The organism is Desulfurococcus amylolyticus Z-533 (assembly GCF_000513855.1).
GTDB classification, from domain to species: Archaea; Thermoproteota; Thermoprotei_A; order Sulfolobales; family Desulfurococcaceae; genus Desulfurococcus; species Desulfurococcus amylolyticus.
This window is the reverse complement of sequence record NZ_KI911318.1, coordinates 513,733-571,403: the sequence shown is the minus strand read 5'-3', so window position 1 is coordinate 571,403 and position 57,671 is coordinate 513,733. Positions and strand designations below refer to the sequence as shown.

The window sequence follows — 57,671 nt, the reverse complement described above, 5'->3', positions numbered from 1 at the left end:
ATGAGACAACACCATCCACATCCCCGCCCACATCCCCGCAGACAACACCATCCACATCCCCGCCCACATCCCCGCAGACAACACCATCCACATCCCTACAATATATTGTAGCTGTAGCGATAATCGTCTTCGTTGGGATTATAACGAGTATGATGATTATAAAACGGAAAGGCTGAAAAACAAAACACAAACCCCCTGATTTTTCCACGCCCCTCCTCTTACGAGGCCTATGCCTGTGGCTGTTCCACTAAGGTTTTTCGGAAGTTTTATTTTTTGAATCAATCTTTGCCAAGCTTTGAGAAAGAGGGATGCAAACTGAGGGGAAACATTTTTGAACCGACGCTTCTTCTGCTTTTGCGCGACAACTTTAACCTTTAGCGTCCAGGTAATTAAAGCAGAACCTGCAACAATCATCGTGCCAGACAATTATCCAACCATTCAAGGGGCTATTAATGCTGCTGGCCTCGGCGATGTTATATACGTGCGGGCTAGAACGAGTTATGAGCACTTGGTTGTGGGCAAGGGCATATCACTTGTAGGCGAGAATACGCTTTCCACCATTACCGATGGAGGGGGCGTCGACACGGCAGTTTATGTCACCGCAAGCCATACTTCTATAAGGAATTTTACAGTAAGAAACAGTGGTGTCGAGCGGCTTAACAGTGGCGTACGCCTCAATGGGGTTAGCAACAGCACGGTTCAAAACAATCCTGGACAACTTTGACGGCGTGCGCATTGAAGCATCATCAAACATCAAAATTCTCGGCAACAACATAACGCGCTCTACAGGGCTGCAAAACTCGGATGGCATTTACATCGACGTTTCTGAAGGCGTGACAATCCAGGGCAATGAGATAAGTATGGTTGCTTACACCACACGAATACGGGACTTCCAAATAACTTCATACAAAACAAAAAAAACTCGAAGGCTATGTCCTCGAAGGCCATGTCGTGCTTACCGGTTCATCAAACAACTTCATATCTAACAACCAAATAACGCGCGTGCGCTTAGAAAGCGCTTCAAACAACAACATTGAGGACAACCAGATAACAAAATATGGCAAAATCATAGTGGATTCGTCAAGCGACACGGTTATCAGGCGGAATATAATAACGCAATCTTATGGTATTTCACTTAGTAGCTCACATAATAATATTATTGAGGGTAAATACATGGCAGAGAACGGTGGGACTGCCCTTAGTATTTCTGGAAGTGAAAACACCGTATCCTATAACTACATTATTACGAAAAATACAAAGTACAACGCATACGGCATCACGTTACCGAGTAGGGGCAACAAGGTTTTTCCAACAACATAACACTTAACCGTGTAGGCATCGAAGTTGGGGATGAAGATAACTTGGTTTTCATAACAACTTCATAGACAATTACCAGCAAGCGAGAGGTGGGGGGTATAATCTTGACGGAGGATATCCGACTAGCGGCAACTATTGGAACACTTATGCTGACGTTGATCTTTACGGTGGGCCGTATCAAAGTGAAACGGGTAGTGATGGTATATGGGACAAACCGTATCTTCTCAGCTATTGCACAGACAGGTATCCTCTTGTAGACCCGTGGACAGGCATTTACAGAAGAATGACGGTAGAGACCAGAGCTTACAAAATATTCGTTAATGAAACGCCGTTTAATGTGTTAACGGAGTCAAACATGACGATAACAAGCTTAGACCTTAACGTAAGCTGAAAAAGTCTGACCGTAAACGCAAGTGGACATATAGGGTGTACGGACTTCTTAAACATAACAATACCAAAACAGATGCTTGACGCCCAATTATCAACAAGCTGGATAATTAACATCGCAGAAGCATCGCCGCTTCAAACACACATGACAGAAAACACCACTCACACCTCAATCTACGTAGCATTTGAGGTGACAAAACCACCACATCAAATAGAATTCCAGGGGACAAACGTGATCCCCGAATTTCCTCCAGCCACAATTCTATCACTATTCACACTAACCGCTTTAATCGCAACCGCTCTCTTAAAGAAAAAGAGAAAGTGAAATCTGGCGATGTAGCAAGAAAATAACACAAGCAAAAAGATTTTATAAAATACACGCGGTTAATCTGTTTTATGGAAGAAGAAATTCTTTTAAAGGAAGCGTCGACCGTCTTAGAGGATTTATGGGGTTATATGCACAGAGGGGTAACCTGTTCTGACTTTCAGTTTGTTGCGATTCTCGGGATCGAGAGGGAAGGTTGAAGATTTTGGTGACGATGAGGTTGTCGGATTTGTGAAGTTTGGGGTTAATGGTATGGGAGTATGCCTGCGTGATGGCAGGGTTGAGCGTTTTAGGTTTAGGCTATGGAAGCGTGACGCGCTTATTGAGAGATTTAGAGTGTGAAAGGCGATTTACATGCGGCTTGGATGTGGATTGACTCTGTTACGATGGCTATGGCCGCTATCGGACTGTTATTATGGTTAGCATCTCTGTTCACATCGCGGATGATTGCATTGCCAACACCTTTTACCGGTGTGCCCATCACCCCTCGGGAGCAGCTCTCTATGTGCTTCTTCACTTGGGGCGTATTTGGTCTTTTCGGTTCAAACTTTTCTTTGTATACATTATAATCGTTATTTTAGGAGTAATTTAATTAATGTCAAGGGATGTCTGCATTTTCGGTCTTTCAGGTTTTATGGGAGCAGCTATTAGCCTAACAATTATTCCTTTAATTCAGAGTCAAACTTTCAGTCTTGAACGCCCAGCCCCTTTTGGCAGTATAGAGTTCTTACGTTTTCGACCAGATGTGGGGCTATTGCTCTACATATTTGGAGCATCATAATATTTGTATCAGGATATTTCGGAGATAGGCATGCGTTTGGTTTGCCTCCGCCACCGCCCTCAACAGAATAGCATAAATCTTAAATATTTTTATTTTTTTATTTAGAAAGTTAGCTAGCAGTGTTACTCCGTGGATAACCGTTAAGGCTTACTACTTCTATCAAGTATATTCTAAAAATTATAACCTTTTTGAAATTTATGATCTTGTCTCAAAAGACATAAGTGATTGGACAGGCAAAAGCTCAGTTGATAGCCTATTCTATTTATCAATTTTGTTGTATATAATTAGCATAGTCTTGGCGCTCGTTGGGATGATAAGCAAAAAACTTCTCTCAGTTGCGGGAATATCTGCAGAACTATCCAGTGCATTGTTTTTCGCTGGGATGAACAGGTTAAAAAATGTGTTGGCAGAACTATTGGGATTGATTGCGGCATTCAATGTTGACACTGGAATAGGCCCAGCAATAACAATAACTGGAGGAATGATCCTTCTATTTGCATCCGCAGTTCGAGAAAGAACACTCACCTCACCAGAGGACCGCGCCAAAAAAGCTTTGCCCCCACCTCCACCGCCACAATAAATGCAATTTATGATTCTTTTAGTGTCTCCTAACAGAAGAGGGTTACTTCATAATGTATTATAAATCAAATAACAGCCGTTAATCACACAAATCAACATTGGATAGTTCCATTAGTCGCTGCTAACAGAAGTTGATATATGTGTTTTTGATGTTTTAGGGATAAGTGGTGGGCGTGTTTATGACGAAGGGATAGACCTCGCTTCTCAAGGTTTTTCTGAATGAGGTAAACGGTATATATGTTAACTTCTCCGGGGTTAGAAGCATTAGGGGTTTTGTTGAAGAGCTGTTGAAGCATGTTAAGAGGCTGGATATGGAGTTTAGGATAGGGTCTGTGTCAATTAGCTGGACTAGACTGGCTGAGGATGTTTTCTCAAGGTTTGAGGGGAGGGTTGTTGGGCTTGATGAGGTTCAGGAGCTTCCAAGCAACTACATGCTGAAGTTGCTTAAGAAAATCTAGGACACCTATGACATAAGACTTGTTTTCACAGGCTGTTTTTCGATTTAGCGGTGAATTTAAATGCTTTTGTTCACATGTAAATACTTGTTTATGAGTGAAGAAGTTGCGTAAGCCCATCTCTGTGATCCGCGCTGCGGTGAGAGGGGCTAGGAGGGTGAGGGTAGCCAAGGTCGTCCTAAGACTGGTCAGGCTGGGCAACGGGCTGACCCTAGACAGGGACGTCGTCGGGACTGTAAACATAGGATTGAAGCACCTATCCACAGATGGGAGCCCCGTGGCGTTGGGCTCGACGGGATCCCATGAGGTGCGGGTGAAGCTAGTGAACCCGCACCAAGGGTCAACCCCACCCACGGAATTAAAAGTAATTGAAACCAATTAAAAGTACCGCGGGTGGGGAGACGCTCTACACTAATCCCTAAAACATTGTTTTTATCTCTTATCACCTTTTCTCCAGCTTAAGCCATTGCTCTATAAGGTTTACACACTCATGGATGCTTCTACAGGTGGACCAGGCCTTAATGTACAGTAGATTACCCAGCGCTTTCCTCGTGTCGTCGAGGTGTATTTCCCTGCGATGTATATAATGGATGCTCCACCCAAGCACCTGCTTTTCTCCCTTAATGATCTAAGTATTTTGAGAGCCATGGATGCTTTATCCGGGTGGTACTCTATCGCATTATAGTGAAACAGCTTATCAACCTCCATTACCTTCAATGCTTCGAGAGTTTTCTCAGGCATATTCCAGCTGAGGGTTGAAGTGATGAAGCCATGGCTTAAAGCATATCTAAGTATCTCTATTGCCACGGTATTCAATCTAACCTTTTCACCAAGTGAATCAGTGAACTCTAACTCGGAGACCCTTTTAAACGGAGGATTGAGAACGGATATGTCGTCGTGATCCCAAAGGGTGCCATCGAGATCCATGAATAATATGATGCATTGATCCATTCATGTCCACTGTTTAACAGTGTTTTTTAAAATGCATAGATTTAAATCCACGCCCCCTACCTATATTAGGGTGTGACCCATGGATGCTTTCAGTAAGAGAATAAGGGTTATCATTGTTTTACTGGCTGCATATGTATTGGTCTACTTCCATAGAACTATGACGGGAGTAATGAAGCCGGAGATAGATTACTACTCGGGGTACTACGGTGTAAATGCTGAACTATTGCTGGCTATAATGTCCTCCGCTTACTTCTACGGGTATGCTGCGAGCCAGTTCTTCACGGGACCCTTGATCGATTATTACGGTGTTAAACGCATTGGATCAATAATGCTTACAATGCTTGGGGTTGGCACAGTATTAATGAGTGTGCCGAGCCCTAATACGCTTGTAGCCGGGCGTCTTCTAATCGGTATATCCGCGAGCGTCGTGTTTCTATCATACATGAGGTCCGCCGCGCTTAGCTTTAAGATAAGCTACCAAGGGAGGCTATCCTCTTACGCGTTATTCGCTGGCAGTATAAGTACGATAGCCGCTACATATCCCCTCCGGCTAATGCTTAATAGTATTGGCCTCTCATCAACATACATTATACTAGCGCTTTTAGCATTCACGCTAGCACTCCTAACATATCTTACATCAAGCGATATAGGGGGGAAGAAAAAGGATAGCTCTTTCCTGAAGCAAGCCTCATTAATAGGTAGTATTGCTAGGAATCCACATAGCTGGGGCGTTGGAATAGCTTCTGTAGCATCATATGGACTTGGATTAGCGTATCAATCTACATGGGGCCAGATACATCTCAGTAAAGTATTCCTACTTGGCAAGGAGGATGTCAGTATTTACTTAATGGTATTGGCAATGGTTTTCGCGGTATCATGCATACCAACCGGCTATTTAAGCGATAAATTCAAGAGGAGGAAGCCGTTCCTAATAGCGGCGACCATTGCATCGGTCGCTGCATGGATCCTCATGTATCTATCCAGTATAAGCCGTGATAGAAATATTTTACTAGTTGCATTAACCTTTCTCGGGGTATCCCAGGGTCTTCACATTATTGCACCAACCATGGCGAAGGAGTACTATGACCCGAAGATATCGGGCACGAGCGTGGCATTCTTCAACATAGTTTTATTCACCGGTATTGCAGTGCTTCAATCAGTTCTAAGCATGATAGACCCCACTGTATCAGTAATAATTAATATCTTGATAGCATTCATCGGTATACTCGCATCAACCATACTGGCCAAGGAGACGTATCTATACGAGAAAATAGTTTAAGCAGGCCCACTTGTTTTTTATTAACCCACATTAACCTATGGATTAATAGGTGCCGGATTTAAGCGGTGCTACATGATGATGGCGTTACTGGTGTTCTTCATTGGATTACTGGTCTTTATCGTAGGTATAGTCCTCGCTGTGATCGCAGCCTTACTTCAGGGAGCCCGGGGAAACGAGGGTGGTATGAGTGGCGGTGCTGTAATAGTGATAGGCCCCATCCCCATAGTGATAGGGAGTGATAGGGAAGCAGGTAAGACGCTAATGATTTTAGCGATAATACTATCGCTTATAGCGTTCCTACTATTTCTAATCCCCTATATATTAAGGGTGATGTAGAGTGTCAGTGCTTGCGAGGATGGCGAACTTATTAATGCTCCTAGGGATAGTATTAATGACGCTGTCAATAGTGTTCTTCACGCTTGAATCATTTAAAGACGCCGGCACTGGCACGGTGTCTGGAGGGGGATGTATAATATTATTCATTATACCTATATGCTTCGGGTTCGGTGAACACTCCACAGAACTCCTATTTATCTCTCTGCTACTAGCGCTCGCATTGACAGTAATATTATTGATCACCGTGTTCTCCACATATAAGAGATCACGCTGGAATCAGGATCTGTAAAAACGGAAACCCGACTAGGAAACATATTCTATTGAAGAAGCCCAGTCTTTCACCCTATACAGTTGAATGCTGTATGACTGGATATGAGGTATTGAAAAATATTATTGATGTAGTTGCTAAGAGTGAAAAACCTACTTCTTGAGTAAGTGTACTGGATTACCCAGCAAGTACTCGGCGAAGTCTCTAAGGGACTCAGATACTGTTAGATGCGGGTAGGGTATCCTGGAGATGTCTCCAAAGCCTATTTTACCAAGGTATAATGGTATATATGCCGAGATAACCTCTGAAGCGTTGGGGGCAACTATATGTACTCCAAGTATCTTCTCCTGCCTCTCATCGAGCAACACCTTTATGAAGGATTGCTTGCCGCCCTTAATCTTAACCGCTGAGAGATAGTAGGCCGGTATCCTCACCTTAACATATTTCACTCCCCTGCTTGTTAACTCCTTCTCGGTGTAACCTATTGACGCGATTTCGAGCCCTGTGAATATAGTGGAAGGTATGGATGAGTAGTCTATATGGAAGCCCTCCTCACCACTCATCCATCTAGCCGCTGAAATACTCTCTAATATAGCCTTGTGAGCGAGCAGTGGTCCCCCGACAACATCGCCTGAGGCGTATATGCCTGGTATGCTTGTCTCCTGTCTCTCATTTATCTTTATGAAGCCCTTCTGATCCAGTGCTATATTGTTCTCAACTAATCCAGCTTCCCTGGTTCTAGGCTTTCTCCCAGTTGCTATTAATACCTTATCCACCTCAAGCTTCAAGCCGTTTGAGAGCTCTGCTAAATATTTGCCACCAGTCTTAGTCATGGATTTAACCGTCGTCTTCTCATATATCTTCACACCCCTTGAAGAGAGATGCGTCTTCAACGCTTGCGCGACATCCCTATCCATTGTAGGCAGTATGTGATCCATTAACTCCACTACTGTAACACCTACCTTGAAAGAGGAGAGGATATTGGCTAGTTCGACACCTATTACTCCACCACCGATTATTAATACTTCACCGGGTTTCTCCCTCATGTAGAGGGCCTCCCTGTTACTTATTATTCCCTCGCCGTCGAATGAAACCCCTGGTATTGGTGAGGGATCTGTCCCTAGGGCTAGAAGTATTTTACCGGCTTCAATCCGCCTCTTCTCTTCCCCGGCACTAATAACTATCTCACGCTGTGTCTTGAGGACGGCCCTGCCCTCTATTACGTCTATCCCGTGTGACTCGAATAAACCCTTAATTCCCTCCCGGCTCTCCCTCACTACCTGTGATACCCATTCAACCAGGTTTTCCCATTTAACCGAGGCTTCACCACCGATCTTCTCAATGCTCCTAATGGCCTCAGCTACCTGGTAAAAGGCTTTACTGGGTACGCATCCGTAGTTAGTGCATTCTCCACCGATCAAGTGTTCCTCTACGACTGCAACCTTTAAGCCCTTCTGAGCCAGGTATATTGCTCCCGGGTAGCCTCCCGAGCCGGAGCCCACTACTACCGTGTCATATCTCACTGAATTTCCCCCCTCATCCTCCTGACATGTACTCTCCATGTGGGTGTGACATGCTTGGGGTGATTAGCCTTGAGGACATCAACTCTTCCAACACTAGTGTTCCTTGGCCATGTCTTAGGTTCGCTTGGATTGCTGTAGGCTATCTTACTGATCTCCTTGAGTCTCTCAGCATACTTCTCAACGTTCTCCGGTGTCTCGGTCTCAGTGAACTCTGTCATTAATGCTTCCTTGACTATTAGCGGGAAGTATATGGTTGGAGCATAGAATCCAGCGTCCAGCAGTCCCTTCGCAACGTCTTCAGCTGTTACCCCGACCTCGTCAGTCATGGGCTGCGCGCTCAGAACTACCTCATGCTTCCTGAAGCGTCCTCTACCATATGGTATATTATATCCTTTCACGTTCTCCATGAGCTTCATGAAGTAGTTGGTTATGAGTACAGCGTGCTCTGTGACCCTTCTTAATCCCTGTGGACCCATGCTAAGGATATATACGTAGCCCCATATCAGCGGCGTTATATTACCGAAGAAGGCCTTAAGTAATCCAGCACTATATTCCCCGGGTCCCTTCACCCTGTACAATCCCGTCGACTCATCATAGACGACCCTGTAGCCTGGTGCAAGATCCGAGAGCATTATATTCTTTTCACTATCGACAACCCTATCCTTTATACAGATTGGCCCGGCTCCAGGGCCTCCTCCACCATGGGGTGCCCCGAAGGTTTTATGTATATTCAGGTGAGCTATATCGAAGCCCATGTCACCGGGTCTCGCGTAACCCATTATCCCGTTGAGATTTGCCCCGTCATAGTATATTATTGCGTCATGCTTATGCAGGAGCTCTGCTATCTCTAGTATGTGTTCCTCGAATAATCCTAGAGTGCTTGGATTAGTTATCATTAATCCAGCCGTTGACTCCCCTACAACGGATTTCAACGCCTCCATATCTATGTTGCCATCCTCAGCAGATGGGATCTCTATAACTCTGAAACCAGCCATCGCCGCGCTAGCTGGGTTTGTTCCATGCGCACTGTCAGGTATTATTATATCTGTCTTCTTATCCAGTTGATTCTTTACCTCGTGATACCTCCTTATAGTTAATACACCGGCTAGCTCCCCATGTGCCCCAGCCGCTGGATGCAATATGCATGTATCCATACCTGTTATGTTTGCAAGCCATTTCTGGAGCTCATACAGGATCTCCAGTAATCCCTGAACCGTTCTCTCATCCTGTAAGGGGTGTAGATTAACTATCCTTGGATCGCCGGCTATCTCCCAGGCTATCCTCGGGTTATACTTCATAGTACATGAGCCCAGGGGGACGGGACCGTTGTCTACCCCGTATGATGCTTGAGAGAGGTTTGTGAAGTGCCTTACAACCTCAACCTCACTTAGCTCGGGGAGCTCTGGATCCCTTGTCCTCTTCATTTCCGGTGGTATGTCTATACTGCCCACGCGTTTCTTCGCTACATCCTCTGGCTCCGGTACCAGGAAACCTATTCTACCCTTGCTCCCGAGTTCGAATATTAATGGCTCCCAGTTCCTAGCCTGTCTGAACCTGTTCATTACCTTCCCACCTCCCGGATCACCTTACCGAGGGCCTCGATTAACCTATCTATAGCCTTTACGGAGTGTAGTTCCGTGAAGGCGTAAAGGGCTGTCTCACCTAGTTCAGGATAATACCCGCCTATGTAGAGTCCTCCATGTAACCCGTGTTCAAGTAGTTTCTCATGTATCACCGAGTACTTGACCCCTGCTTCATTGAATGAGATGGGGAATTCATTGAAGAATTCAGCCTTGAAGACCCTTCTCAAGCCGATCTCGCTTATCCTGCTTGCAGCGTAGTGAGCCCTATAGTATATGAGTTCAGCCAGCCTTCTAAACCCTGTCCTACCCAGCAGAGCCATGTAAACGGCTGCCGCTACGGCCATCAATGCCTCATTAGTGCATATGTTAGACGTAGCCTTCTCCCTCCTTATATGCTGCTCCCTCGCCTGCCACACCATCGCGAATGCTTTATCTCCTCCATCAATGGTAGTCGTCAACCCTATTATCCTCCCAGGCATCTGTCTAACCAGGTTCATATCGTATTTGATGGCGAATATCCCGAGATGAGGGCCGCCATAGTTCATGCCTAATCCAAGTGATTGCCCCTCGCCTACAGCAATATCGGCATCTAGTTCACCAGGGGGCTTAAGGATCCCGAGGGCCACTGGGTACACACCTGTGATGAATAATGCCTGCTTCTCATGGGCTATCTCGCCAATGGCTTTAGCCTTGTCCTCCACGATACCGAAGAAGTTGGGGTACTGGATGTATACTGCTGCTGTATCATTATCGATCATTGATTTAAGCGCTTCCACATCAACCGTGCCCAGCTCCCTATCATAGGGTATGGTTTCCAGCTTTAATCCATGAGGCTTGACATATGTTTCCACAACCCTTTTATGGAGGGGGTTCATGTTGGCTGGTAGCAGGATCTTCCTTCTCCCCTTTCTAACTCTGAAAGCCATTAATACGGCCTCGGCAATGGACGAGGACCAATCATACATTGATGCGTTAACTATATCCATCTCAAGCAGCTCAGCCATCATGCTCTGATACTCGAAGATTGCCTGCATTAATCCCTGAGATATCTCGGCCTGGTAGGGTGTGTATGCTGTGAGAAACTCCCCTCTTGAGATAATGTATTTAACAATGGGAGGCACGTAGTGAGGGTAGACCCCTCCACCCATAAATGGCGGGGGATTGAAAACCCTGTTTTTAGCCAGCTTTTCATCAACGATCTCTTTGGCCTCTATCTCGGATAAGGGCCTTCCCACACCTATCTCCAGTCTATTCCACTCGTCTTCCCCTAGCAGTACCTCCCTTGGTATATCGTTGAAGAGCTCGGTAATGCTTTTAACGCCAATTACATCCAGCATTTTCTTAAGCGATTCCTCGGTGGAACCAGGTATCCAAGGATGAGGCCTCGTTTCAACCACCCAGTAAACAAATAATGTTTTCGAGGTATATATAGTTATAACTGTGTATGGAACCTATAAATACTTAGATAGATAAATTAAAAACTATGGTGTATAAAAATGTCCAGGATACCTTTACTCGAATACTATATTGGGAAGGGGGCTGAAACAGGTCTATTCGGGGAATGGGAGGTACCATACCGCTATACCAACGCTATCGAGGAGCATATGGCTGTGAGAACGAGCGTCGGGCTCTTCGACGTATCCCACATGGGGAGAATATTGTTAAAAGGCCCCGATGTATTACCATTCGCCCAGTACATATACACTAAGGACATCAGTAAGACGAAGGAGCACTTTATGAGCGGCCCGATGCTAGCATTGAATCAATGGGCTAGAGTAAAAGATGATGAAATGATGTATAAGGTAAGCGATGAAGAATGGCTCCTGGTAACAAACGCCTTAGCCAGGGAGTCAATGCTAAACTATTTTGAGAAAGTAAAGGGTGAGAAGGGGTTCAGAGTTGAGATAGCGGATTTAACGTTCAATTACTCCATGATAGCACTGCAAGGTCCCCGTGCAGCCGAAGTAATGGAGTCGCTTGGAGCAAAGTGGGCGGGCGACCTCAAGGTCCTGGAGTTCCGTATGAATGAGGAGATACATGGGGTCAAAACCTTCTTAGTGAGTAGAAGCGGATGGACTGGTGAGGATGGATTCGAGATCTGGGGTGAGCACGGTGAGATGAGGAAGCTGGTTGATCTACTTGTCTCGAAGGGGGTTAAACTAGCCGGGTTAATAGCCAGGGACACCCTGCGTATAGAAATGGGCTTCGTGCTGGGCGGGCACGAGTACGGTGAGGACCCGGTGAAATTCCCATGTGCCCTAAGCCTGAGATACGGTCTCGGCGCGATCACATGGGAGAAGAGGGGCTTCGTAGGCGAGGAAGCATTAAGGGCCTGTAGACGTGAAGGTGTTAGATGGATTAGAGTAGGGTTAAAGCTGGGTAAGGAGGCCGGGAGACTGTTTCCACGGCAGGATGCTGGAGTATACTCTGATGATGTATGGGTTGGATGGGTTACCAGTGGAACCTACTCCCCAGTCCTCAACAGAGGTATAGCGATGGCTTATGTGGACGCTAGGTACGCTGTATTCAGTGAGGAGTTAGCAGTGGATATAAGGGGGAAGCGATACCCTGCTAAAATTGTTGACTTTCCATTCATAAAGAAATGAATATTTATAGGATCGTGAAGACATAGTAAGGTAAATGTAGGTGGATTGAAATTGGTATATGAATCAGGTGAAGCCCTAGGCATAGATGCTCTTAGAGAAATGTATCCAGACCTCAACCAGGTATTAAGCATCACCATAAACCACACGGTATGGAGGAAGCGGCAAACAATAAACATGATTGCAAGCGAGAATGTTATGTCACCCCTTGCAATGCTCGTGTACCTGAACGACATGATGCATAGGTATGCAGAAGGGAAGCCGTATAAGAGGTTCTACCAGGGGCTCATATACGTTGATGAGTTAGAGGTTAAAGCCCAGGAGTTAATGGGTGATCTCCTAGGCACTAAATACGTGGATTTAAGACCTATAAGCGGTACGACGGCGAATGCGACGGCCTTTAGAACATTCACGAAGCCAGGTGATAAAGCAGTAGTTGCCCCCGTTCAAGCCGGTGCACACGTAAGTCACACCAGGTATGGGACCCTTGGGGCGCTGGGCATAGAGCAGATTGAGATGCCGTTCAACATAGAAGAGTGGAATATAGATGTTGATAAAGCCAGGAAGCTCATTGAAGAAGTCAAGCCGAAGATAGTGACTCTGGGCGGCTCACTCTACATATTCCCGCATCCAACCAAGGAGATCGCTGAGGCAGCGCACAGTGTGGGGGCTAAGGTAATACATGATGTGGCACATGTCTTGGGCTTAATAGTTGGAGGTGTATGGGAGAACCCGTTGAAGCTTGGGGCAGATGTAATCACCTCGTCAACGCATAAGACATTCCCAGGTCCACAAGGCGGAGTATTCGCTACCTCAAACGAGGAGGACTATAAGGAAATGGGTAAAGTCGTCTTCCCAATGTTCGTCTCCAACCACCATCTCCATAGATTAGCTGCAATGGCTGTTACAGCAATAGAGATGAAGCTCTGGGGCTCCGAGTACGCTAGGCAGGTGGTTAGAAATGCTAAAGCACTAGCGGAGGCCCTTGCAAGCGAGGGCTTTAAGGTTGTGATGGAGAGCAAGGGTTATACCACGAGCCACCAGGTGGTAGTAGACGTTGCAGAGCTCGGCAGAGGCACCAAGGTAGCTAAGCTACTAGAGGACGCCCACATCATAGTCAACAAGAACATGCTACCATGGGATAGGCCGGAGGATGTCAAAGATCCAAGCGGGCTGAGACTTGGAACCCAGGAGTTAACCAGGTGGGGTATGAAGGAGGGCGAGATGAAGGAGATAGCTAGGCTCATGAAGATGGTTGTGATAGATAAGAGGAGCCCAGCTGAAGTGAAGGAGAAAGTCATGGAGTTCAAGAAGGAGTTCATGGAGATACACTACGGCTTCAAGCTGACGAGGGAGGATGAGGTAAAACTATTAAAGATAATGCTTCATGCGGAAACTTAATATTATCCGGCCGCATAGCTATACATGGTGGGATACATGAGTGAAGTCATTGTAGAGGTTAAGGGTAAGAAATACGTTGTTAAAACGGATAGAAGGTACACTGAGACAGATGAATGGGCTCTCCTCGAGAACGGGAGGATCAGGGTGGGTATAAGCGACTATGCTCAGAAGGAGCTCAAGGACATAGTCTCGGTTGAGCTACCCGAGGTCGGGAGAGTAGTGAGGAAAGGGGAGGAGCTGGGTATAATAGACTCCATTAAGGCATCGTCATCGTATTACGCGCCGGTGAGCGGTAGGATAGTAGAGGTAAATGAAGAGCTATCCACGACCCCGGAGCTCCTTAATAAGGACCCCTATGGAGCCGGGTGGATCATCGTTATCGAGCCATCGAACCCGAAGGAGTATGAGGAGCTATATACTCCTGAGAAATACTCTGAGAAAATAAGGAGCGGGAAACAACACTAGTTTTTTTAACTCGTTTCTAATTCACTTGATAACCCCGAGAAATAAAGAGGTGTTGTACTTGTTTACACAGTTTGTTGAGAAGCTGAGTGTGAGAGAGCTGGCAGGCATGATTGATCATACTTTACTGAAGCCCGAGGCCGATTTAAAGCTACTTGATAAATACATCGAGGACACTAGGAGATATGGGTTTAAACTACTCATGATCCCACTCTCACTCGTTGAGTACGTGAGGGAGGTAGCTGGTAGAACAATAGATGTTGGCGTGGTAGTAGGCTTCCCACTCGGTAACACATCTACAAGAGTTAAAATAGCTGAGACCGTTGAAGCTGTTGAGCAAGGTGCCAGCGAGATAGACATGGTTATGAATATAAACTTGTTCAAGTCGAGGAACTATGAGTACGTTAAGAGGGATATAAGAGGAATTGTTGAGGCGGCTAGGTCCAAGGGGGCTAGAGCCGTTAAGGTGATCATTGAGACCGGGTTGCTCAGTGACGAGGAGAAGAGGAAGGCGACGGAGCTAGTCGTGGAAGCAGGGGCGGACTTCGTGAAAACATGTACGGGGTTCCTTGGATCAGTTGCAACAGTACATGACGTAGATATATTGTATAAGGCGGCATCCGGTAAGATAGGTGTGAAAGCGTCTGGTGGTATAAGACGCGGGCTGGATGCCCTAGCATTAATAGCTGCAGGCGCATCTAGGATAGGTACTAGTTCAGGGGATAAGATAATCGAGGACTTTATAAGGATTAAGGAGGGGAAGTAGGGTGTCCGGTGAGGAGGGATTATGCTTATTTGAACCAGCCGGTAGATCATTCAAGCTATTATTAAGGGTCCTCAAGGTATACGCTGTTGAGAAATCGCCATACCAGGAGATAATATTCGCCGAGCTAGATGGCTTCGGTAAGGCGCTTATAATAGATAACTTTATACAGAGCACGGAAGCCGATGAAGCATTATACCATGAACTACTCGTCCACCCAGCGATGGTGCTCCACCCGAAGCCATCTAGGGTTCTAATCATCGGTGGCGGCGAGGGGGCAACGCTCAGGGAGGTCTTAAAGCATAATACTGTTAAAGAAGCCGTAATGGTGGATATCGATCCCGTGGTGGTAGAGTTCTCGAAGAAGTACCTTGAACACATGCACCAGGGGAGCTTCAATGATCCGAGGTCAAGGGTGTTCATCATGGATGGATTGAAATATGTGGCTGAGGCACCCGACAAGTACTTTGATGTGGCAATAATGGATCTCACGGATCCTTACGCAGGCGAGGCGGCGAAGCCCTTATACAGTGAGGGATTCTACAGGAGCGTTAAAAGAATACTGGGGGATAACGGTGTTCTAGTCACACAGGCTGGAAGCAGCTACTTCTATACAAGCGAGTACGACTATGTGGCCGGTAATATTAGAAGGGTCTTCAAGTATATGGCGGAGTATAATATATGGATACCCAGCTTCGGGCTAAACGTCAACTTCATCATCGCATCAGATACCCTAGACCCGAGGAGTATTACCCCAGGAGACTTCGATAAAAGACTCATGGAGAGAGGGGTGAAGACAAGGTTCATTAATGGCGAGCGGTACAACGGTTTATTAATGTTCGGTGTATTGAAGCCTCTACACTGATTCTCTTTTTGAAATATACATGCTACGCCACTCCTTTTAACGCCGGGGGATCCGGCTGTGAGATATTGAGAGTCCTAGTTTTAAAAGCACTGCTGTAAGAATTGTGAGTATTATCGTTAGCACCGCGAGGAGCTTTAGGAGGGGGTTACGTATATATAGTATGGATTCGAAGGCGTCTGATGCTAATAGTATGAGTCCCCTGATATACTGTGTAATTACGCTGGTCGATGAATAAGCATATGTCCTGCCACCCTCGTATACCACAAGATCCCTCCCATTGCTCACAATATCTATGAATAACCTGTTACCGTACCAGGCCCCACCCTTTGATAAAACCTCGTTGATAACCAGGCTTGAATCACCTATCGCGATAACCATTCCCCTACCTATGCTACGGCTTAAACCGGTTGTCTTATCATTGACGCGGCATAAGACCGTGTAGTTGCCTGTCGAATACACCACGGTGTACACGTCGAAAACAACCTTTATATTCGCGTTCCCCACACTGCATACACCAGTAGCTATCTCCTGTATAGCCGACGTGTCCCCCAAATATATATCGAAGCCCCGTAACAACTCCTCGGTATTCATAGTCTCATCCATCACAATGAGTAGTCCTCCATCCTCGATCCATTGCCTGAGCCGGGGTGAGGCGTCCACACGCGTGTCTGGCCCCACGATTAACAGGGCGTGTTTGCCTGGGTCATATCTATAGATATCGTCTAAGGAATAGATGATGTCCACCCTCCTCTCCAATGCCTCACTACTGGTGAAGATAGTGAGTCCACCGGGCATGTTATTGTATACTGAGGGAGGATCCCCAACTAGCTCCCCTCTTATCCGTACCCCAGAGTACCCGGTTATAAGTAGTAGCAGGATGAATACGCCGAACCAATATACTTTAACCACTTGATCCACCTCCCTCCTCGATGAGTCTAACAACCTCTAAGGCATCATCTCTATGTTGATCACCGTAGACAACGTCTTCATATACCTCGCTAAACCTCTTCAAGACCATGGAGATCCTTAGACGAGCCAGCTCCCTCGGCGTACACGTGCCGCATCCATGGATACTCCTAAGCTTTCTCAGGGTGCGCCATAGTATCTCCTTGACCCCTGTATAGGAGTACTGTATTCTCAGGTCATCCTCCTTGCTCACGGAGATCTTAAACATGGTTGAACCCCGGGGCATCCTCGTCGAGGCAATGGATAATATGAGCAATGCTATTATGAGTAGTGAGGCAGCTGCAAGTAGTATGAGCAGCGGCATCGATACACCTTGCTGCAGGGGGCCCGTCATGGTGCCATGAATACCCGTGGTCGTGGTTACAACACTATGATTCGTGCCTGGGGCAGGGTTTTCACCAGGGGTGATCACGGGCTCGGGGAGCGGTAGGTATCTCGGTGAACTCAATTGATTCTCCCTTCCCACCAAGGTAACCTGGTTTTATTATATGGGTACTGGATATAATATTTTCATGCACCACAGGCTATACTCTAGCGGTATCAACGGGTCTGGTAGTAGGATCACCGTTCACGCTCATCCTGAAGGCGTGTAGTCGCGGGTTAATCTTTTTATCTTCGGGCTTGATTAGAGATTATTGATATTTGCCTGGTGGCTTCTATGGATAGAAGGTTTATCGAATCCCACCAATTCCCTGTCGACAGGGTTAGCGAGGCTTCTTCTAAGGAGAAGCAGGGTGGTGGTAGGCCCCCGTACTGGGAGATGGTGTTCTGGTGGACTAGGAAGCCCCTTGCTAGTGCTAGAGCCGTTATCGCGGGGGCTCTCCTACCCGATTCTATCTCAAGGGAAGAATTCATGTATGCTACCAGGCTCTCCGGCGTTGAAGGCGTCCCCCACAGGAACAACCCGTTTATACCGGCTAGATACAGCGATATATTTAGGCAGGCTAGGCTCCTAGACCCGTTCTCAGGATTCGGCTCCATACCCCTCGAGGCTATCAGGCTCGGCGTAGGAGAGGTTGTAGCCGTAGAGCTCCTCCCGGTAGCATACGTATTCCTCAAAGCAGTCTTAGAGATCCCGAAGTGGGCTTCTGACAGAGGGCTTGGCGAGAAGCTTGTAGAGGATGTAGGGGAATGGGGGGAGTGGGTTCTTGGGCAACTGAGAATGGACGGGGACATCCAGGAGCTCTATGATGGGGATACTGCTGTATACATTGGTAGCTGGGAGATTAAATGCCCCCACTGCGGGAGGTACACGCCTTTAATTGGCAACTGGTGGCTGGCGAGGACATCTAGAGTTTCATCCGAAGAATCCGAGTCCGAAGAGGAGGAAGGGGTGAGAAAAGGGTTGTTCCAGAGACTGGCATGGATGGAGCCGGTTAGGCAAGGGGACACGGTACATATAGGGGTTGTAGACTTGAATAAAGAACTTGGGAGGACACATGTAGTAGCCAGGGTAAACAGTAAGCAGGGGCTAGTAGAGGTAGAGGGGAGGCAGTACAGGGTGCCGAGGCCAAACATAGACGCTAGGAGGGAGACGGCGATATGCCTTCTGTGCAACAACCAGGTGGGGAAGGTGGGGGGAGAGTGGTATGTTAAAACAGCCCTCAGGGAGTGGAACCAGAACCTGGAGAAATACTTGTCAGGCCAGATGACACTAAGGCAACTACAGGACTCGAGAGCAATGCCGAGACTACTGGTAAAAGTAAAGATAGTAAACGGGGAATTAGTCTTTGAACCCGCAACACAGCAAGACAACGAGAAGCTGTGGAAAGCACTAGAGAAGCTGAGGCAGATGTGGGGAGACCCAGACATACCGACAGAGCCAATACCACCATACGGAAACATAGGAGCTGGGCTAAGATTTCCAGTCCATATCATAAATAAGTGGTATCAGCTCTTCAACCCGCGCCAGCTCTTAACCCTGGTCAAGCTCGTCAAGCTTGTCAGGGAGGCTGGGAGGAAGGTCGAGGAAGAGAAGCTGAGAGAAGGCTGGGACAGAGAAAAAGCACACAAGTACGCGGAAGCAGTAACTACATACTTAGCAATAGCATTAGTAAAGTATGCTAATTATAGCTCTCTTATTGCTGTGTGGAATCCATCATTAATAATGGCTTATTCTCTTTCAATGAGAGGTATAGCTATGGTCTGGAACTGGGATGACATGGTTCCTTGGATCAGCTGGACAGGGACTTATGCAAGGAATCTTAAAACATTAGAAGAGGGGCTTTCATACCTTGTTTCTGCTGTTAGTGGTAGTCCTAGTAGGGTTAGGGTTCTGCTCGATGATGCTACTACTCTTAGCAGGCTTGGAGATGAGAAGTTTGATTTAATCGTTACCGACCCTCCTTATAGGGATGATATTGCCTACGCTGAGCTCAGCGACTTCTACTACGTCTGGCTTAAGAGGGCTCTTAGCGATGTCAAAGAGAGTTTCGGCGTCTATAGGCTTTCCCCTAGATTCTACCAGGAGGCTTTCTTCGACGAAGCTGGCAACGAGGTTGAGACCCAGTGGAAGAGGTTCGCACCTAGGGAGGTTAGCGAGGTTGCTAGCAGGGGGAAAGCGTTTGGGAGTGGTGTCGGCTCTTTCGAGTACTTTAAGAGACTTCTCGGGGAGTCTTTCAAGGCTATGGCTTCTAGGCTCAGGGAGGACGGGGCTATAGTTACCTTCTACGCTCATACTAGCCCGGATGCTTGGGAGGCTCTACTAGAAGCAGGCTGGCTTAGCGCTAGGATGAGGATTACTGCCGCCCACAGTATTGTCACAGAGTCTGTTCAGAGGGTTACCGCCCGCGGTAAGGCTGCTCTAGACACGTCTATCGTAGCTGTCTGGAGGAGGGGTGTTGCCGGGGAGGCCCTCGCCGGGGAAGTATACGCTAAGGCTGTAGAGCTCTGCAAAGACTTCGCTTTCAGGGCTAGGGGTAGTGGATACAGGGGCCCGGATCTTTTTGTCGCCACCCTGGGCTGTGTACTATCCCAGTTCACACAGTACGAGAGGGTCCTAGGGACAGGTAACTCGAGCAGGCAGGGTGTCCAGGGGCTCGTAGAGAAGTATGTCTACCCGGCTGTTGCAGAAGCTATAGCCAGGTCTCTCGGCGCCCTAGCCCCCGAGACTAAGCTCAGCCCGGTAGCCCTCTTCTACCTGTTATCGAAGACCCTTCTCGAGAGGAGTAGGGCTGCTAGGAGGTCTATGGATAGGAGCACACTGAACCTCTTCGTCATCGGCACCAGGAGTAGCTTGGAGGAATTGGAGAAACTAGGCGTTATCGACAGAGACGGGGATAAGGTAATACTGCTTGAGCCTGGGGCAGGGGACGACCCGAAGACCCTGCTCAAGCAGCTTCTTGCCGATAGGGGTGTTAAGCTGGGCCAGCCAACTATAAGATCCTCGATAGACGCCCTCCACATACTAGAGTACCTGGCTGTTACACAGCCGAGAGAAGATTTTCTCAAGGGATTCAAAGACTTGGAGTCAAAGTTCCCGCAGCATATCGAAGAAGCAGTATCACTAGCCAAGGCCCTCGCGAGCGCCCTCCCAGAGAACGAAGCCGAGAAGAAGGCTGTGGAAGCAATGCTAAAGGCTCTTGGCATACAGTTTAAGAAGGGCCTTGAAAGTTTTTTCAAAGAGGTGGGTAAATAATGGTTTTAGCCGGGAATAATGTCATTAGAGAAGACGTGTTTAGAGAAGAGCTCGACGAGAAGCTTGCCCCAAGCCTCGGAGGGATCGTCCTAGGCAGTGAGCCAGAGATCTACAGGGAACCGGAGAAATTCTTCTCAATAACACTTGTAACAGAGCAGGTAGCAGAGATAGTTGCCAATATCGCCAAAGTACTTACGAGCGGCGAGGGGACGAAGGTCATACTCCTCAGCGCATACTTCGGCGGCGGGAAAACCCATACCCTAATATCTCTGTTCCACGCGCTGAAAAACCCTCGGGCACTGGAGAGAGCTGTAGTAGAGAACCAGGGGGCTAGGGAGCTGATAAATAGGGCTGTCGAGAGCCTAGCCGGTATCTCTAAATCTATAGACATAGTTGTTATCGACGGCCATACAGAGGCTCTCGCACCGACACCGGTCAAACCGCTTGAAGTAGGCTCTTACAGGGTTCAGACCCTGTGGGGCTATCTAGCCCATTCCCTGGGGAGCTACAGTTCTCTGAGAGCACACGACGAGAAGATGGCTGTCCCAGGCGTGGATACGCTGGTCAGCCTCTTCTCCAATAGGAGAATTATTATACTAATCGACGAGATTGCTGCATATGTAAAGTCTCTCTATGTATCAGCAGACCAGGGTCTGAAAGGGTATGCTTCAGCTATATCAACATTCATGGAGAGACTGGCTAAAGCTGTTGAAGCATCCCAAAATATTGTTCTCGTAGTGTCCCTCCCAATGGCTGTAAGCGGTGAGGAGGTTAAGGGGGTTGAGAAGGGATATGAGGTTGTAAGGGATATTCTCGAAAGCATCGTTAAAGCTCTCGCCAGGGTCTCTTCGAGATACATAGAGCCTGTCACCCCCAGGAATATACCTGCTCTGTTGAGAACGAGGCTCTTCTCCTCCATAGACGGCTCCAGGAGGGAGCATGTGAGGAAGAGCCTGCTCAGCGCTTACCAGAACAGGGAGGTGTTCGACGAGAACCTTGCTAGAAGGGTTTCAATGGAGGTCGATGAAACATATCCGTTCCACCCCCTGTACATAGATACGTTAATAGATATTCTCGACAAGCATGAGAAGCTGCAGAAGACAAGGGACTTGCTCAGGATCAGTAGGCTGGTATTGAGGAGTATTGTCAGAGATAGAGATTACTACGAACTCGTGATGCCGTGGCACATCGACCTATCGAACCCGGGAATGTCCACTTATCTCTTAAGCGGTTATGAAGGCTTCAAAATAGTCGTAGAGTCAGATGTGAAGGAGAGGACGAAAAGCTATGAGAAACCCTATCTAGCGGAGCTAGTTTCTAAAACACTCCTCGCTAGGACATTCGTCTACGGAGGAGTATTGACGCCGAGGGTAGAAGTCTTCCCAGATCCTTATGAGCTAGCGGTAATGGTCTACGAGCCGTATACATTCCAGGCTAGGGGCCTCCTCGAAAAAGATATTATAGATGCTATCGAATGGGTGAAGAGAAACCTCATCTACGTGCTGGAGGATGAGAGAACAAAGAGGCTGTGGTTTACACAGTACATAACGCCTATCAAATACATAGAGGAGCGGGCTCAACGAGTACCGCTCTCGGACGCTGTCACAGAGATTGTTGATACAGCGAAGAAACTTCTCGTCAAGAGCACTAAAGCTAATAGTAGCAGGAAGGCTGAGGGAGCGGAAGTTCCTAAGGTATTTGATACAGAGCTCTCGACAGTCTCGTACAGGTGTGATAGATTAGACTATGATACGCAGAAATACATCGTATACGCATGTATAGACGTACCTGATGACATGGGCAGGAAAAAATCTCTGCTAGAAGAAATCATATACTATACCAAGAGCGGGGGTCTGAGAAGATACGCTAACACAGTTTTTGTCACGTACCCGAGTAGGAAGGATAAGTTCCAAACCGCTCTCGAGCACATTAAAAGAGTTATCGCGTATAAGGAGATCGAGAGAGAGAAGGTTATAGAAGACTTAGCTAAGACCTATGGTGGAGAAGCCGATATTGTTAAAGAGGTTTTCAAAAACAAGGCTAAATCGTACTATCTCGAGGAATATGGAAAAGCCCTTGCGAGCATCCTCCACATGTTTGATGCTATAGCATACCCTGGTTTCTCTGATAAGGAGGGGAATACCGTTATAGAGACGTATACACAGTTCGATGAAACTATCATAGGTAGCGTAGAAAGTACACTGAGAAATATACACCCAAGCAAATTCGTTACAAGCATGGACTTTGATACCCTAGCCTACTACCTGGGTTGGCTAGGTGTAGACTTGAAGAGAGCGGATATGGTGAAAAACGTTGGGGAGATAATAGAGTATTTCTACACGAATCCACGCCTACCAATAACAACAATCGATACGGTTAAAGAAGCTATTAAGGAGGGTGTTAAAAACCTTGAAATCGGTCTGAGGTGCGGTGATAGGATATACTATAAGGTTGTGGATAAATGCTCCTCGGAGTCCGAGTGCCTAGGAGTTAGTATGGCGGAAGGAGAAACACTAACTAATATCTCAGACAATTGCCAGGTCCTCCCATGGAGTACTGCATTAATCGAGCAGATGAAAGCTCTTAGAAAAAGCTATGAAGTGGTTGGAGGTGTAGCAAAGGTTATTGAATACTTTATCAACTATGATGGGGAGTTGAAAAAGGTTGAAGACGTTCTCGCAGATATCAGTAGATACGACCTCGAGACGCTGAAAAGGACGGCTCTTCTAAGACTTGAGAGGAAGGTATCTATTATTGTTAAACCGGATTCAGTACAAGTAGTCGCTATACCTGGAGAGGTGATTGAAAGAGTATTTACTATCGAGAGGATCGGCCCATTCACCGGGAATATAGTAGTCGAAGCTGACAAGGGTTCTGTAGAACCACGGGAGATCACTATAGATGATACAAGGAATAGGGCAGAGGTCATATGGAGGTTTAAAGCCCCTGACACAGAGGGTAGTTTAAACATATCGCTTAGGGTTAAGGGTAGCGACGGCCTGGAGCTCTCTTCTTCAAACATTAGCGTCAGGGTGGAAAGAGAGAAGGCGAATCGTATAAAAGGCCTGCCCCAGCCGGGTACCAGGTTCAGAGAGATGGTAGTAGAGATAAACCAACCTAACCTAAAACCCCTAAAAATACTGAGTACAAGGTTTAATGTTCTTACAATAACTGGCGGTAGTCTAGAACTATCTTTTAAGAGGGGTGTGAGAGAGTCCAGGGTATATCTAGAAGTTAGGGATATAAGTATTGATGAAATGATAAATATAGCTTTAAAACTTCTCGAAATGTCATCCCCCGGGGAAGTGAAGCTAAGAATATCGCTTAGGCTGGTTGCCAGAGACTATTATGAGATGCCGAGCCTCAGCGAGAATGAGCTGAATGAATTGCAGCCGTTTGTCTACGAAGTATCCCTAGAATAGGGCGTGGGACATGTCGTCTGAGACCCCTCTGGAAAGATACATCGTCTTCGGGTATAAGACCGTTGGTAAAAAGTGGAGGAGAAGGATCGAGGTTTCCAGATTCTATCATTCCGGGCCTGTGAGGGGGGTGAAGCCTTTCTTCGAGGCTAGGGTTGGGAAAGGGCATATAGCATCCTTTCTAGACAGTATATCTGCACAGTATAAGAGAATAAGCGACAACATTATTGTAGTGTATGGGAGCGACCCCGACTACTATATCAGGAGAGCCATCGTCTACACTGGGATAAGGCAGTACATCGATCCAGGTGCATACGAGATTCGCGAGCTAGTGGCTAAAATGAGTGAGATAGAAACAGTCTTCTGGTATTCGAAGCTTATTTATGCATACGAAAACAGCGGCTACTGGGGTGTATATAGAGTTGCAAAATCGTTCAGAACACTATACAGGATATGAGGCGGGTAGTCCGGCCCTCTATCTGGTTAAAAAGGTTCTAGAAGGCTATAGATACCACCCATACATATTTATGCTGCGTCAATCTCCCTTAGAAGACCCGGTGTACCCGTATGCGCATCAAATAGAGCTTCTCGCATATCTTTTCCCAAGGAATCCGATAAGGGTTTTAATAGGAGACGAGATCGGCTTAGGAAAAACAATCGAGGCAATAATGGTTATCAAATACCTCCGCGAGCTAGGTGTTGCTGGAAGAGTGCTTATACTAGTTCCAAGGGTTCTCATCGACCAGTGGGTTGGAGAACTTTTGAGAACGGGTTTCCCGAGAGACGGCATATATCGAATAGAGAGGGATACTATAGATAGGTTGAAGAAGCTCGGATTCCCGCAAGGCGTATACATAGCATCTATAGATCTTGTGAAGAGGGATGAGTATAAAAAGGATGTAGCTGAGGTGGAATGGGATATAGTAGTTGTTGACGAGGCTCACAGGGTTGGTAAAGTAGGTAATATGGAGACCCAGAGGTATAAATTCGTATCCGAGATAGCTAGGCAAAACACGAACATCCTCCTACTCTCGGCAACCCCCCATAGAGGGAAGGCCGAGGACTATATTGAGAGGCTGAAGCTTGTAGACCCGTTTCTGAAAGCGGGCGTGAAAGAGCTTGATTCAGAGAGCTTCTATAGGCTGATAAACGGCGTTCTAGTTTTCAGGAGAACAAAGATGGGTGTAAATGAATTGTATGAGAAGAAGCCGATATTCAAGCAGTGTGTGTTCAAGGCGAGAATCACTAAGGCTAGTGGGGTAGAGATAGAGTTTCACGAGAAGCTTGTAGAGTTCCTTAGAAATGTGTTAATAAATTATTATGGTAGGATCGGTGAGAAACCATCTGCGCTAGGCCTCCTGCTTGTCTTAATAGCTAAGAGAGCTTCCTCAAGCCCTAAGGCAGCTCTAGCCACCCTGGATAGAATAATACTCAGGAGATCGGCGATGTTAGCGGCTTTGGAGAAAGGCGGTGCCGGGGTAGACGTGAAAGAGCTTGATTCGGAGGCGGATGAGATCGCTGAGACGTTTATGGGTTACGGAGGCTATGAAGAATTCGCCAGCGAAGAGGATATGAAGAAGGATATAGACGATATTATCAATAGCTTCGTTGAGAAGGCTTCGGTAATTCTAACAGACGTAGATATAGAGGATCTTAAAGAGCTCCATAGACTGGCAATGGATATTATCACTAGTAAAAAAGATTCTAGGCTAGCTACAGTTTTGAATATTGTAAATAAGCATCTCGAGAAAGGCGATAAGATAGTTGTATTCTCGGAATTCAAGGACACCGCTAGCTACGTATTCGAAGGGCTGAAGGAGGCCTTGCCTGAGAAGTGGTCGAAGAAGATGGTTCTAATAACATCCGACGGTGTTGTACCCTCATGGGATAGTTCAAAGACCCCGAGACAATATGATATCGAAGATGTTAAGGAGTGGTTGTCTAAAGGCCGTGTAGACGTTATAGTGTCGACGGATATTGCTGCAGAAGGATTAAACCTCCAGAAGGCAAACATCGTTATACACTACGAGCCTCCTTGGAGCCCGATTAAAATAGTCCAGAGGATTGGAAGGGTCTGGAGGCTTGGTCAGGAGAAAGATGTTTACAGCTATACAATACTGCTCCCAGTTGAAAGCGATTATAAAGCCCTGGAAGTCTTGTACGCGAAGCTGTTATCATGGTATATCTCCGGGATCGAAAAAGCTGTCCCGATCGGTGAAGAGCTTGAAATAGACTTTTTGAGTAAGGGGGCGGGGGCAAACATCGACCTAGCAGTCTTCACGCCTGTAACAAATGAGAAGGGGGAGAGGGTGCGGTTCAGCGAGTACAAAGCGTGGCTAGAGTATATTCGTGGTGGTGGAAAAGCCCTGGAGGAGTACATTACTAAGATCCTGGCGGTGCTGAAAGAGCTCAAGAAGACAGCTGAGAGTATAAGGGCGGAGAGAGGGGATAGGAGGCTGAAGATCCAAAAATTGTTAACCGATGTTCTCGGCGGGCTAAGTGGGGTAGAGGCGGAGGAAGCATTGAAAAAATTGTTTATTTCTCTTTCAAAAATAGCAGGATACGAAGTGAGGATCGATGGAGACAAGATATTTGCGGGCTCCTTTGTAATCGAGCAGGGTAATATAGTGAAAATCTATAAATCGATAGAAAATATTGTAAGAGATATCGAGTGGCCGGCTCAGAGACTAGTAGTAATATCTAAGCCTCCGCAGGCGGATTTCAACGAGCTGATCCTATATATAGTTTATGCGAATAACGGTGGGAGGCCGTTCTACAGCGAGGTCGTCGGGGTTGCCTGGAATGCTCAGGGAGTGAAAGAAATATTGAGAGGCCCCAAGCTACTCGAGGTCTTAGCCGTACTAATAGAAAATATTTATACAGTCGCCCACGAGGTGTCTCATGCAGAAGATCATTCTAGGCATAAGGCTAGTTCAAAAGGTAGAGATAGTGTAAATTACCTCATAAACCCGTTCCTAAGCTATATAAACTCGGTTGAGAAGGGTTTCGGTAGCGAGCATACTAACTGGGAACCGAGGTCGTCGAAGGGGGTTTCAGTAGAAGCCCAGGAGATTGGTAGGATATACATTATCGGCGCAAGGCCGGGGTCCACGGCTACGACTCCGCCTCCACCAATAGCTATTCAAGAAATTGAGAAGAGGGCTATGGAAATAGCTATGGAATACGAGAAGAATTGTGGTAGAGTACCAGAGGATGTCAGTAGATTTGAACACTATGATATTAGAAGCGTTGATCCAAAGACGGGAGAGACGAGATATATAGAGGTCAAGGGGAGGAGCGAGAGCGATATAAGCGTTGAGCTGACAGAGACGGAGTTCGACTACGCGAAGAAGCTGGGCGATAACTACTGGCTATATATAGTATTCAACATAGCTAAGGAACCCAAGCTGATTGCTATTAGAAACCCAGCTAAAAACGCTAGATGGCTGGAGATAGGCGTGAAAAGATATAGACTCCTTGGCTGAGATCGCGAAGTCGGAATAAGAGGGAAACCTTATAGCAGTGAAACCTGGTTTTAAAGGTCTTTCAGAGATCGTATTTGCCAAAAATATATGGGCGTCAATGTTCACAACACTACTTACAGTGCTAGGATTAATTCTCTAGGTTTATGATATGTTTTATTGAACTCGAGTTTCCTCACGGGATCGATAAATATGTTGTATTTGATTCACGAACTCGATAATAGACGAAGGCTGTAGGGTATTTTATTTTCTTATGAGTCTGGTTATCGCGTGATCCGGTACTAGCGGGGTCTTCCCGTTTGTTAGGAGCTCCGATAATATGTATACCTGGGAGAGCCTCTCGGTTAAGACTAGTGCTTCGAGTGCGTCCTCGAGGCTCTCCCCAATGCTTATGACGCCGTGGTTTGCTAGTAGTACTGATTTACGTCCTTCAAGGGCTTTTACAGCGTTCTCGGCTAATTGTGTTGTACCATATGGAGCAAACTCGGCTACCCTGATATCGCCTCCGAGTATTAGCACTGCTTCCTCGATTATGACTGGAAGCGGTTTACGTGCTACAGCTAGTGCTGTGGCGTAAATGGTGTGAGCATGGATTACAGCGTTCGCATCCATGCGGGCTCTATATATAGCTAGATGTAGGTTGATCTCAGAGGAGGGCTTGTTACGTCCCTCAATGACCACACCGTTTTGATCTACTACGACAATATCCTCTATATTCAGCCTGGATTTAACCAGGCCGCTGGGCGTTATGAGTACGTGGTTTACTCCAGGTATCCTTATACTTATATTACCTGATCTCCCATGATTCAACCCCTTCTCCTCTAGGAACCTCGCTACCTCAACTATCCTCGCCTTGAGATCACTATACATGGAGCCACCCACCCTGAAAGCTGGATCAAGCGATTACTTGATTCAAGTCTTATTAGAAGTAAAAAAGGAAAATATTAACTTAGCTCCTTGATAGATATATTTATCATATATGTATATGCTATGGATCTTATATTATATACTCGTTGAAGCATTCAACACTTAAAGGGGCAGCTCTTTAATGCTATTATTATGTCTAATGTCTTGTACGCTGGTTTAAATATTAGCAGGTATCTCCCGAGGCCTGTGAAATCCCCGGTAGCACGCTATAGCCGAGTAAACACTTGTACCAGTGCCCGCGTGACTCTGCGACGTGGCAGACAGGGTTGTTGGAGCCAGCGTTTTCTCTGCTGTTTTCTTCCAGTATAAGAATAGTGCTGGTAGAGAGACGGATAGTAGAGCTAGAGCATTAGAACCCTCCGGGGAGTATACATAGATTCCGAACCCTCGAGCTACAGTATTTGCTCCGGAATAATTTAAATGAATGATTCTATACAATAGTAGACTAGTCCGGTATGACGTGAACCAGGCAACTCTAATTAGAAACATCTAGCTTTCTACAAGCCTCTCTATTAGCGAAACCTCTTCTCTTGCTATCTCATCCCATTTCTTCACCTTCCTAGGAGGAGATACTGTAATATCCTTAGACCCGAGTATGTTTAAGGCTTCGACAACCAATCCTTCGACATCCCCTTCCCTAACGAGGACTAGGCCCTTGGCACCCTCATAGTTGAATCTCAGAGCAGGGATATCGTAGGCTACTACAGGGGTTCCTAGGTAGAGGGCTTCTAGGACAGCGTAGGAGTATGAATCCATATGGCTAGGGTATATCACTAGCCTCGCATTAGCAACATACCTGAACCGCTCTATCCTGGGGACAGCGCCTGGTAAGACGAGCCTGTCTTCTAAACCAATCCTCTTCGCATAGCGCACTATCCTCTCTCTCAGGGAAGGGTTCACCCGCCCTGTAGCTACTAGTTTGATATCCCTGTAGGCTCTAGCAATCGCCTTGAAGACTTCTAAGCCCTCGATAAAGCCTTTAAGGGGGTCTATCCTGCCTCCGAAAACGATGAAGTCTTCTTTAACAGCCCTCTCTTTAACCGTCTTGATTAAGCCGAGGTCTTCCTCGTTGATGCCCACCCCGGGGTCTAGGGCGTGTATCCTAGACTCCCATTCAGGCCCCATTTCATAACCTGTAGACCTGCTCACGGAGATCAGTAGGTCGTAGCTACGGAGGAGCCTGGCGACACTCCTGCTACTCAAAACAGAGAGCTCGACCCTTGTCCTAACCTTCCCAGCCAGCTCTTTAACCGAGCCCGGGTAGAGGGCTGAATACCACTTATCATACGCTCTTATTATCTCCCCCTATCTCCTCCTATCCCTGATAAACACCGGTAATTGCAGTAATGCCGCTGATCTAGCTTCATACTCCTCTCTCAGAATAGAGCATAGGCGGAGGAGTTCGAGACCCTCGTGAAGGGAGACTACAGCCCTAACATCTGTTTTCGACACATCCCTCCCAATCCTTACCATCCTTTTCGAAATACCGTTGGGTGTCAGCCCTGGGAGGAATTCAAGCCTCAGCTTGTAAAGAGCCCTTAGAACAGGGCCGCTGTATACTTTCACCACATTCCTATCCCTAGAATAGGTAGGATCGGATTTAGTTCTAATCAGCTCGTAGACAAGAACATCGAAGCTTTTCCTATAAGCCTCTATAGACCTCGAAGCTCTAATAGCTCCTCCAAAAAACGGTTTAAAAGGCTCAGTAACTACAGCAATAGTAGCCCTATCAGCCATTTAACACACCCCTTATTTAGGACCTCCCATCCTCAATAATGACACTATCATTAAAATAATTATCCTTAACCATACCATGCTAGAACGGTTAGTTCCCGTTGCTATAAATACCTCGCCAGATTTAACTGTTTGCCTAGGTATGGATTCGAAAAGGCCTTGACGAAAACATGTCTTTCTTTTGCTCCGCTAGTCAGCATTAATACTGTAATCCTCACAGCTTGCCGAGAGCCTCTCTAAAATCTCTTGTGAAAACCTGCCAAGAATAGTATTTCATACCCAGCTCTCTGATAACCCATGGCCTGTATGAGTCTTTATTTTCGATTAAATAGATTAAATCATCAATAAACCTGCTCAATGAAGACTCATCATCAACCCACTTAGTAGCTATACCTATATCCCTGATCCCCTCAGGCTCAGGGAACTCCTTTAGTGTAGGGCTGATTATAGGTATTCCTAGAGCCATGGCCTCCATAATAGCTACACTAATACCGCCATATCTATACCCGGAGGTTGCTGGGAGAAAATATATGTCTGAAGCCCCAGCAACCTTTATGAAGTCTCTATGTGGCAGTCTCCTGCATGCTATAATCCCGGCCCTCCTCAACACTGCTGCATACGGCTCTCCAACGCCTGTAACAACCATTCTTATCCTATCGCTAAACCTATTTCTCAAAGCTCTCCAGATCCTGGGTATGTAATGGGCACCTTTCAAACTACTGAACTCCTCGCCAAACACACCCATGTACGTAGTTATCAAAATCTCGTCTCCTCTAAGCCCGAGACTTCTCTTAACCGCTAGCTTTTCCACAGGGCTCAACGGCTTGATCTCATCGAAATCAACACACATAGTTCTGATCCTGACCTCGGCGTCTACCCCGAGAATACTCCTTAAGTAATACTCTTCATACCTATTGAGCACAAAGAATACTCCTTTAACCTTTCTGAGGAAGGCCTCCCTCCTAAACCTGTTGAGCTCTTTAACAGAAACTATAGGATCCCCCAGCGTGAGCCCGCCTGGAGGTCTAGAACCATGGTGCTGAAGGATCATTGGGTGATCGATTAACACTCTAGCCACTAGCTCGGAATTCAACGCTCTATATTCATGTATATAGGGTATGAAATCTAGTCTCTCTACAAAACCTCTAACAACTCTTGCTAAAGCTGGTGAAATAGCGATCCGCCCTCTAAATTTCTTGCCTGGCGGGAGGTCTATTGATGGAACAATAACGGTTAATACTCCATCTATAAACTTAGATATCCACTCACTAGAACTACCGGGTCTCACCGCCACAGTTGTATAGCCAGAGTATTTAGCAAGGGCTTTAGCGGATCTAAAGTGCCAGCCATTATTTTCCTCCTCAGCTAACCTCCCGGGCTCCAGAGAGGCTAGTGGGTGGTGTAACACACTTATAACCCTAGGCATTTCAACCGTTCGCACCTCTCCTAAGGTGACAAACCCGTCCCAAATCTTCTCAAATATCCTACCACCATTTAAAACAACTTAGGAGACTTTCTATAAAAACATTCACATACCTAGTGTTTCCCACATTCTTTAGATGAAGCTTAAATAGTTGCCTAGCGTCTAAGCCCAATTAACGTATCTCTCATAAATCCCACCCAATCTACTGAAGAATCCCATAGACCCAATATGTAGAGCTTCTGCTAGCGATCCCTATAATCCTACTATTAAATACCCGTATAGGTTATCCAAGATCGTATCACAGAAAGCTCTTTAAAATACTATAAGTAGGGATAGAATCGCTCATAAGCCCGGAGATAGTTGACTCAGCTGGATCACTGTGTACAAGTATGTTAACCGATCCCGTGACCCATATAAGCTAATTACTCCACTAGCATAGGCCTCTTAGTAGTAAGCTATCCCATTATAGCTCTCAAGACCCGTTACCAGGAAGATCTCGTTAAGATATGTGAGAATAAGAGATGTCTTTCCATACCTCCTCAGCCCCGTGACTATGGTTAGCTTATCTTTTTCAAGTGATCTCTCTAGTAAATTCCACTCTTCTTCCATGTCGAAGAAGTCGGCTTTCCTCCTCTATAGGTTCAGGACTGAAGTAACCCATTACTTACCCCCCTAAGTAACTTCTTCCCCTAAGTATTAAAATTTTTGAAACAGTTTCCGCCAAAATTCCAAAGAGGCTGAAAGAGCTCATAGGTGTTAATACATAAAGCCAAACCAGCAATAAATAAAAATCATCGAGGAGGGACTGAAGGAGCATATGCTTAAAGGAGCTGAGAAGAAACTGGAAGAATGTCAGCTGAAGCGCTCTCATTCATCTAGCCTCATTCATGAAGCACCACAAGGATCCAAAGCTTGTTGTATCAGAGCACGCTGGTAAGAGCCTCGCCATTCAGGGCGGGGAGGCAAGTATGAATGGGATATATATTAGGGTGTTTACCGCGGTCACCACGCTTCCCACTTTAAAGAAGTCTCTGAACGATATGGTCTTAGAGTACTTTGATTCAAGCACCTCTAGGATGATTATGTTTGATGCTGCGCCGAGAAGCGTTAAGTTGCCTGCAATTGTGCTGAACGCTGCTAGTGAGAGCCAAGCGTTTACATCTCTCCCTGTGAAGCCGAGTGAGTGCATGTAGTCTATGAAGAGCTTTGTGAAGGGGACGTTGCTGATGAGCTGGCTTACAACTATGGATGAAGCAGCTATTGATAAGACGTCCCTGTAGTCCCCGTACCTCGCACTCATGAAGATGTTTAACAGGGGGGTTAAGACGCCGCTTCTCCATATACCATCCATGGTTATAAACATCGTTATGAAGAACACTATAGTACCCCAGTCCACCCTGCTAAGAGTATCCCTTGGATTCGATGAGAGAATATATGCGAGTGAAGCCATTATGAAGGGTATGAATCCCCTGTGCTCTATCCATTTAAACCCCATTATTTCAAGGATATCGTTCACCACCAGGATAACTATTGTAACAGTGAAGAACACCCCTGAAACCAGTGCATCCCGCTTGTTCTTCAAGTGCTCCTCGGGGATAATGATAAACCCCTTTAACACACGGTTCTCAATATTATACAGCCTCATGACTACAAGTGGTGTGAGCACGAGGTTTACAAGTGTTGGAACAATGAGGACGCTCATGAACTTCATAAATGGCGCTGTGATACCCGACTCTATCGCGATGAGTAGGTTCTGTGGATTACCCATGGGCGTCATGGCTGAGCCTATTGTTATTGCGAATGCTAGTATTAGAAAGAATGGCACCGGATCCACTCCTGTTATCTTAGCCATCGTATAGACTATTGGAGGCCCCATTAATGCAACTGTATCATTAACAGCGAACGCTGCCAGTAGCCCCAGTACTATGGATGTAGACACCAGTATCCCACGGGTCGACCCGGCCCTGGAAACCAGTTTAATAGCTATGACTTTCAGTAGGCCGCTTCCCTCGGCGAGCCCAACCAGGCTGAACATGCCTATCAGGAATAATATTACATCGAGATCTATGGCTTCACCAAGCTTATCAAACGGCTCTAAACCAGTTAAGACAGTGAGGGTTGAAGCAGCCGCCATTATCGCCCATATGGGTATGCTTGGCCTCCGCGACCTAATTATCAATCCCCCTATAATCCAAGCCAATATAATTAATGCTGCAACATGATTAACCAGAGTCATACCGGTCTACCATCGCAGTGATGCTACCAGTTGATTACCTACCACATGATCACCTTATATATTAGGGAGCCCCCCAGGCTGCACCCTGCAGCATTGAACGTGGTCCTAGTTGTCTAAGACTACCCGAGTTCAGGCGGTATTCATTTTCACCGTACTTGAAACATATTTAAATTACTTGGACGTAATACATTATATGATTGATTAAATAATAGCGTAATAATAATAGTATTATATGTTGAGATGTTTACATTATTTATTTAAATATATTATAACCCTTGCTCTTTAACTACCAAGTAATACGAGAATATTACATAGGTGATACTTATGCCTATAAAATATAGGTGTAAAAGCTGTGGGTTCATACTATTCGAATTCACGAGGGTGGGGCAAGACTATTATGGAGTGCCCACACCCGAGGAGGTTTACAGGATATACGGTGGCATATGCCCCAGGTGTAAGTCCATGCTTGAGGTACCATTACCGAGTGAAATAAAGAGTAGGATAATAATACGTGGCACAATACAGTTCAAGCACGCCATACCAGGAGGCGTGGGAGGCATACCTAGCGAAGCCGCCTCCACTAAACTAAATGCATAGAGTCAATTATTTCACCTAGTGCCTCCAAGCTATACTCGGCCTTATACCTCCTGAGTAGCCTTAATATCTTCTCCCTCTCCAAGCCCAGTCTACTGATTAATTCACTGCGATATCTGAACCGGTAGAGTAGGTAAGAGATAAACGAGGAGAGATTACTCGGCTTCACAGACCTCCTCGCGCTCTCCCAGTCTATTATTTTCATCCCATCGGGACAGATGAAGACGTGGTTACCAGGCCTGTTGAGCTCGGTATGGTCTATGCGTATCGAGTCAAGCCTATTTAATGCTACGAGAACCTCGTAAATCACTTGTTTAACCCTATCCATGTCGCCGGTTCTAAATAAATCTGTGAGGAGAGCCTCCAGCGATCGACACGTAACCGGGTTCACTAGCTCTCTAAACAAGTAGTCTCGGCTATACATGTATAGTCTGGGCGTGACACCGGAGCCGCTGGCCCTCATCATTGCCTCAGCCTCCCTGGATAAGTCATCCCTTCGACTATCCGTTCTCCTTATCTTTAACACGCCTAAGCCATGCCTTGTATGGTAAGCCACCACGATTATCGAGGAGTAGCCTTTCCCAAGCACCCTGACACCGTGTATTACCTGGCCTGTCTCCAACAGGTATATGAAGCCCTCCTTAATCAGCTCCAGGGTTCTCTCAACTATTAAATCTCTTCTATTGCATGCCGGGAAGCATAGTACTCTATATATGTATTCATCCCGGGGGTAGTTGACTAGGAAATGCACTTCACCATCCATATAGGGGTCTTCAATATAAATTCTGAAATCCATCGTAAAGCCCCTCTTCCCGATAACTCTGCTATCACCTCCTCGCTTAAGGCCTTCACCGATGGTTTTATATCCCTAAAGTGTGGCGCAACCGAGTACCATCGGCTTTCCTCCTCCAGTATTTGCTTTACATTAATGTATCTTCTAAGGGATAACGCGTTCAGGGAGCCCTTCTCATCAACCCATACACCGATCCCTCTACCAAGATGCTTCGATATGAAGCTATGTGATCTCTCCCAGTGCTTCACAGAGGGACCCTTATAGTGTTTATATACTGGGAGACTACAGGAATCAAGCTCCAATAATATAGCACAGTACCTGTCCTCGTCGGTCCACGATAATGAATCGATTACGTGGAAATCAAAGTTCTCGAGGAGCTTAACCATGGTATCCCTAACCCTGTTCAACTCGCCCCATACAACATCAGGGGGCAGTCTCTCCTCCAGCATGTACTCAACTAGGACTATGCATCTATCCGCGAGCTTCTTCTTCACATCATCTATAGATGAACCCTCGTACTCTAAGCCGTAGAATACTAGTGATGGATGCGTGAGATAACACCTGGATGCCAGGCTGAATATTGCAAGGCTTTTCATCGATACATTTGCCGTTACATTCCTCATGGGATCCACCGGGTCCGGCATATATATTACTGAGTCAGGATACTTTTTCCTAAACCCCTTCCAGAAAGATTCGCCAACGTTTATCGAGTCAATGTAAACCGGGGGATTCCATTTAGATGCCTCCTCGAGAACCCTCCTCATGGAATTATACCTGGCTATAAGTACTTCCACAGCATAGCCGCTGAACCCCTTTGTCTTGACCTCGGCACCATATACCCCAATACCTTTCATAAACTTCTTTAATAATCTAACCTGGTCTCTCATCTCATCCGTGAGCCTCTCCCTAATGTACCTCGTGTGGAACGGCGTCCTATCCACAGCTGTTCTAATATGTGCCGGGTCTGATATGTTGAACGCTGGCACGATATCTGCTTCAACATCACTGATCCTGACCCTTACATAGGGGTGTTCAGCATACCTTAACTCATATATCCCAAGTTTCTCCGCGGCTTCAACCACTAGCTTAAACCCTTTACTCTTCAACTCCTCGATACTCCATGATTCAGGGTACAGGACGAATACATCCATATCCCTGTCTCCAGATAGCCATGTATCATGCGCTATGCTTCCCTGAAGAGTTACCTCGGCTTCGACACCATGCTTTCTCAGCACGGTGTTTATAGCATCAGCGATCACACGGTATACACCTAGTACATGCTCGTACTCCTCCCTGCTGGGCTTGATTGTTTTAAGCACAGCCTCCTCGATCTCGCTGACAGTCATTTCAATAATCCACCACTGCTAGGCAAGCTTTTTCACGCATATATTGCTATATATTGGTCCACGCGGCGTTAAGACGCTTTTCTTAACTATTACCTCCTCCACCGGTGAATACCCGAAGTCCGTCCCCCTTAGCTCCATAAGCGTCTTCACGAGTTTCTCAATACCCCTATACCCCTTGACCCTGGCTAGGGTTATATGTGGAGTGAACTCCTCCCTCTCAGGTTTAATACCGATCCTCCTTAACCCAGCCTCCACGATCCTGTATAATTCCAATAACTCATCACTCCCTTCCTCAACCCCAGCCCAGATCACCCTTGGCTTCTCAAGACTTGGAAAGCCCCCTATGTTCTTAACATGTATTTTGAACCCCTTGTATGAGATCGTGTTTATGAAGCCGCACACCTCGTCAACGACGCTTCGTGGTACTTCACCAATGAATCTCAGGGTTAAATGAATATTCTCGTCTTCAACAGGCTTTAGATCCACCCCGGTGGCAGTTATCTTATCCCTTACCTCGATGAGTCTTCTCAGGACCTCCTGATTCTTCAGCTCGATGGCTATGAAGCACCTTATGATCTCACCGCTCAATGACACCACCCCTAACTCTATGAAACATTAAAACGCCTCCAAAATATATTAACTATCCTAAACCAGCTGGTGTAGTATTCATGTTATTCATACTAATCGTGGGGATGCCTGGATCCGGTAAGAGCGTGGTTGTTGAAGTAGCAAGGGGCCTCGGCCTACCTGTCTACACCATGGGCGATGTTGTAAGGGAAGAGACGAGTAAAAGATACGGCATTATCACACCGGAGCTCATGGTCTCCACGTCAAGGGATCTACGGAGAGAACGCGGCGACAACATTATAGCTGTTAAAACAATTGAAAGGATAAGAGAGAAGGAGGGCGCCGTAGTTATAGATGGCGTTAGAAGCCTTATCGAGGTGAATGAATTCAGGAGGCACGGCGAAGTCATTATAATAGCAGTACATGCCTCACCAAGGACAAGGTTCAAGAGGCTGCTGGAGAGGAAGAGGCCCGGGGATCCAGCTTCATACAGTGAGTTCCTTAAGCGTGATATGACGGAGTTGGAGTTCGGTGTAGGTAGCGTGATAGCTCTAGCCGACTACATGATAGTTAATGAGTCAAGCATCGAGGATGCTAAAAAAGAAGCCGTTAGAATACTGAGGGAAGTGGTGGAGAAACATGGTTAGAATAATAGTTGAAGCCGAGGTAAGGCCAACCGAGGACGCTGAGAAGGTGAAGAAGGCTGTGAAAAACATCTTCGCCGGGGATATAATAATCCAGGAACTAGGCAACAAGTACAGGGTGGTTAAAGGGGTCTCCCCCACTATTGAATCGTTGAAGCCATTGAAAAACCTCGCAAAAACTCAACAGGTTGAGCCAGCTCTGAAAAACTACCTTATCAAGTACAGGACCACTACCTCAATAACTCTTTTACTACATAAGCAGGCTGCATACGCTGGGAAGCTCTCGCTAATAGATAGTGAGAAAGAATCACCACTGGGACCAGTGAAAATCATCATTGAGGGAGACGAGAACGAGCTAGAGGAGGTAGTTAAATACTTCTCAACTTAAAATCATTTATAATTCTAGACACTAGTATTATTGATAGGGAGAATAACATGGTGAGGATGGTTTTACCTGAAGCGAAAATATTCAGGAAAATAATCGAGTCCGTTGGAAAACTAGCCGATGAAGTCGCGTTTACAGTTACTAGTAACGGTGTCTCCCTTAAAGCACTCGACGTTGATCAATCATCCTACATCGAGGTTTTCCTACCAGCCGATATGTTTCTCGAGTACACTGTAGATAGCGAGGAAATCCTGGGGGTTTCAATCAGCAATATCAAAAAAGTTCTAAAACACCTTAGGAAAGGCGAGAACCTTATCATAGAGTCAAATGGAGAGTTCATAGAGTTCACTGTCAGCAGTGTCGCGAAAAGACGGTTCAAGTTCAGGAACCTAGATGTCTCAGTACCCGAGATACCTGAATTCAACCTGGAATTCAAGGTATCAGCTCAACTAGTCTCATCAAACGTGAAGAAGGCCCTTGAAGATGTTGAGAGCGTGGGAAGCCTTATTGAGATAGATGCCCCATCAAATGATCTAATGGTTTTCAGGGCAGTGGGCTCTGGAAAGGTCGAGGTCAAGTTCGCAGCTGGTTCAACAGCTCTGTTATCCATGGATGTGAAGGAGCCGTCTAAATCCATCTATGACGTCGTAAAGCTCTCCACGATCCTCAGTATTACAGAGGTCTCAGACGTGGTTACACTGGAATTCGCTAGTAAAATGCCTCTCAAAATGGAGTTTAAGATAGGAAACGGGAGGATATCGTATCTAACCGCACCAATAGAGGCAGTATAGTTGGAGCCCTACATACCTTTAACCATTTTCAATAATTTAACTCTGATATCAAGGAGGCTTGCTGGAGATAGATGCATTGTTGTCTTTTTAAATGACGTGGCGACAAGCCTATATGGTTTAGTAAATCCTTTATCAGAGATAAGGGTCCTCGCATCCTCATCATGCCTTGATGACGCATTATATATGCTACTAGAGTCCTTCAACATACAGGAGGAATACTCGAAGGCAAGAGAGCAATTAGTGGGAAACAGGATTGTTGCTGTCTCAACTAGGACCATGCCTCTCCTGGTGATTGAAGCCGAGAAAAACAACCTGGATCACGAGATAGTTGAATCCCCAGTGAAATACATGGATGAGGCCTTCGAATTCTACATACCACAACTGGAGTATTTGATAGTAAAGCTATTGTCTCTAAGACTATACCCATATATAACCTACGGCATCACATTGTTATTCTCATGGGCAGACGTCATTAATATGGATCTATTGTCCAAAGCACTCGAGATAAGCGGGGTATCGAAGAAAGAGCTATCTAGGGAGATAGATTCAACCCTTAGGCATGTGGAGGCTTTCTCAGTGATCAAAGAAGAAAATATCAGGGGAAAGCTGGAGACTCTATTACGGTCTGTTAACTAACTGAAAAGTTTACAGGCGTTTTAGCTACTACAGGCTATACATAGCTATCCTGGTTCTATCACTACCTGCACCCTAACCCTTCCCCATGGTACCTCCCCAGCTTCTCCTAGTGTTCTTTTGGCAAGTATATCGCCACCCCGTCTTCCCCGTACTTGGTGATCGTTGTCTCGGAAACATATACAGTACTCCCCATTATAACTAGAAGGCCCTGTCCTTCAGGGTGGAGAGGAGGTCGGATCCTTAATAACCCTGGTATATTTTTACCATTATATCATGGGACACAGGGTGAAGGTTATGGCTACTAATATATTTGGTAAGATAAGCCCTCAGACACCGGGTCAGGAAGAGGTGATAAATGCTTTAAGCGATAAAAAGTATGAGATAATAGGCTTATTCGGCCCTACGGGATCGGGTAAAAGCCTGCTAAGTATACTGTACGGCATAGACTCGGTGGTGAACAATAGGTATAAGAGGTTCATAATATCACGTCCCCTCATAGATGTTGTTACAGGTAAGGAGCTTACTACAGCGGACCTGGGCGATCTATATTATCAACTGGCATCTTCATACATACAGGATATAATATCCGGTGTAGCTGAGTGGAGCCTCATCAAAGAGTTAATGGATAAGGGATTGATTGTTATAACGGATTCACATTATCTACGCGGCAGGACATTCGATGACTCGGTGATATTCCTCGATGACGCGCAGAGCATACCGGTTGAAAGCGCTATCGAGATAGTTATGAGGATAGGTAGGAACAGTAGGCTAATAATAGCTGGAGACCCAGTGTTCCAGAGGACAACTGGTAGCAGAGACTCTGCGGGCACGCTTAGAGAGCTATTACTCGGAGAGGACTCAGCGAAAGTGATAGATCTAGGATTAAAAGATATCGTGAGGCCGGGTGCTAGGAGAGGGATTAAACTACTACTAGAGTCCAGGGTAAGAGCCAGGGCCCTCAGTGAAGCAGAGAAACAGATACTTGAAGCAGCAAGAATAAGGGCGCCAGATGCAGACATAGTGACCGTAGTCGAATTCGTTGAGCTTAAGAGGCAACACGATATCTCAGAGGATAGTGTGCCAGATGCCTTGATCATTACCAAGGAAGGATACATAAGCAGGCTCATTGGTAAAGGCGGTGAGAGAATTACCGGGATAGAGAAAGACACCGGCTACAAGCTGAGGGCCGTAGAGTTAACACTTGACTTTAAGCCATTGATACGGGCCATGCATCCAGTAAGCTGGATACATAAGCATATCATAGATGTAGACTTCGCCGGCCCCAACCTAGCTGTTAAAGTATCCAGCGAAGGATATGGCGCTTTCGTGGGTCAGAAGGGCTCGCACATAAGATTCATCGAGGCGGTATTGATGAGGTTGCTCGGCGTAGGAATCAGGGTATATGAGGTTGAAACAGGAGAGAAGGAGAGAAGAAAGAAGAAGACGTAGTACTTCTCCGAACCAGCAGGGCTATCCCCGCGGCTACAACTAACACAGACAATAGCATTATAGCTATTAACGCGGAGCCGGGGCCTCTGATACCTGGCTCACTATTCCTCGTTACCGTGGTGGTTGATGCAGGGGCCTCTGATCGAGTAGTTGTAGTGGAACTGGACACGGTGGTTTCATCGGGCCCCCCGGATACTCCCTCAATATATTTCTCTATTTTCGAAGGAAGACTACTGATCGATTCTCCAAACATATTCCTGTATTTCTCCTCATCAACCACGATGAAGACCTGGGTAGCTGATATTTTCTTATGGAAGTCCACTACTTCCTGAACCTCAGACTCATTTACAATTGTTTCACGTGTGTATCCTTCGAACACAAAGGGGTATTCAAGTAGAGAGCTGGCGAGGAAATCCAGTGAAACCCATCCAAGGCCTGGAATATAGGCTAGGACAAAGGCGTGGGGGCCGTTGTACACATAGTAATATGTGACGTTTCCAAGATTTGTCTCAAGCTTTAAATCCGGGATATACACGTAGCCGTATCCTATTATAGCCGGTATATTATAGTGGCTGAGTAGCTCAACCAGTACACGCGACATGTCATCGCAATCTCCTTGCCTGGACTCGATTACTTCATCAATAGTCCTCGGGAGAGATGATGCATTATATGTAAAGTACTCTGTGTATATAAAGTAGGCGGCATTAACCGCTATCCCGAGCTTACTTGCTGAGTACACTGATGAATTATACCTGTTCTTAAACCAATCCTCGAAAGCCGGCACCACGACCTCTATAACCCTACTATATGGTGTTTTCACGTACTCCGTGGTGATGTCGCCTGGTATGCTTTGATTGCTTATGCTGTAGCCTGGATTATTTAATGCAAGCCTATAGTATCCGAGTATCATTGAGTTATCACTATAACACACTTTAATCCTTGAGATGAAGAAGCCGAAGAAGCCATTACCAGCTGAGACATTGAAGACATATGATCCCAGGGTTTCATTGAACCCAAGGTTGTACACGTATATAGGGGTGGATTCCTGACGAAGACCGGTGTTTAACGTGATATTCTGCGGTGTCTCAAGCAGTAGGGTATCGTTGATCAGGGAGTTATAGACTTTTATAGCATTGATAAAGTAGAGAATGCTGCATGTCTCACGAGGCGTTATCTCCCCGTGCACGATAAGGGGGGTTGCGTATTGTAAACATAGGAGAACCACTACTAGTGCCACGTAAAATACTCTAAGCACCCTCATGAAACACACCTGGTTATGATATCTCTATAATCTCTACAATATTTTAATATCCACTACTACTTGATGAGTACGTGGCCCTACATTCCTTATCTTCCTCTTACTTGAAATATCATAATTTCTCACACCGAGTGAGGCAAGTTTTTCAGCCACTAGTTGTTCAGCCTTGGTTAAATAATGCTCCCCCTTCGCCGTTTTAACATGTAGATACACGTGTATCCATCCTCTTCCATCCCTCAACGCCATCAATGCCTTGTCGAGATAGTCGAGGGCCAGTTCAGGATACGGCATTAACACCCTGTCGCTTGTATTAGTGAGCCTTGAATTCACTACCTCACCAGCATCGCCTAGGATGGGTTCGACCACGTCCTCCACATGGTTCAACCTCACGTTTTCAACCATGTAGTGGTATGCGTATGGATTTATATCTATACTGTATACTTTCCTCGGCTTGGCGTATCTAGCTATTATTATACTGAACAACCCGGCACCAGCAAACATGTTCAAAACCGTCTCACCAGGAGCCACTAGTTTAGCGATCCTATAGTGCTCGTAGTTTAAGCTGGGAGATATATATACCTTATTTATATCCACCTTGAAGACGCAGCCATGCTCCCTATACAGTGTTTCACTCCTGTCCTCTCCCGCCAGCAACACATGTTTCCTCAGCCTATAAGGCCCCTCTACTCCTGGGATAGCTGCCCATACGCTTTTAACGAAGTTAAAGCGCTTCAGAATCTCAAGGGCTAACGGCTTTAACTCCTCAGGGCTCATATTCAACGGTGTCCTGATTAATGCGAGATCGCCTATGAACTCAACCCTTCTCCAGACCTTCTCGGCAACCCCCTCTCCAAGTATCTCTCTCGCTAATTCCTTTAGTAAGCTACCTCTTGTCATCGACAGTGTCAACCCCATACTTGCACATGTCTCTCAAGACGCATTTATTGCAAAGGGGTTTCCGCGCCCTGCATGTTCTCCTACCATGTGTTATAAGATACAAGTGTAGATCCAGGTAGTTCCCGGGGGATGTATTATCCATCCAGAACCGCGATATATGCTTATAGCTCTTTGACCCGGTGAAACCCATCCGCATTGTTATCCTGGTTATATGCGTGTCAACTGGGAACACGGGTTTTCTGAAATACCTTAATAACACGACATCCGCTGTTTTCCAGCCGACACCAGGTAGCTCCATGAGTAGTCTCCGTGCCTCCTCTACACTACTCCTACTCACCTCGCTGATTAATCTCTCCTGGAAGCCACCCTGGTTAAACACGGAGGCGAGCTCCCTGATCACCCTAGACCTATTCCTATACATACCTGCTGGTCTCAAGGCGTCCTCTAGTTTATCAACCGGTAGCAAAAGCACTGTCTCAGGCGTGATGACTCCACCGGTTAACTCCCTGAGCTTCTGCAACGCCCTGCATGCATTTCTATCGCTAGTGTTCTGGCTTAGAATCACAGCCGTGATTATCTCAAACAACCGGTTGCTTTGAATACATCTCTCAGATACCACGAATTCATCCGCATCCAGCTTATACTCCTTCCTTAACCTATTCAGCACCTCATCCCCGATCCTAGTATCCAACGATATATACACCCTTTAGCCTACGGGTAGATTCTTCCCCTGAACCTGGGGAACGGTAGTGTATCCCTTATGTGATCCAGCCCAGTAATCCACATCGTAACTCTTTCTACCCCTAATCCGAATCCGCTGTGAGGCACACTTCCATACTTCCTTAAATCCAGGTACCATTTATAGTCCTCTGGGTTCAATCCTTGCTCTATGATCTTCTGGTATAATACATCATACCTGTCCTCACGCTCGCCTCCACCAATTATTTCACCATATCCTTCAGACGCTAAGAGGTCGAAGCCGAGTACTACATTGGGGTTTGATGGATCAACCTTCATATAGAAGCTTTTTATCTGCCTTGGGAAGTGTGTCACGAAGAACGGTTTCTCGAACTCCATGGTGAGTATCCTCTCCTCATCCGCGCCTAGATCATCGCCCCATTTAACATTAACTCCTTTCTTCTGGAGTATCTCTATCGCCTCATCATACCTTATCCGTGGGTAGGGCGTCTCCATTGCAGGCTTTAATTTCTCGATATCCCTACCCAGGTCTACTAGCTCACTCCTCCTTTCCTCAAGTACCCTGGTCACAATATGCGATACCAGCTCCTCCGCGACCTTCATCATGTCATCCATGCTGTACCATGCTGCCTCAGGCTCTAGGTGCCAGTACTCGGCGAGATGCCTCCTAGTCCTAGACTTCTCGGCTCTAAAACTCGGGGTTAGACTCCATACTTTCTCGAGAACATAGATAAGTGCCTCCAGATATAATTGCGCGCTCTGACTCAAGTAGGCCTTAGACTCAAAGTATTCAACGGGGAATAACGTTGCACCGCCCTCACAGGCTGATGCAGTCAATATCGGCGGGTTGACTTCCCACCAGCCATTCCTCGTGAAGTATTCTCTGCCGGCTTGAAGAATCGTGTGCTTTATCCTAAATATCTTCGTGAACCTTGGGCTCCTTACCCATAAATGCCTGTTATCCAGGAGATATTCTATGCCTTCGCCACCCTTTATCGGGAAGTCCCGGCTATAGCCTATGATTTTAAAGAAGTCGACATCTAACTCGTATCCCCCGGGTGCTCTTTCCTCCCTTCTAACAGTTCCACAAGCAACAACGCTCGCCTCCAAGCCTATATCCTTTAACTCGTCTACAAGGGCTTCTCCAAGCCTGGCTGAATCAACTACAACCTGTATTACCCCGGATGAATCCCTTACCCTGATAAATGCTTTACCACCTACAACACTCCTCCTATATATCCAGCCCCTTATACAGACGTGTGAACCAATTTTATCATTGCTCATTATCTCAGCGATACTCTTATACTCCATTTCCAACCCCTATTTCCCTAGTTTTAGTTTAAAATGGTGAACCAGGTTAAAACACTACTCCTATATTAACCAGCTTTAAGTTCTAGAAGACCGCAAATCCAGTCGGCGGATGAACCATCGTGGAGGGCTCTAAGTCATATCATGACGAACCCGGGAACAACTATAAAAACCATAAAAATAATTCTCAGGCAAACACTCCTAGGGTAGCTCTCTAGCCATCACATACGCGTCCTCGCCGTCTAGGTAATAGTTTTTCTCCACCTTAACCTTTCTATACCCTAGTTTCTCATATAGTGAGATAGCTGGGTTATTTGATACCCTTACCTCCAGATATGTCTCGTTACACTTGTAATCATAATACATGGACTTCATAGCGTAAGCCATTAAAGCATACCCGAGGCTTCTACCCCGGTGCTCCTTGAGAACAGCTATACTTACAACGTGTCCACTTCTAGCGATAAACCTATGGAAGAAGCCGGGTTTCCACTCTACACGCGTCATAATATAACCAACTACTTCACCATTAGGTGCCTCAGCAACGTAGAAGGCCTTCCCATATTCCTCATATAATTCCTCGAAAAAGCTCCTTGGATAATGCTCTGGTAGTGAAACCATGTTTATCTCGATAACCCTGGTTATATCATCGCTGGTCGCGTTTCTAACCCTGTATCCTGGAGCTTCCATGGATAACTTCTTAACAGCTAGGTTAAATATTTCGTCAACACTATACGAGGTAACAGTGCTCATAGCCATGACCCTAAGTGTATTAAAGCCCCTCGTATGATTTATAAATAGTGTTTAAGGTATCAAGCCTAATCGGGGATTTAATTGGCCCATGAAGAGCTTGCAAGGTTTCTCCATCAACCCCTCCAGGGTAGGAACATACTGCTCGGCTTAACGGCTAGCTCATCAATATATAAATCAATAGACCTCGCCAGGAGACTCATACGTATGGGGGGCAATCTTAGAGTTGTAATGACGAGGAGATCGCTTTCACTCATAGGTGTGGACCTAGTTCACTGGGCTACCGGTAGTAAACCATTCTACGAGATGAGCGGGGAAACAGAGCATATAGATCTAGCACAATGGGCTGATGCAATGGTTATCGCGCCTGCAACACTGAACACTATGGGGAAGATCGCGTACGGTATACTTGATGAACTACTAACACTAACAGCCACCACGATGATGGGGTCTAGTAAGAAGGTGATAATAGTGCCAGCAATGAACATCCGCTTAATGAGCTCTCCCCAATACAAGAACGCTGCTGGAAAACTAGAGGAATATGGGGCTGTGATAATACCTCCGTTAATAGAAGAGGATAAAGCCAAGTATCCTCCCCTAGATGACTTATCCCACTGCATAGACGCCATAGTTAACAGGGGAGTAGACTTAAAGAACCGGAGGATACTAGTTACCGCGGGACCGACAAGGGAATACCTAGACCCGGTGAGGATAATAACCAATCCAAGCAGCGGATTGATGGGTGTCCTAATAGCCAGGGAACTGGCTTGCAGAGGAGCCAGGGTAGACCTGGTACACGGCCCGATGACTGTGAAACCCCCATACCTTGTTAAAAGCATCCATGTCGAGACAACGAGTGATATGGCTGATAAAATACGGGAGCTAACAAATGAGACAATATATGATGCAGCAGTATTCGCGGCTGCCCCAGCAGACTATAAACCGGCTTCTTCATCACCGGAGAAGATATCGACCAGGGATAAACCATACCTTGAGGTAAGACTGGAGCAAACCCCGAAAACCATTAAATCCATTGCCAATAGGCCAAGGATACTCGTAGCATTCGCTGCTGAAACATGTGGTGGCGAGAAGCTTGTTGAGAAAACCCTTCTGAAGGCAAGTGATTATGGAGCCGACCTCGTCATAGGTAACAACGTGTTATCGAGTGAAGCCGGTTTCGGGAAGGAGATGCTCGAGATCGTTGCAGTGGCTGAAGGAGGCATCATGGATAGAGGCACCAGGTTTAAACCCGAGGTCGCCAGGATAATAGGAGACTTTATATCGAGGAGACTTCAAGCCTGTTGTGGGTTCTAAATGCTTTCTGAATTCCTTGTAGATGTTTTGGATGTGTTTTATTCTCTTGGCGTCTTTACTCGTTTTCCTTGATGACTATTACTTTTATTTTTCCCCGTGTGGTTTCTTCAGCTTCCCCTAGTATTCTCTGGGTGGGTATACTAGATTGTCTTAGAAGGCCTCAACGGGCTTATGGAAAACGTAAACAGCAAGAACAATAGCGTTAGGTGGAAGCTGGCAAGACTTGCATATAGGGGGCTAGTCTACTCTATCGCTAGCAAAGCAGTCGAATACAACGCGCCAATAGTATTCGTAGACCCCAGGAACACCTCGTCGACATGCTCGATGTGTGGGAGCAGGCTAGGGTATGTTAGCAGAGTAGCCATATGTACAAAATGTGGCTTGAAAATGGATAGAGACTCTGTGGGGGTGATAAACATCTGGCTGAAGGCTGTACAAGCGTATGCGGGGTGCCGGGGTCACCCCTGAGTGCCCCTACTGTGAAGGATGAGGCCGGAGAGAGCGGGGGAATAAGAAATAATGGGATGAAGCAGGTAGCCAGAAATATCTACAGGCAATCACAGGTATTCACCAGACCCGAACCCTAGTGATCTCATTGAAGACCTCTAGGGGAGAACCAAATACCTCGAACACCCTGTCCTCATACATTCTTTTAACTATATTAAGGAACTCGAGGAGACATGTTTTCAACCCATTCAACGGCATATCCAGTGGAGCTGGCTCATAGAAATCGACTCCTTTCAACACCCCTGTAGCGAAATACCATAGAGTCTTACTAATCTTCCTGCCTTTAACGGGTTCCAGTGACACACCGCTACTCGAGAAACTCGTGTGTAGTATGTAGATTGATGATATCCTTACGCCTTTCTCAAATAATTTCTCACGGTCACTATTATTGATATCTATTATCTCGTAACCATGCCTCGTCTTCCCTTGGGGTGTTATTCTCACCTCATACAAGTCTTTGACCCTGGGATCGTAGACAAGCACCGAGGAACCGGATTTTACGTAGAGTCCATTATCCGAGGCCTCTACCACCGTGTTCTCCGTTGAAAGCAGGTTGAAGCCTCTTGAATACGCTATACTTGCAATAGTGCTTTTACCTGTATGAGGATATCCTAGTAACAGTATGGCTTTATCGGTGCCAGGTATATGTATAGTGATTGAATCAGTTAAAACAACCCGTTTCTCCAGCAAGAGCCTCCTGGATAACGCTTGAAGCAAGAAGAAGACCGGTGACTCGTTAACATATGGCTCTACCGGTCCACCCTCCACAATGTATCTATCCGGGAGGCCGGATGAATTATAATATTCAGCAGCAACCACGTTAAAACCCTGCCCCCTTATCCATGACACCTCTATACCTCTACTATTGCAGTGCTCGCAGAGACGGGGATCGGGTAGGTACCTGCGTGAAAACGAGTTTGTGAATGACTCCACGATGGCTACTAAATCCTCGCCATAGAACCCTATGCACACACCCCCTATCTTAAGGCATTGCTTCAAGATATCCACCACTAGATTCTATCTGGGCCTGCTATATTTATTGTTATATGAACCGCTCCATATACCAGGTATTTTCTTCACAGATATCATTGCTTGGATGCATCATCAATATGGCCGTAGAATTAGTTGGGAAGAGGATAGCTCTCTGAGTCTCTCCAATATGGTCTCCAATGCCTCTTGGAGTACCCTATTATTATCATAGTTCCTAACTATCTCCTCCAGCTTATCCCTGCTCATTGATTTCAGCTGTATAGCCTCCTTAATCATTAATGGTACTGCCCTAACAATATTGTCAACTATTGTGACAGATGCCATACGGGCTGTCCTGGAAAGAGGGTTCAGGTCCACCGCTATAACTGTTTTACCCATCTTCCTCAATGCCTCGGTTCTATCCCCGTCCTCCAAGGGGACGAATACCACGTCGGCGATCAATATGCCTCTAGGGCTGACGCGTCTTCTCTCGCTAAATAGCTCCGGTATGGTGGCTGATGCATCGTCCCCGACCCCCAATACCTCACGTGCCCCGTGCTCCATGAGGTGTTTGGCGATGGCTTCCTCTCTTTCACGGGTTCTGTAGAAGAGGTTTACCTCGAGCTTTGCCCCAGTGACCTCGGCTAACTCCACTATTTCACGTGGAACCAGGGCCGCTGTATTGCCGTTGACTGATATCACGGGGTGCTTGGCCAGGAGTAAGTGTGCAACGGCCGCTCTAATCGCTTTTAAAGCGAATCCATGTGTTTTCTCACCGAGTAAGTAATCGAAGCACTCACCTCTTCCATGAGCTATCAACCCTTCTAACGCTACAATATTCCTCCTATATCCTTCGACTAGTTTCTCCCTTATGAGTAGACTTTCCCTACGTGGATGGTTAGCCGGGATGCTCAACCATTACACCTCTATCAGATATCGTTGTCTCAAATGCCTTTATCCCGTTGCTACTTAATAACTCGTGTATCTCGCTGGCATACTCTTTTTCAACCCAGATGATTAGGGCGGACTTCTTAAGATAATACGATATAATACCCTTCCTACCACTCAGTATTTTATCGACTACACTGTAATCGAATACCTTCCTTGTGAATAACTGGGAGTAGTTAAAGAAGTCAAGTAAGTCCTCGCTTTCCACGAGTTTCTTATAGTATGAAAACGCTACCTCGTATAGCTCGCTGGTTATCCGGGAGAGCATCACCTGTGTGGATTCACCACTTGAGAGTTCGCCAACAATGAGTACTGGTTTCTCGAAAACCACGACTCGATGGGCTATGCCCACCCCTGGAGCCCCTGGCTTTAAGCGTATAGCGAACCCCCCTGTATACTCGGATAACACATCGCCGAGGCCTGTTAAGTATTTTACTTCAAGGACATGTGCTAATTGAAGAGCCTTCATTGATGAATATTTTAATGCGTGATACGATGCCAGGGCATGTGCTATGAGTAACCCAGCCGATATCCCGAAGCCCCTGCCCAGTGAGACGGGTGAATATGCATTTACCGAGATACTAGTACCAGCGTTATTGCATATCTCCATTGACTGTTCCCCTAAAACCCTAGCATTATTTATGTAGATGCCGCACTCTCTATCATCAACTATATCGGCCTCTATATACATGGCTAGGTTTAATCCAGCACCATAGCTACCTGTCTCAAGATAACTTGACGAGATAGAGGGGATCCATAAGCCTGAGACATGGAGGGGTATCTTGATCTTCAAAAAACACACCCGGACTCCTATGAGAGGAATTCCGTGATTACTCTAGGCAGGAGCATCCACCCATGCTGGATGAGCCCTAAGCTTCCTTTACTACACTCCCTCTCTGTAAACTTCTCCACGTTATCGGGCTTAATACCGGGCATGTAGAATGCAACTGGTACAGGGTCATCTGTATGTGATTTAACGCTTGGTGGAGTAGCGTGATCAGCTGTAACAATTAATGCATATCTATCCCTTATCTCATTGATGAGTGGTTGTATAAAATACTTATCTATCTCCTCAATCCTCTTCTTCTTTAACTCCAAGTCGCCATCATGCCCAGGCTCATCAGGTCCCTTCAAGTGCACGTAGACTATATCGTTTTCTCTAAGAGCATCTAGAGCAGCTTTCAGCCTTACCCTGTAGTCTCTAGCCGGGTCCCCCGTCGGAGGCTCCATGATTATGGTTTCAGCACCGAAAGCCCTACCTATACCGATCTCCACAGGCATCTCGGCTAACACTGCAAACCTACACCCGTATTTCTCGGGCAGCTTAACCGCCCTCGGCACTCTGCTACCAGCATCCCTCATGAGTATAGCGTTGCCCGGTAGACGCCCTTTGCTAATCCTCTCGATGTTGACCGGGTGCTTCGAGAGTATTTCAACAGCCTTCTTAAAGAACACGTTGGCTAACTCAGCCGTTACCCTTGCCTCCGGGGTATCCTCAAGGGGCTTTATCTCCGGCACCCGCTTCGATGGGGAGGGCACGGCCACGCTGACCATACCGTGTCTCCTGTAAGCCGGGTCATTATTATCCACCATTGGTGAGAGCCTATGACTCCTGCTACCTATGACAACTACTGCCCTATGCCCTATAGTGGCCACTACTCTAGCATATCCATCGTATATTCCCAGCTCTAATCCATCAACTGCTTTAGCCAGTTCACGTGCCTCACTGGTTGTGAGGCCCCTGCCGACTCTTCTATCAATGATCGTGTAGGTGGATGGATCTATAGTTGCAAAGTTAGCCCTGAACGCGACTTCGTGTTCCTCATTAATGCTTAAACCAGCCCCGAGAGCCTCTAGAGGACCCCTGCCAGTGTAAACCTCATGGGGATCGTATCCAAGTATAGAGATGACTGCCTCATCGCTCTCAGGTGCGATGCCCTTGCCAACCGTGTACATTAATCCACACTTACTATTCCTGGCTATCCAGTCCAAGCCTGGTTTCACACTGTTCTCTAATGTAGTAGTTGGATCACTTAATCTATCGCTCATGCCGTCGAGCACTAAATAGAGTAGCTTATATTTCACGGAGATCACCCAGTGAATACTTACAATTACTCTAAATTAATAGCTTACTTAATTAAATACTGTTGGTTCAATTAGATATAGTGGTGGCCGGGTTGAACCATTCCAGCAACTACGCGCTTCAAGTAGTAAACTTGACAAAGATATATGGCAGGGGAAGCATAGGAGTCAAAGAGCTCAGCTTCACTGTAAAACCAGGGGAGATATATGGGTTAATAGGCCCTAATGGAAGCGGGAAGACAACTACTCTACGCATAATAGCAACGCTTCTCAAGCCTACTTCAGGAGAGGCGCTAGTCTACGGTGTCAACGTTGTAGAGAACCCGTTGAAGGTGAGACAACTAATCAACTACCTTCCTGAAGAAGCAGGAGCATACAGGGATTTAACGGGATTAGACTTCATTAAATTCATGCTCTCCCTGAGGTATAATGGTAGAGAGTTTGAGAAAGCGATTGATGAAGCCGTGGAAATAAGTGATCTAGGGGGTAATCTAAAGAAGCCTGTGAGAACATATAGCAAGGGCATGAAGAGGATACTGGCCCTAAGCGTGGTTCTCGCCTCAAAGCCTAAGCTAATGATCCTTGATGAACCCACATCCGGCCTAGACGTGGAGAAAAGTATATACATCAGGGAATTGATCAGGAAGTATAATAGGGAGTTCAACGTAACAGTACTCTTAAGTAGCCACAACATGCTCGAAGTCGAGAGGCTATGCGATAGAGTAGGCATGCTCTACAAGGGTAAACTAATAGCGGAGGGAACTATAGAGGAGTTGAAGAGTAGGACTGGTGGGAGGGATCTAGAGGAGGTATTCATTAAGCTGAAAACAGGGGAGGGTGATCATAGATGACCTTGAAGCCGCTGGTTATAAGGGAGATTAAGAACTTCCTAAAGAATCCGGCTTTCATAGCATCGATAATTATACTAGTGGTGTTCTACGCGTCACTGGGAAGCATTATGAGAAGCGGCATAGAGTCAGCTGTGAAAGAGTCGTTGAGCATATCTATAGGGATAGTCAAGGAGGAGGATACCGAGCTAGTGAGCCGCCTCATATCAATGCTTTCACAATATACTAATGGTTCTATAGGTATCTACCAGAGCCTCGAAGAAGCCGTTGATAAAACTGGGGTAGCAATAGTTATACCAAGAGGGTTTACTGAGAACGCTACACAGTCAGGAAGCATTATATTGCTTAAGGGAGGGGTCAAAATAGATAATCTCTCACCGATCACAGGACAGGCAAGGATATCCATGCTACAGGGAATCGCGTCAATAATATCCGACATGCTTCCAGCGGCTACAGGCGTATTATATAATATATCCATACCGCCTAGTAGGCCGGTCATGGTTGAAAGCTATGTAAGGGTATATGATAAAACCCTCACAGCCAACGAGTTCAATAGTTTTATGACCATGTTCTCCATTATACCCGTGGTGATCGGTATAATAGTAGGTATAAATGCTACTTATGCCGCCCAGGCAACAGCTATAGAGAAAGTTGAGAAAGCCTTTGAAATGCTGCTTGCTCAACCTATTCCACGTAGAAGTGTCGTGATAGCGAAGATCATCGGCTCCGTCACTGCATCAGTGATCATGGGGGCAGCTTACATGATCGCATTACTCCTGATGCTGGTCTCAGCTATACCTGCTGGCACAGCCCTAGGTAATCAATCATCAATAAACCTAGTTGAATCAGTGATCAGTATAGGGGGAACAGGAAATATCCTGGTATCAATACTTGTAATAATCCTAGGTCTGATATATTCAGGTGCCATTGGCGTAATAATAGGCGCAGTCGTCGCTGATGAAAGGATCGCCGGTGCCCTCTCCACACCCATAATACTGTTATTCATGGGTGTAGGATTCGCAACAATCTATATGGGTATGCCGTTAAACATGGCGACATCTATCCTATCCGGTTTAACGATTACATCTATACCACTTGTATTAATTAATGCATCACTCTCAGGACAATATATCTATGCGTGGATATCTATTTCGATAGCCATAACCGTGTCAATATTGTTAATGGTAATTGCTATACTTGTATTCAACAGAGATATAGTCATACTGGGTCTGAGGATCTCGCTGAGGAAAAGAGAATAAGTGGTTTACCCGTGTCTATTATTTTGCTTTAGCTTCTCTGTGCACGGGCATCCCTCTCAGCACCCGCTCACCGCTCGCGGGGTCGTCGAGGGCTTCATGATGGGTCCGCTTGGTCGTCATTGCGGTGGGAAAGTACATCCAAGCATCCATAATAGCTGGAGCACTTGAAAGTTTATCAATAAGCAGGCAGTCCTACTGTTTTTTAGAGTAGAAGTAGTGTTTTTCCTCTGGGAAAACCCCGTTCTTCACTTCCCTAACATATTCCTTGACAGCGTTAACTATGATGCTTCTTAAGTCGGCATAGGCTTTAGCGAATGGAGGTGGATTCTCTGTTAATCCCAGTAGGTCATGAATAACCAATACCTGTCCATCACAGAAAGGCCCGCTTCCAATGCAGATAGTGGGTACACTGACCTCTCTTGTTACCTCGTCGGCTACATCAGCAGCCGTATACTCTATCACCATTGAAAACACTCCGGCTCTCTCTAGTTCCCTCGCATCCTCTAGTATCTTCTCCCGCTCCCTCTCGCTCACACCACGTTTCCTATAACCACCTATAAGGAATGATCTCTGAGGGGTCAGCCCGATGTGCCCCATGACAGGTATGCCGGCTCTCACAAGGACTTTCACCACATCGCTTAACTCGGATCCACCCTCCAGCTTAACGGCGTCAGCGCCCGCCTTCATGAGGAGGCCTGCATGCCTCACTGCATCCTCGATACTGGTTTCATAGCTGAGGAATGGCATGTCCCCTACCACAAGGGCGCGGGGCCTTGCCCTTGCAACGCTGGATACGTGTAGTAGCATCATATCCATTGTTACAGGTATCGTTGTATCTAATCCATGGACAACCATTCCAACGCTGTCACCGACGAGGATTATATCTATGCCTGCTTGATCAACCAGTTTAGCCATTGTATAATCGTAGGCTGTAACCATTGCTATCTTCTCTTTCCCCTTCATCTTAACTATGTCTCTAACCGTTACCCTTGTATTCAAGGCTGACACCGGGTTTCACTATTGGGTTCTGATCTATTTAAATTAAGCCAGTGGATATAATTCATGGCTATTGGACACTATTCTTAGACTTATTGCTTTCCTCGATGAGGTGTATCATTAGGGTTATGATTTTATTAATAGAGGGGCCTCCCCCGAGTTCTTTAGCGATAAAGCCATTGATGAAGTCTATTTCTGTAGGAGACTTATTCAACACGTCTTGAGCCATACTGGAGTAATTGTCCCTTGTACTCCTCACATTGTTTACCACGTATTCGAGCAATCTGTTAAGCTCGAATCTGAAGCCATGTTTACCAGCCACCTCGATGAATTCAGCAAGGATCAATGAGGCCAGCTCCAGCCCTGGCCTGGATAACACTATACTGTTTCTAGACCTGGAGATAGCTGTCAACGGGTTGACCACGGCATTCAAAGCCAGCTTCAACCACCTGTAGTAGTCTATATTCGATACAACCCTGAACTCGAGGCCCCCCAGCTTAAACACCCTGTTCAACTCTGTTAATTCCATGCATAAGCCATGCCTACACCCTGCTATGACCGTCCGGCCCCCATGATACACTGTGTAAACAGGTGAGACGCGTTCGGCACCGAAGTAGACCACTCCCCCGGCTACTCGTACACCAAATCTTTCCTCAGCAAGCTCTAAACTACCTATTCCATTCTGAAGCATCACGATTACTCCGCCGACATCCATGATTTTCTCCATTAGCCTAAACGTCTCCGGTACACTGTATGCTTTAACCGTGTTCAAGATAAACCTGCATTTATCAATGGGGCTACTATAGTGTCTAGGTATTATCGGCACGATGTAATCCCGGTTCTCAACTTTATCGTAAACCCTCACCCATTTCTCCCTTAGAACTGCTCTAACTGTTTCCTCACGACCAAAGTACACGGGTATATCTGTCACACCAGCCCTGTAGAGGAAATAAGCTAGCGTGGATCCTACAGCTCCACCCCCTATAATACAGATATCGCGGCTCATGGACACGCCTCCACCAGGTTAACCAGGATTCTTTCAAGCTCCTCATAACTGCTTGTAAACACGTACACCACGGGCTCGAGACCCCTGCCCCCTAGATCCACTATGATATCGGGCTTTAACCTGGATACCTCCCCGATTCTTCTCCAGAACTCCTCCTGATTCTCATGGGGACCTGTTATCACTGTTCTCAATCCAAGCCTGTTGAAGCTGCTGAGGTATGCCTCTTCATACCTGGTATTAAACCCGTATTTCTTCACCGGGTTATGCAACATCACTAGTAATAGTATCCTTGATAAATGCTGGCTCCCACCATACATTGGTTCACCTGTAGCGGTTACTCCGCTGAGTGTTTTAACTATTCTACCGGTTAACCCTATTACATCCATGATTGATGAAGGAGCCTTCGGTGTGTAGACTAGGTTTGAGCCCACTTCTGGTATGAGTTTATGGAGCCCTTTAATACTAAGTAACCTTGATAAAACCGTTTTATAGTACTCTATATCCGGGTCGACAAATACCCCGCCTTGACATATGTTTGAGAAGTCTTGCTGAGAGCATAGGGCTTTAAGGGCGAGCGTGTTGACTACCTGGTAGCTTGTGAACACGAATTTCTCCAGGGATTGCGCGAAGGCAATGCTGCATAGTATCTCTACATAGTATTCTACAATCCCTCTCTCTATACCCAGCTTCTCGAGCTCCCCGAGATATTCTTCAACAGGCCTCTTCAGGAGCTTATTTATCATAGGTTGGGATACATTGAGTAGCCTCGATATCTTGTGCTGGCTTAATCCCTGATCACTTAGTTTATGGGCTAATAAGCCTCTTAAAGAAACGAGTATTTTCCCACATATAATTTCATGTATGATCATTTCTCCATGATACCTCTATACTTCGTGCAACCGTGTTAACCGGGGATGATACATATGCTTTCTCCAGCTTCCCGGCCACCAGTTCAGCCAACTCCAGTATCTCATTGAGTAGCTTGATCTCGTTTGAGAATACTTCCTCATAGTACATCATCTCCTTTATTATACCCGCTATTTTCTCGAGGTCATTAAAGGCTAGCTTACGGAACACCTCTTTATCTATTTCGTTGAGCCTTTCTTTAAGAGCCAGCTTGCGGAGAATACTGAGGAGGTTCCAGGGCTCCAGGCTCCTGTATTTTATCACTAGGAGTTTTATACGGGGATCATCCCCGGTCTCCGGGTTAATCGATTTCTCCAACACCTCTCTCACGGCATCAATATCGCTGAACCTCCACCATGTCTGATTCTTGGATGCATAGGATTTCTCTATTATCCCGTAGTTTTTCTCCATAACCTTCAGTAGATTAGCCGGGTTGTATGCAATGCCTGTCTCAGCTAGTTTATAGACCAGGTGCTTGTAGCTGAAATCGCCTAGCCTGTGATCTATATTTGGATCCCTTGAAATATTATACGCCGTCTTTAAAACGATAAATGCCTTCTCCCCGTACTTTGATAGAAAATCTTCTATGGCATTCTTTATCTTCCCGGAAAGCAAGTATTAAACACCTTGAGAGAATAGTATAATAGGTTGGATTTAAAAGTATTCCTGGAAGGCTATTCAATTAGGGATAAATGATTACAGTTAAAGGCAGCGTTCTTTAGGAGGGGGGATGAAATGTTTATAGGTTTAGTGCTTGCATTATAGCTGGATGATGGGGGTTGCAACCAAGCATTGAGAGGGATCTCTGATCACCCCGAGTGCCCAGCAGATGAAAGATGTAACCCCGAATGGATACGGGAAACCAGTAAGCCACCCCTTCAAGACATGGGGGAGATCAGCTCATGAACGCCATAGAGGTAACTGATCTACACAAGATCTACGGGGATGACGTCCATGCAGTGAAAGGCGTTAGCTTCACAGTGAAACCAGGGGAGATATATGGGTTAATAGGCCCTAATG

At 46.2% G+C, this 57,671-nt stretch carries 57 protein-coding genes (2 of these 57 only partly in view); 29 read left to right on the top strand and 28 right to left on the bottom strand.

Translation table 11 applies throughout. The features are described from left to right. The 6 genes from SPHMEL_RS07165 to SPHMEL_RS03025 form a co-directional block, all read left to right on the top strand. Positions 1 to 176 carry part of the coding region annotated (locus SPHMEL_RS07165; protein WP_084322121.1) for a right-handed parallel beta-helix repeat-containing protein on the top strand (this coding region is incomplete at its 5' end). Its footprint begins 980 nt before the window's first position, so 176 of the 1,156 annotated nt are shown. Positions 177 to 641: 465 nt separating this feature from the next. Further along, positions 642 to 986 (top strand): right-handed parallel beta-helix repeat-containing protein, encoded by a 345-nt coding sequence (locus SPHMEL_RS07675; protein WP_156915418.1) that lies wholly within the window; start codon positions 642 to 644, stop codon positions 984 to 986. Beyond that, the gene (locus tag SPHMEL_RS07670) at positions 952 to 1,320 is read left to right on the top strand and encodes a NosD domain-containing protein (protein WP_084322106.1); all 369 of its coding nucleotides are present in this window, start codon (positions 952 to 954) and stop codon (positions 1,318 to 1,320) included. Before SPHMEL_RS07675 ends, SPHMEL_RS07670 begins: the two co-directional genes overlap by 35 nt. Positions 1,321 to 3,120: 1,800 nt before the next feature. Beyond that, positions 3,121 to 3,390: a hypothetical protein gene (locus SPHMEL_RS07295; protein WP_198011711.1), complete on the top strand. Its 270-nt coding sequence runs from the start codon at positions 3,121 to 3,123 to the stop codon at positions 3,388 to 3,390. Positions 3,391 to 3,676: 286 nt separating this feature from the next. Next, positions 3,677 to 3,847 carry a hypothetical protein gene (locus SPHMEL_RS07290; protein WP_156915416.1) on the top strand — a complete coding sequence of 57 codons (171 nt, stop codon included), beginning with the start codon at positions 3,677 to 3,679 and terminating at the stop codon, positions 3,845 to 3,847. Positions 3,848 to 3,950: 103 nt separating this feature from the next. Next, complete coding sequence (locus SPHMEL_RS03025) at positions 3,951 to 4,226, top strand: hypothetical protein (RefSeq protein WP_042667305.1); 276 nt, start codon at positions 3,951 to 3,953, stop codon at positions 4,224 to 4,226. A 98-nt stretch (positions 4,227 to 4,324) separates the two neighbouring features. Here the strand turns inward: SPHMEL_RS03025 and SPHMEL_RS03020 are convergent, their stop codons facing one another. Then, positions 4,325 to 4,795 carry a magnesium-dependent phosphatase-1 gene (locus SPHMEL_RS03020; protein ID WP_051400989.1) on the bottom strand — a complete coding sequence of 157 codons (471 nt, stop codon included), beginning with the start codon at positions 4,793 to 4,795 and terminating at the stop codon, positions 4,325 to 4,327. Between the two features lie 79 nt (positions 4,796 to 4,874). Between SPHMEL_RS03020 and SPHMEL_RS03015 the strand changes: the two genes are divergently transcribed. From SPHMEL_RS03015 to SPHMEL_RS03005, 3 genes are all read left to right on the top strand, one after another. Continuing rightward, on the top strand, positions 4,875 to 6,074 hold the full coding sequence (locus SPHMEL_RS03015) for an MFS transporter (protein ID WP_042667304.1): 1,200 nt from the start codon (positions 4,875 to 4,877) through the stop codon (positions 6,072 to 6,074). Positions 6,075 to 6,149: 75 nt separating this feature from the next. After that, positions 6,150 to 6,410 carry a TIGR00304 family membrane protein gene (locus SPHMEL_RS03010; protein ID WP_232216732.1) on the top strand — a complete coding sequence of 87 codons (261 nt, stop codon included), beginning with the start codon at positions 6,150 to 6,152 and terminating at the stop codon, positions 6,408 to 6,410. Between the two features lies 1 nt (position 6,411). Continuing rightward, entirely contained in the window at positions 6,412 to 6,699 is a 288-nt protein-coding gene (locus SPHMEL_RS03005; protein ID WP_232216731.1) for a hypothetical protein, read from the top strand. Positions 6,700 to 6,830: 131 nt separating this feature from the next. Here SPHMEL_RS03005 and lpdA read toward each other — a convergent pair whose 3' ends face one another. From lpdA to gcvPA, 3 genes are read right to left on the bottom strand one after another with little or no spacing between them, the layout of a single operon-like run. Next, a complete protein-coding gene (gene lpdA, locus SPHMEL_RS03000) occupies positions 6,831 to 8,201 on the bottom strand; it encodes a dihydrolipoyl dehydrogenase (protein WP_042667303.1) in 1,371 nt (456 codons plus the stop codon). After that, complete coding sequence (gene gcvPB / locus SPHMEL_RS02995) at positions 8,198 to 9,763, bottom strand: aminomethyl-transferring glycine dehydrogenase subunit GcvPB (protein WP_042667302.1); 1,566 nt, start codon at positions 9,761 to 9,763, stop codon at positions 8,198 to 8,200. The genes lpdA and gcvPB overlap by 4 nt, the downstream gene beginning before the upstream one ends. Continuing rightward, positions 9,763 to 11,181 carry an aminomethyl-transferring glycine dehydrogenase subunit GcvPA gene (gene gcvPA, locus SPHMEL_RS02990; protein WP_042667301.1) on the bottom strand — a complete coding sequence of 473 codons (1,419 nt, stop codon included), beginning with the start codon at positions 11,179 to 11,181 and terminating at the stop codon, positions 9,763 to 9,765. The genes gcvPB and gcvPA overlap by 1 nt, the downstream gene beginning before the upstream one ends. A 99-nt stretch (positions 11,182 to 11,280) precedes the next feature. On the opposite strand from gcvPA, the gene gcvT reads away from it, so the two are divergent. From gcvT to SPHMEL_RS02965, 5 genes are all read left to right on the top strand, one after another. Continuing rightward, entirely contained in the window at positions 11,281 to 12,390 is a 1,110-nt protein-coding gene (gene gcvT / locus SPHMEL_RS02985) for a glycine cleavage system aminomethyltransferase GcvT (RefSeq protein ID WP_042667300.1), read from the top strand. Positions 12,391 to 12,489: 99 nt separating this feature from the next. Continuing rightward, positions 12,490 to 13,788: a serine hydroxymethyltransferase gene (gene glyA / locus SPHMEL_RS02980; RefSeq protein ID WP_051401038.1), complete on the top strand. Its 1,299-nt coding sequence runs from the start codon at positions 12,490 to 12,492 to the stop codon at positions 13,786 to 13,788. Positions 13,789 to 13,824: 36 nt separating this feature from the next. Continuing rightward, a complete protein-coding gene (gene gcvH, locus SPHMEL_RS02975) occupies positions 13,825 to 14,253 on the top strand; it encodes a glycine cleavage system protein GcvH (RefSeq protein WP_042667298.1) in 429 nt (142 codons plus the stop codon). 58 nt (positions 14,254 to 14,311) lie between these two features. Next, positions 14,312 to 15,016: a deoxyribose-phosphate aldolase gene (gene deoC, locus SPHMEL_RS02970; RefSeq protein ID WP_084322104.1), complete on the top strand. Its 705-nt coding sequence runs from the start codon at positions 14,312 to 14,314 to the stop codon at positions 15,014 to 15,016. 1 nt (position 15,017) lies between these two features. Next, the gene (locus SPHMEL_RS02965; RefSeq protein WP_042667297.1) at positions 15,018 to 15,878 is read left to right on the top strand and encodes a spermine/spermidine synthase domain-containing protein; all 861 of its coding nucleotides are present in this window, start codon (positions 15,018 to 15,020) and stop codon (positions 15,876 to 15,878) included. A 36-nt stretch (positions 15,879 to 15,914) separates the two neighbouring features. Here SPHMEL_RS02965 and SPHMEL_RS02960 read toward each other — a convergent pair whose 3' ends face one another. Together SPHMEL_RS02960 and SPHMEL_RS02955 are read right to left on the bottom strand one after the other, a co-directional pair. Beyond that, positions 15,915 to 16,787 (bottom strand): DUF4350 domain-containing protein, encoded by an 873-nt coding sequence (locus tag SPHMEL_RS02960; RefSeq protein WP_042667296.1) that lies wholly within the window; start codon positions 16,785 to 16,787, stop codon positions 15,915 to 15,917. After that, entirely contained in the window at positions 16,780 to 17,292 is a 513-nt protein-coding gene (locus tag SPHMEL_RS02955) for a hypothetical protein (RefSeq protein WP_232216730.1), read from the bottom strand. Before SPHMEL_RS02955 ends, SPHMEL_RS02960 begins: the two co-directional genes overlap by 8 nt. A gap of 210 nt (positions 17,293 to 17,502) precedes the next feature. On the opposite strand from SPHMEL_RS02955, the gene SPHMEL_RS07500 reads away from it, so the two are divergent. The 4 genes from SPHMEL_RS07500 to SPHMEL_RS02935 are packed head-to-tail and all read left to right on the top strand — an operon-like array spanning position 17,503 to position 27,385. Continuing rightward, entirely contained in the window at positions 17,503 to 20,481 is a 2,979-nt protein-coding gene (locus tag SPHMEL_RS07500; RefSeq protein ID WP_084322102.1) for a DUF1156 domain-containing protein, read from the top strand. Then, positions 20,481 to 23,903 (top strand): DUF499 domain-containing protein, encoded by a 3,423-nt coding sequence (locus SPHMEL_RS02945; protein WP_042667294.1) that lies wholly within the window; start codon positions 20,481 to 20,483, stop codon positions 23,901 to 23,903. The genes SPHMEL_RS07500 and SPHMEL_RS02945 overlap by 1 nt, the downstream gene beginning before the upstream one ends. Positions 23,904 to 23,913: 10 nt before the next feature. Further along, positions 23,914 to 24,357, top strand: coding sequence for a hypothetical protein (locus SPHMEL_RS02940; RefSeq protein WP_042667293.1), 444 nt, complete (start codon positions 23,914 to 23,916; stop codon positions 24,355 to 24,357). Further along, positions 24,323 to 27,385 carry a protein NO VEIN domain-containing protein gene (locus SPHMEL_RS02935; protein ID WP_042667292.1) on the top strand — a complete coding sequence of 1,021 codons (3,063 nt, stop codon included), beginning with the start codon at positions 24,323 to 24,325 and terminating at the stop codon, positions 27,383 to 27,385. The genes SPHMEL_RS02940 and SPHMEL_RS02935 overlap by 35 nt, the downstream gene beginning before the upstream one ends. A gap of 240 nt (positions 27,386 to 27,625) precedes the next feature. Here the strand turns inward: SPHMEL_RS02935 and SPHMEL_RS02930 are convergent, their stop codons facing one another. From SPHMEL_RS02930 to SPHMEL_RS02910, 6 genes are all read right to left on the bottom strand, one after another. Then, on the bottom strand, positions 27,626 to 28,252 hold the full coding sequence (locus tag SPHMEL_RS02930) for a class II aldolase/adducin family protein (protein ID WP_042667291.1): 627 nt from the start codon (positions 28,250 to 28,252) through the stop codon (positions 27,626 to 27,628). Positions 28,253 to 28,798: 546 nt separating this feature from the next. Further along, positions 28,799 to 29,512, bottom strand: coding sequence for a glycosyltransferase family 4 protein (locus SPHMEL_RS07050; RefSeq protein ID WP_051400987.1), 714 nt, complete (start codon positions 29,510 to 29,512; stop codon positions 28,799 to 28,801). Positions 29,513 to 29,614: 102 nt separating this feature from the next. Continuing rightward, positions 29,615 to 30,046 (bottom strand): hypothetical protein, encoded by a 432-nt coding sequence (locus SPHMEL_RS02920; protein WP_042667290.1) that lies wholly within the window; start codon positions 30,044 to 30,046, stop codon positions 29,615 to 29,617. Between the two features lie 211 nt (positions 30,047 to 30,257). After that, the gene (locus tag SPHMEL_RS02915) at positions 30,258 to 31,469 is read right to left on the bottom strand and encodes a glycosyltransferase (RefSeq protein ID WP_042667289.1); all 1,212 of its coding nucleotides are present in this window, start codon (positions 31,467 to 31,469) and stop codon (positions 30,258 to 30,260) included. Between the two features lie 441 nt (positions 31,470 to 31,910). Next, the gene (locus SPHMEL_RS07285; protein ID WP_156915415.1) at positions 31,911 to 32,075 is read right to left on the bottom strand and encodes a hypothetical protein; all 165 of its coding nucleotides are present in this window, start codon (positions 32,073 to 32,075) and stop codon (positions 31,911 to 31,913) included. A gap of 340 nt (positions 32,076 to 32,415) precedes the next feature. Beyond that, positions 32,416 to 33,702, bottom strand: coding sequence for an ArsB/NhaD family transporter (locus SPHMEL_RS02910; protein WP_042667288.1), 1,287 nt, complete (start codon positions 33,700 to 33,702; stop codon positions 32,416 to 32,418). A gap of 324 nt (positions 33,703 to 34,026) precedes the next feature. On the opposite strand from SPHMEL_RS02910, the gene SPHMEL_RS02905 reads away from it, so the two are divergent. Continuing rightward, entirely contained in the window at positions 34,027 to 34,299 is a 273-nt protein-coding gene (locus SPHMEL_RS02905) for a hypothetical protein (RefSeq protein ID WP_042667287.1), read from the top strand. Here the strand turns inward: SPHMEL_RS02905 and SPHMEL_RS02900 are convergent. The 3 genes from SPHMEL_RS02900 to thpR are packed head-to-tail and all read right to left on the bottom strand — an operon-like array spanning position 34,283 to position 37,029. Beyond that, a complete protein-coding gene (locus SPHMEL_RS02900; RefSeq protein WP_232216729.1) occupies positions 34,283 to 35,092 on the bottom strand; it encodes a serine/threonine protein kinase in 810 nt (269 codons plus the stop codon). The genes SPHMEL_RS02905 and SPHMEL_RS02900 overlap by 17 nt on opposite strands. Further along, positions 35,035 to 36,435, bottom strand: a complete 1,401-nt coding sequence (gene cca, locus SPHMEL_RS02895) for a CCA tRNA nucleotidyltransferase (protein ID WP_042667286.1) — start codon at positions 36,433 to 36,435, stop codon at positions 35,035 to 35,037. Before cca ends, SPHMEL_RS02900 begins: the two co-directional genes overlap by 58 nt. Positions 36,436 to 36,453: 18 nt before the next feature. After that, entirely contained in the window at positions 36,454 to 37,029 is a 576-nt protein-coding gene (gene thpR / locus SPHMEL_RS02890; protein ID WP_232216806.1) for an RNA 2',3'-cyclic phosphodiesterase, read from the bottom strand. Positions 37,030 to 37,103: 74 nt separating this feature from the next. On the opposite strand from thpR, the gene SPHMEL_RS02885 reads away from it, so the two are divergent. From SPHMEL_RS02885 to SPHMEL_RS02865, 5 genes are all read left to right on the top strand, one after another. After that, the gene (locus SPHMEL_RS02885; RefSeq protein WP_042667284.1) at positions 37,104 to 37,649 is read left to right on the top strand and encodes an AAA family ATPase; all 546 of its coding nucleotides are present in this window, start codon (positions 37,104 to 37,106) and stop codon (positions 37,647 to 37,649) included. Then, complete coding sequence (locus SPHMEL_RS02880) at positions 37,642 to 38,034, top strand: RNA-binding domain-containing protein (RefSeq protein WP_042667283.1); 393 nt, start codon at positions 37,642 to 37,644, stop codon at positions 38,032 to 38,034. The genes SPHMEL_RS02885 and SPHMEL_RS02880 overlap by 8 nt, the downstream gene beginning before the upstream one ends. Positions 38,035 to 38,081: 47 nt before the next feature. Then, a complete protein-coding gene (locus SPHMEL_RS02875; RefSeq protein WP_012607993.1) occupies positions 38,082 to 38,822 on the top strand; it encodes a DNA polymerase sliding clamp in 741 nt (246 codons plus the stop codon). Then, positions 38,823 to 39,458, top strand: a complete 636-nt coding sequence (locus tag SPHMEL_RS02870; RefSeq protein ID WP_042667281.1) for a hypothetical protein — start codon at positions 38,823 to 38,825, stop codon at positions 39,456 to 39,458. Between the two features lie 294 nt (positions 39,459 to 39,752). After that, positions 39,753 to 40,907 (top strand): PhoH family protein, encoded by a 1,155-nt coding sequence (locus SPHMEL_RS02865; protein WP_042667279.1) that lies wholly within the window; start codon positions 39,753 to 39,755, stop codon positions 40,905 to 40,907. On the opposite strand, the gene SPHMEL_RS02860 is transcribed toward SPHMEL_RS02865, so the two are convergent. The 5 genes from SPHMEL_RS02860 to rimI all read right to left on the bottom strand — a co-directional run bounded on the left by SPHMEL_RS02860 (position 40,852) and on the right by rimI (position 45,819). After that, positions 40,852 to 42,168: a transglutaminase-like domain-containing protein gene (locus SPHMEL_RS02860; RefSeq protein WP_042667278.1), complete on the bottom strand. Its 1,317-nt coding sequence runs from the start codon at positions 42,166 to 42,168 to the stop codon at positions 40,852 to 40,854. The two genes, SPHMEL_RS02865 and SPHMEL_RS02860, sit on opposite strands and share 56 nt — an antisense overlap. Positions 42,169 to 42,201: 33 nt before the next feature. Continuing rightward, positions 42,202 to 43,062: a class I SAM-dependent methyltransferase gene (locus SPHMEL_RS02855; protein WP_042667277.1), complete on the bottom strand. Its 861-nt coding sequence runs from the start codon at positions 43,060 to 43,062 to the stop codon at positions 42,202 to 42,204. Then, positions 43,049 to 43,753: an endonuclease III domain-containing protein gene (locus SPHMEL_RS02850; protein WP_042667275.1), complete on the bottom strand. Its 705-nt coding sequence runs from the start codon at positions 43,751 to 43,753 to the stop codon at positions 43,049 to 43,051. The genes SPHMEL_RS02855 and SPHMEL_RS02850 overlap by 14 nt, the downstream gene beginning before the upstream one ends. Positions 43,754 to 43,773: 20 nt before the next feature. Beyond that, on the bottom strand, positions 43,774 to 45,072 hold the full coding sequence (asnS, locus tag SPHMEL_RS02845) for an asparagine--tRNA ligase (protein ID WP_042667273.1): 1,299 nt from the start codon (positions 45,070 to 45,072) through the stop codon (positions 43,774 to 43,776). Between the two features lie 198 nt (positions 45,073 to 45,270). Continuing rightward, positions 45,271 to 45,819 carry a ribosomal protein S18-alanine N-acetyltransferase gene (gene rimI / locus SPHMEL_RS02840; protein WP_156915414.1) on the bottom strand — a complete coding sequence of 183 codons (549 nt, stop codon included), beginning with the start codon at positions 45,817 to 45,819 and terminating at the stop codon, positions 45,271 to 45,273. Positions 45,820 to 45,900: 81 nt separating this feature from the next. Between rimI and coaBC the strand changes: the two genes are divergently transcribed. After that, positions 45,901 to 47,130 carry a bifunctional phosphopantothenoylcysteine decarboxylase/phosphopantothenate--cysteine ligase CoaBC gene (coaBC, locus tag SPHMEL_RS02835; RefSeq protein ID WP_042667272.1) on the top strand — a complete coding sequence of 410 codons (1,230 nt, stop codon included), beginning with the start codon at positions 45,901 to 45,903 and terminating at the stop codon, positions 47,128 to 47,130. A 144-nt stretch (positions 47,131 to 47,274) separates the two neighbouring features. Further along, the gene (locus SPHMEL_RS02830) at positions 47,275 to 47,598 is read left to right on the top strand and encodes a zinc ribbon domain-containing protein (protein ID WP_338084907.1); all 324 of its coding nucleotides are present in this window, start codon (positions 47,275 to 47,277) and stop codon (positions 47,596 to 47,598) included. A gap of 99 nt (positions 47,599 to 47,697) precedes the next feature. Here SPHMEL_RS02830 and SPHMEL_RS02825 read toward each other — a convergent pair whose 3' ends face one another. The 4 genes from SPHMEL_RS02825 to SPHMEL_RS02810 all read right to left on the bottom strand — a co-directional run bounded on the left by SPHMEL_RS02825 (position 47,698) and on the right by SPHMEL_RS02810 (position 51,639). Continuing rightward, positions 47,698 to 48,645 carry a hypothetical protein gene (locus SPHMEL_RS02825; RefSeq protein WP_232216805.1) on the bottom strand — a complete coding sequence of 316 codons (948 nt, stop codon included), beginning with the start codon at positions 48,643 to 48,645 and terminating at the stop codon, positions 47,698 to 47,700. Positions 48,646 to 48,741: 96 nt separating this feature from the next. Further along, positions 48,742 to 49,521: a 4-phosphopantoate--beta-alanine ligase gene (locus SPHMEL_RS02820; RefSeq protein ID WP_042667268.1), complete on the bottom strand. Its 780-nt coding sequence runs from the start codon at positions 49,519 to 49,521 to the stop codon at positions 48,742 to 48,744. Continuing rightward, positions 49,505 to 50,356 (bottom strand): pantoate kinase, encoded by an 852-nt coding sequence (locus SPHMEL_RS02815; RefSeq protein WP_232216728.1) that lies wholly within the window; start codon positions 50,354 to 50,356, stop codon positions 49,505 to 49,507. The genes SPHMEL_RS02820 and SPHMEL_RS02815 overlap by 17 nt, the downstream gene beginning before the upstream one ends. A gap of 8 nt (positions 50,357 to 50,364) precedes the next feature. Further along, entirely contained in the window at positions 50,365 to 51,639 is a 1,275-nt protein-coding gene (locus tag SPHMEL_RS02810; RefSeq protein ID WP_042667265.1) for a BPG-independent phosphoglycerate mutase family protein, read from the bottom strand. 158 nt (positions 51,640 to 51,797) lie between these two features. Between SPHMEL_RS02810 and SPHMEL_RS02805 the strand changes: the two genes are divergently transcribed. Beyond that, positions 51,798 to 52,487, top strand: coding sequence for an ABC transporter ATP-binding protein (locus SPHMEL_RS02805; protein WP_420865883.1), 690 nt, complete (start codon positions 51,798 to 51,800; stop codon positions 52,485 to 52,487). After that, positions 52,484 to 53,743 carry an ABC transporter permease gene (locus tag SPHMEL_RS02800; protein WP_042667263.1) on the top strand — a complete coding sequence of 420 codons (1,260 nt, stop codon included), beginning with the start codon at positions 52,484 to 52,486 and terminating at the stop codon, positions 53,741 to 53,743. Before SPHMEL_RS02805 ends, SPHMEL_RS02800 begins: the two co-directional genes overlap by 4 nt. Positions 53,744 to 53,935: 192 nt before the next feature. On the opposite strand, the gene panB is transcribed toward SPHMEL_RS02800, so the two are convergent. From panB to SPHMEL_RS02780, 4 genes are all read right to left on the bottom strand, one after another. Beyond that, the gene (gene panB / locus SPHMEL_RS02795; RefSeq protein ID WP_042667261.1) at positions 53,936 to 54,742 is read right to left on the bottom strand and encodes a 3-methyl-2-oxobutanoate hydroxymethyltransferase; all 807 of its coding nucleotides are present in this window, start codon (positions 54,740 to 54,742) and stop codon (positions 53,936 to 53,938) included. A gap of 67 nt (positions 54,743 to 54,809) precedes the next feature. Then, a complete protein-coding gene (locus SPHMEL_RS02790) occupies positions 54,810 to 55,745 on the bottom strand; it encodes a ketopantoate reductase family protein (protein ID WP_042667259.1) in 936 nt (311 codons plus the stop codon). Further along, positions 55,742 to 56,614 carry a thiamine-phosphate synthase family protein gene (locus SPHMEL_RS02785; RefSeq protein WP_042667258.1) on the bottom strand — a complete coding sequence of 291 codons (873 nt, stop codon included), beginning with the start codon at positions 56,612 to 56,614 and terminating at the stop codon, positions 55,742 to 55,744. The genes SPHMEL_RS02790 and SPHMEL_RS02785 overlap by 4 nt, the downstream gene beginning before the upstream one ends. After that, positions 56,601 to 57,266, bottom strand: a complete 666-nt coding sequence (locus SPHMEL_RS02780; protein ID WP_042667257.1) for a hypothetical protein — start codon at positions 57,264 to 57,266, stop codon at positions 56,601 to 56,603. The genes SPHMEL_RS02785 and SPHMEL_RS02780 overlap by 14 nt, the downstream gene beginning before the upstream one ends. Positions 57,267 to 57,553: 287 nt before the next feature. Here SPHMEL_RS02780 and SPHMEL_RS02775 point away from each other — a divergent pair, with 287 nt between their 5' ends. Beyond that, a protein-coding gene (locus SPHMEL_RS02775; RefSeq protein WP_042667256.1) for an ABC transporter ATP-binding protein crosses the window boundary here: on the top strand, positions 57,554 to 57,671 show its 5' portion. 608 nt of this gene lie beyond the right edge of the window; 118 of the gene's 726 nt are visible here — the first part of the coding sequence; its start codon is at positions 57,554 to 57,556; its stop codon lies beyond the right edge, outside the window.

What these genes read in the sequence shown, in the direction of transcription:
- gcvH (WP_042667298.1), top strand. Translation starts at nt 13,825, where the DNA reads ATGAGTGAAGTCATTGTAGAGGTTAAGGGTAAGAAATACGTTGTTAAA.
- SPHMEL_RS02910 (WP_042667288.1), bottom strand. Translation starts at nt 33,702, where the DNA reads ATGACTCTGGTTAATCATGTTGCAGCATTAATTATATTGGCTTGGATT.
- SPHMEL_RS02900 (WP_232216729.1), bottom strand. Translation starts at nt 35,092, where the DNA reads ATGGATTTCAGAATTTATATTGAAGACCCCTATATGGATGGTGAAGTG.
- SPHMEL_RS07500 (WP_084322102.1), top strand. Translation starts at nt 17,503, where the DNA reads ATGGATAGAAGGTTTATCGAATCCCACCAATTCCCTGTCGACAGGGTT.
- SPHMEL_RS02855 (WP_042667277.1), bottom strand. Translation starts at nt 43,062, where the DNA reads ATGACAAGAGGTAGCTTACTAAAGGAATTAGCGAGAGAGATACTTGGA.
- SPHMEL_RS02785 (WP_042667258.1), bottom strand. Translation starts at nt 56,614, where the DNA reads ATGATCATACATGAAATTATATGTGGGAAAATACTCGTTTCTTTAAGA.
- SPHMEL_RS02940 (WP_042667293.1), top strand. Translation starts at nt 23,914, where the DNA reads ATGTCGTCTGAGACCCCTCTGGAAAGATACATCGTCTTCGGGTATAAG.
- SPHMEL_RS02880 (WP_042667283.1), top strand. Translation starts at nt 37,642, where the DNA reads ATGGTTAGAATAATAGTTGAAGCCGAGGTAAGGCCAACCGAGGACGCT.
- gcvPB (WP_042667302.1), bottom strand. Translation starts at nt 9,763, where the DNA reads ATGAACAGGTTCAGACAGGCTAGGAACTGGGAGCCATTAATATTCGAA.
- SPHMEL_RS02790 (WP_042667259.1), bottom strand. Translation starts at nt 55,745, where the DNA reads ATGAGCCGCGATATCTGTATTATAGGGGGTGGAGCTGTAGGATCCACG.
- SPHMEL_RS02920 (WP_042667290.1), bottom strand. Translation starts at nt 30,046, where the DNA reads ATGGCTGATAGGGCTACTATTGCTGTAGTTACTGAGCCTTTTAAACCG.
- SPHMEL_RS03020 (WP_051400989.1), bottom strand. Translation starts at nt 4,795, where the DNA reads ATGGATCAATGCATCATATTATTCATGGATCTCGATGGCACCCTTTGG.
- rimI (WP_156915414.1), bottom strand. Translation starts at nt 45,819, where the DNA reads ATGAGCACTGTTACCTCGTATAGTGTTGACGAAATATTTAACCTAGCT.
- SPHMEL_RS03015 (WP_042667304.1), top strand. Translation starts at nt 4,875, where the DNA reads ATGGATGCTTTCAGTAAGAGAATAAGGGTTATCATTGTTTTACTGGCT.
- glyA (WP_051401038.1), top strand. Translation starts at nt 12,490, where the DNA reads ATGTATCCAGACCTCAACCAGGTATTAAGCATCACCATAAACCACACG.
- SPHMEL_RS02875 (WP_012607993.1), top strand. Translation starts at nt 38,082, where the DNA reads ATGGTGAGGATGGTTTTACCTGAAGCGAAAATATTCAGGAAAATAATC.
- SPHMEL_RS07295 (WP_198011711.1), top strand. Translation starts at nt 3,121, where the DNA reads ATGATAAGCAAAAAACTTCTCTCAGTTGCGGGAATATCTGCAGAACTA.
- SPHMEL_RS03010 (WP_232216732.1), top strand. Translation starts at nt 6,150, where the DNA reads ATGATGGCGTTACTGGTGTTCTTCATTGGATTACTGGTCTTTATCGTA.
- asnS (WP_042667273.1), bottom strand. Translation starts at nt 45,072, where the DNA reads ATGGAGTATAAGAGTATCGCTGAGATAATGAGCAATGATAAAATTGGT.
- cca (WP_042667286.1), bottom strand. Translation starts at nt 36,435, where the DNA reads ATGACTGTCAGCGAGATCGAGGAGGCTGTGCTTAAAACAATCAAGCCC.
- SPHMEL_RS02885 (WP_042667284.1), top strand. Translation starts at nt 37,104, where the DNA reads ATGTTATTCATACTAATCGTGGGGATGCCTGGATCCGGTAAGAGCGTG.
- SPHMEL_RS02865 (WP_042667279.1), top strand. Translation starts at nt 39,753, where the DNA reads ATGGCTACTAATATATTTGGTAAGATAAGCCCTCAGACACCGGGTCAG.
- SPHMEL_RS02945 (WP_042667294.1), top strand. Translation starts at nt 20,481, where the DNA reads ATGGTTTTAGCCGGGAATAATGTCATTAGAGAAGACGTGTTTAGAGAA.
- SPHMEL_RS02800 (WP_042667263.1), top strand. Translation starts at nt 52,484, where the DNA reads ATGACCTTGAAGCCGCTGGTTATAAGGGAGATTAAGAACTTCCTAAAG.
- SPHMEL_RS02860 (WP_042667278.1), bottom strand. Translation starts at nt 42,168, where the DNA reads ATGAGGGTGCTTAGAGTATTTTACGTGGCACTAGTAGTGGTTCTCCTA.
- gcvT (WP_042667300.1), top strand. Translation starts at nt 11,281, where the DNA reads ATGTCCAGGATACCTTTACTCGAATACTATATTGGGAAGGGGGCTGAA.
- SPHMEL_RS07285 (WP_156915415.1), bottom strand. Translation starts at nt 32,075, where the DNA reads ATGGAAGAAGAGTGGAATTTACTAGAGAGATCACTTGAAAAAGATAAG.
- SPHMEL_RS02915 (WP_042667289.1), bottom strand. Translation starts at nt 31,469, where the DNA reads ATGCCTAGGGTTATAAGTGTGTTACACCACCCACTAGCCTCTCTGGAG.
- SPHMEL_RS02905 (WP_042667287.1), top strand. Translation starts at nt 34,027, where the DNA reads ATGCCTATAAAATATAGGTGTAAAAGCTGTGGGTTCATACTATTCGAA.
- SPHMEL_RS02930 (WP_042667291.1), bottom strand. Translation starts at nt 28,252, where the DNA reads ATGTATAGTGATCTCAAGGCGAGGATAGTTGAGGTAGCGAGGTTCCTA.